Source organism: Kribbella sp. NPDC050470 (assembly GCF_044458365.1).
GTDB lineage: Bacteria > Actinomycetota > Actinomycetes > Propionibacteriales > Kribbellaceae > Kribbella.
The window spans coordinates 1-55,016 of record NZ_JBITHV010000020.1 but is presented as its reverse complement, the minus strand read 5'-3'; the positions used below and the strand labels follow the sequence as shown (position 1 = coordinate 55,016).

The 55,016-nt window shown below is 68.9% G+C and carries 58 protein-coding genes (1 of these 58 running past the window's edge); 24 read left to right on the top strand and 34 right to left on the bottom strand.

The window, feature by feature from the left end; all coding sequences use genetic code 11:
• Positions 1–593 carry the 5' portion of a DUF4037 domain-containing protein gene (locus ACIBGM_RS42780; protein ID WP_396388817.1) on the bottom strand. It extends 403 nt beyond the left edge of the window, so only the first 593 of its 996 coding nucleotides appear in the window; it begins with the start codon at positions 591–593; its stop codon lies beyond the left edge, outside the window.
• A 67-nt stretch (positions 594–660) separates the two neighbouring features.
• On the opposite strand from ACIBGM_RS42780, the gene ACIBGM_RS42775 reads away from it, so the two are divergent.
• Both ACIBGM_RS42775 and ACIBGM_RS42770 read left to right on the top strand, forming a co-directional pair.
• On the top strand, positions 661–1,062 hold the full coding sequence (locus ACIBGM_RS42775; protein WP_396388816.1) for a hypothetical protein: 402 nt from the start codon (positions 661–663) through the stop codon (positions 1,060–1,062).
• A 12-nt stretch (positions 1,063–1,074) separates the two neighbouring features.
• On the top strand, positions 1,075–1,494 hold the full coding sequence (locus ACIBGM_RS42770; RefSeq protein WP_396388815.1) for a VOC family protein: 420 nt from the start codon (positions 1,075–1,077) through the stop codon (positions 1,492–1,494).
• Here the strand turns inward: ACIBGM_RS42770 and ACIBGM_RS42765 are convergent.
• Entirely contained in the window at positions 1,486–1,902 is a 417-nt protein-coding gene (locus tag ACIBGM_RS42765) for a hypothetical protein (protein ID WP_360520120.1), read from the bottom strand. The two genes, ACIBGM_RS42770 and ACIBGM_RS42765, sit on opposite strands and share 9 nt — an antisense overlap.
• Before the next feature lie 140 nt (positions 1,903–2,042).
• Between ACIBGM_RS42765 and ACIBGM_RS42760 the strand changes: the two genes are divergently transcribed.
• Both ACIBGM_RS42760 and ACIBGM_RS42755 read left to right on the top strand, forming a co-directional pair.
• Positions 2,043–2,789: an SDR family oxidoreductase gene (locus ACIBGM_RS42760; RefSeq protein WP_396388814.1), complete on the top strand. Its 747-nt coding sequence runs from the start codon at positions 2,043–2,045 to the stop codon at positions 2,787–2,789.
• 57 nt (positions 2,790–2,846) lie between these two features.
• Complete coding sequence (locus ACIBGM_RS42755; protein ID WP_396388813.1) at positions 2,847–3,254, top strand: GNAT family N-acetyltransferase; 408 nt, start codon at positions 2,847–2,849, stop codon at positions 3,252–3,254.
• Here ACIBGM_RS42755 and ACIBGM_RS42750 read toward each other — a convergent pair.
• Genes ACIBGM_RS42750 through ACIBGM_RS42740 form a run of 3 tightly spaced genes read right to left on the bottom strand, consistent with a single transcriptional unit; the run spans position 3,233 to position 5,580 of the window.
• Positions 3,233–3,991, bottom strand: a complete 759-nt coding sequence (locus ACIBGM_RS42750; RefSeq protein WP_396388812.1) for a phosphotransferase — start codon at positions 3,989–3,991, stop codon at positions 3,233–3,235. The genes ACIBGM_RS42755 and ACIBGM_RS42750 overlap by 22 nt on opposite strands.
• 24 nt (positions 3,992–4,015) lie before the next feature.
• A complete protein-coding gene (locus tag ACIBGM_RS42745; RefSeq protein ID WP_396388811.1) occupies positions 4,016–4,792 on the bottom strand; it encodes an MBL fold metallo-hydrolase in 777 nt (258 codons plus the stop codon).
• Complete coding sequence (locus ACIBGM_RS42740; protein WP_396388810.1) at positions 4,789–5,580, bottom strand: alpha/beta hydrolase; 792 nt, start codon at positions 5,578–5,580, stop codon at positions 4,789–4,791. Before ACIBGM_RS42740 ends, ACIBGM_RS42745 begins: the two co-directional genes overlap by 4 nt.
• A gap of 139 nt (positions 5,581–5,719) precedes the next feature.
• Between ACIBGM_RS42740 and ACIBGM_RS42735 the strand changes: the two genes are divergently transcribed.
• Entirely contained in the window at positions 5,720–6,670 is a 951-nt protein-coding gene (locus ACIBGM_RS42735) for a helix-turn-helix domain-containing protein (RefSeq protein WP_396388809.1), read from the top strand.
• Positions 6,671–6,673: 3 nt separating this feature from the next.
• Here the strand turns inward: ACIBGM_RS42735 and ACIBGM_RS42730 are convergent, their stop codons facing one another.
• Positions 6,674–7,474 (bottom strand): MerR family transcriptional regulator, encoded by an 801-nt coding sequence (locus tag ACIBGM_RS42730; protein WP_396388808.1) that lies wholly within the window; start codon positions 7,472–7,474, stop codon positions 6,674–6,676.
• Positions 7,475–7,554: 80 nt separating this feature from the next.
• Between ACIBGM_RS42730 and ACIBGM_RS42725 the strand changes: the two genes are divergently transcribed.
• Positions 7,555–7,857: a hypothetical protein gene (locus ACIBGM_RS42725; RefSeq protein ID WP_396388807.1), complete on the top strand. Its 303-nt coding sequence runs from the start codon at positions 7,555–7,557 to the stop codon at positions 7,855–7,857.
• A gap of 117 nt (positions 7,858–7,974) precedes the next feature.
• Positions 7,975–8,739, top strand: a complete 765-nt coding sequence (locus ACIBGM_RS42720; protein WP_396388806.1) for an SDR family NAD(P)-dependent oxidoreductase — start codon at positions 7,975–7,977, stop codon at positions 8,737–8,739.
• 84 nt (positions 8,740–8,823) lie between these two features.
• On the opposite strand, the gene ACIBGM_RS42715 is transcribed toward ACIBGM_RS42720, so the two are convergent.
• The 4 genes from ACIBGM_RS42715 to ACIBGM_RS42700 form a co-directional block, all read right to left on the bottom strand.
• A complete protein-coding gene (locus ACIBGM_RS42715; RefSeq protein ID WP_396388805.1) occupies positions 8,824–9,117 on the bottom strand; it encodes a hypothetical protein in 294 nt (97 codons plus the stop codon).
• A gap of 216 nt (positions 9,118–9,333) precedes the next feature.
• Positions 9,334–9,960 carry a VOC family protein gene (locus ACIBGM_RS42710; protein ID WP_396388804.1) on the bottom strand — a complete coding sequence of 209 codons (627 nt, stop codon included), beginning with the start codon at positions 9,958–9,960 and terminating at the stop codon, positions 9,334–9,336.
• Positions 9,961–9,994: 34 nt separating this feature from the next.
• On the bottom strand, positions 9,995–10,651 hold the full coding sequence (locus ACIBGM_RS42705; RefSeq protein WP_396388803.1) for a dihydrofolate reductase family protein: 657 nt from the start codon (positions 10,649–10,651) through the stop codon (positions 9,995–9,997).
• A gap of 68 nt (positions 10,652–10,719) precedes the next feature.
• Positions 10,720–11,493: a DinB family protein gene (locus tag ACIBGM_RS42700; RefSeq protein ID WP_360520094.1), complete on the bottom strand. Its 774-nt coding sequence runs from the start codon at positions 11,491–11,493 to the stop codon at positions 10,720–10,722.
• Between the two features lie 55 nt (positions 11,494–11,548).
• Between ACIBGM_RS42700 and pyrH the strand changes: the two genes are divergently transcribed.
• The gene (pyrH, locus tag ACIBGM_RS42695) at positions 11,549–12,283 is read left to right on the top strand and encodes a UMP kinase (protein ID WP_360520092.1); all 735 of its coding nucleotides are present in this window, start codon (positions 11,549–11,551) and stop codon (positions 12,281–12,283) included.
• Here pyrH and ACIBGM_RS42690 read toward each other — a convergent pair.
• The 3 genes from ACIBGM_RS42690 to ACIBGM_RS42680 all read right to left on the bottom strand — a co-directional run bounded on the left by ACIBGM_RS42690 (position 12,276) and on the right by ACIBGM_RS42680 (position 16,608).
• Positions 12,276–14,048 carry an ABC transporter ATP-binding protein gene (locus ACIBGM_RS42690; RefSeq protein WP_396388802.1) on the bottom strand — a complete coding sequence of 591 codons (1,773 nt, stop codon included), beginning with the start codon at positions 14,046–14,048 and terminating at the stop codon, positions 12,276–12,278. The genes pyrH and ACIBGM_RS42690 overlap by 8 nt on opposite strands.
• Positions 14,045–15,691, bottom strand: a complete 1,647-nt coding sequence (locus tag ACIBGM_RS42685) for an ATP-binding cassette domain-containing protein (protein WP_396388801.1) — start codon at positions 15,689–15,691, stop codon at positions 14,045–14,047. Before ACIBGM_RS42685 ends, ACIBGM_RS42690 begins: the two co-directional genes overlap by 4 nt.
• Before the next feature lie 104 nt (positions 15,692–15,795).
• Entirely contained in the window at positions 15,796–16,608 is an 813-nt protein-coding gene (locus ACIBGM_RS42680) for a phosphotransferase family protein (protein ID WP_396388800.1), read from the bottom strand.
• A gap of 145 nt (positions 16,609–16,753) precedes the next feature.
• Here ACIBGM_RS42680 and ACIBGM_RS42675 point away from each other — a divergent pair, with 145 nt between their 5' ends.
• On the top strand, positions 16,754–18,718 hold the full coding sequence (locus ACIBGM_RS42675; protein WP_360520084.1) for a translation factor GTPase family protein: 1,965 nt from the start codon (positions 16,754–16,756) through the stop codon (positions 18,716–18,718).
• A 14-nt stretch (positions 18,719–18,732) separates the two neighbouring features.
• Here the strand turns inward: ACIBGM_RS42675 and ACIBGM_RS42670 are convergent, their stop codons facing one another.
• On the bottom strand, positions 18,733–19,521 hold the full coding sequence (locus tag ACIBGM_RS42670) for a putative protein N(5)-glutamine methyltransferase (RefSeq protein ID WP_360520082.1): 789 nt from the start codon (positions 19,519–19,521) through the stop codon (positions 18,733–18,735).
• 134 nt (positions 19,522–19,655) lie between these two features.
• Complete coding sequence (locus ACIBGM_RS42665) at positions 19,656–20,546, bottom strand: LysR family transcriptional regulator (protein WP_396388799.1); 891 nt, start codon at positions 20,544–20,546, stop codon at positions 19,656–19,658.
• A gap of 116 nt (positions 20,547–20,662) precedes the next feature.
• Between ACIBGM_RS42665 and ACIBGM_RS42660 the strand changes: the two genes are divergently transcribed.
• The 8 genes from ACIBGM_RS42660 (at position 20,663) to ACIBGM_RS42625 (ending at position 27,643) form a co-directional block, all read left to right on the top strand.
• Entirely contained in the window at positions 20,663–21,688 is a 1,026-nt protein-coding gene (locus tag ACIBGM_RS42660; protein WP_360520078.1) for a hydroxyacid dehydrogenase, read from the top strand.
• 13 nt (positions 21,689–21,701) lie between these two features.
• Positions 21,702–22,844 carry a mandelate racemase/muconate lactonizing enzyme family protein gene (locus ACIBGM_RS42655; protein ID WP_396388798.1) on the top strand — a complete coding sequence of 381 codons (1,143 nt, stop codon included), beginning with the start codon at positions 21,702–21,704 and terminating at the stop codon, positions 22,842–22,844.
• A 9-nt stretch (positions 22,845–22,853) separates the two neighbouring features.
• Positions 22,854–24,164, top strand: coding sequence for an ABC transporter substrate-binding protein (locus tag ACIBGM_RS42650; RefSeq protein ID WP_396388797.1), 1,311 nt, complete (start codon positions 22,854–22,856; stop codon positions 24,162–24,164).
• Between the two features lie 6 nt (positions 24,165–24,170).
• Positions 24,171–25,115, top strand: a complete 945-nt coding sequence (locus tag ACIBGM_RS42645) for a sugar ABC transporter permease (protein WP_360520072.1) — start codon at positions 24,171–24,173, stop codon at positions 25,113–25,115.
• On the top strand, positions 25,105–25,929 hold the full coding sequence (locus ACIBGM_RS42640) for a carbohydrate ABC transporter permease (RefSeq protein WP_360520070.1): 825 nt from the start codon (positions 25,105–25,107) through the stop codon (positions 25,927–25,929). The genes ACIBGM_RS42645 and ACIBGM_RS42640 overlap by 11 nt, the downstream gene beginning before the upstream one ends.
• A gap of 3 nt (positions 25,930–25,932) precedes the next feature.
• Positions 25,933–26,718, top strand: coding sequence for a sugar phosphate isomerase/epimerase family protein (locus ACIBGM_RS42635; protein ID WP_396388796.1), 786 nt, complete (start codon positions 25,933–25,935; stop codon positions 26,716–26,718).
• Between the two features lie 33 nt (positions 26,719–26,751).
• Positions 26,752–27,207: a carboxymuconolactone decarboxylase family protein gene (locus tag ACIBGM_RS42630; protein ID WP_360520066.1), complete on the top strand. Its 456-nt coding sequence runs from the start codon at positions 26,752–26,754 to the stop codon at positions 27,205–27,207.
• A gap of 79 nt (positions 27,208–27,286) precedes the next feature.
• Complete coding sequence (locus ACIBGM_RS42625) at positions 27,287–27,643, top strand: YciI family protein (RefSeq protein WP_360520064.1); 357 nt, start codon at positions 27,287–27,289, stop codon at positions 27,641–27,643.
• 89 nt (positions 27,644–27,732) lie between these two features.
• Here ACIBGM_RS42625 and ACIBGM_RS42620 read toward each other — a convergent pair whose 3' ends face one another.
• The 3 genes from ACIBGM_RS42620 to ACIBGM_RS42610 form a co-directional block, all read right to left on the bottom strand.
• On the bottom strand, positions 27,733–27,870 hold the full coding sequence (locus ACIBGM_RS42620; protein ID WP_396388795.1) for a hypothetical protein: 138 nt from the start codon (positions 27,868–27,870) through the stop codon (positions 27,733–27,735).
• 576 nt (positions 27,871–28,446) lie between these two features.
• Complete coding sequence (locus tag ACIBGM_RS42615; RefSeq protein WP_360520060.1) at positions 28,447–29,496, bottom strand: LacI family DNA-binding transcriptional regulator; 1,050 nt, start codon at positions 29,494–29,496, stop codon at positions 28,447–28,449.
• 89 nt (positions 29,497–29,585) lie between these two features.
• Positions 29,586–30,296, bottom strand: a complete 711-nt coding sequence (locus tag ACIBGM_RS42610) for an SDR family oxidoreductase (RefSeq protein ID WP_360520058.1) — start codon at positions 30,294–30,296, stop codon at positions 29,586–29,588.
• Between the two features lie 54 nt (positions 30,297–30,350).
• Between ACIBGM_RS42610 and ACIBGM_RS42605 the strand changes: the two genes are divergently transcribed.
• Entirely contained in the window at positions 30,351–30,905 is a 555-nt protein-coding gene (locus ACIBGM_RS42605; RefSeq protein WP_360520056.1) for a MarR family transcriptional regulator, read from the top strand.
• A gap of 71 nt (positions 30,906–30,976) precedes the next feature.
• Positions 30,977–33,271, top strand: a complete 2,295-nt coding sequence (locus tag ACIBGM_RS42600; protein WP_396388794.1) for an ATP-binding cassette domain-containing protein — start codon at positions 30,977–30,979, stop codon at positions 33,269–33,271.
• On the opposite strand, the gene ACIBGM_RS42595 is transcribed toward ACIBGM_RS42600, so the two are convergent.
• From ACIBGM_RS42595 to ACIBGM_RS42545, 11 genes are all read right to left on the bottom strand, one after another.
• Positions 33,245–34,078, bottom strand: coding sequence for an SRPBCC family protein (locus ACIBGM_RS42595; RefSeq protein ID WP_360520052.1), 834 nt, complete (start codon positions 34,076–34,078; stop codon positions 33,245–33,247). The two genes, ACIBGM_RS42600 and ACIBGM_RS42595, sit on opposite strands and share 27 nt — an antisense overlap.
• Before the next feature lie 32 nt (positions 34,079–34,110).
• Positions 34,111–35,127, bottom strand: coding sequence for a winged helix DNA-binding domain-containing protein (locus ACIBGM_RS42590; RefSeq protein WP_360520050.1), 1,017 nt, complete (start codon positions 35,125–35,127; stop codon positions 34,111–34,113).
• A 92-nt stretch (positions 35,128–35,219) separates the two neighbouring features.
• Positions 35,220–36,008: an SGNH/GDSL hydrolase family protein gene (locus ACIBGM_RS42585; protein ID WP_360520048.1), complete on the bottom strand. Its 789-nt coding sequence runs from the start codon at positions 36,006–36,008 to the stop codon at positions 35,220–35,222.
• Between the two features lie 134 nt (positions 36,009–36,142).
• Positions 36,143–37,186, bottom strand: coding sequence for a mandelate racemase/muconate lactonizing enzyme family protein (locus ACIBGM_RS42580; RefSeq protein WP_360520046.1), 1,044 nt, complete (start codon positions 37,184–37,186; stop codon positions 36,143–36,145).
• A 2-nt stretch (positions 37,187–37,188) separates the two neighbouring features.
• A complete protein-coding gene (locus tag ACIBGM_RS42575) occupies positions 37,189–38,478 on the bottom strand; it encodes an ABC transporter substrate-binding protein (RefSeq protein ID WP_396388793.1) in 1,290 nt (429 codons plus the stop codon).
• Positions 38,479–38,532: 54 nt separating this feature from the next.
• Positions 38,533–39,615: a mandelate racemase/muconate lactonizing enzyme family protein gene (locus ACIBGM_RS42570; RefSeq protein ID WP_360520042.1), complete on the bottom strand. Its 1,083-nt coding sequence runs from the start codon at positions 39,613–39,615 to the stop codon at positions 38,533–38,535.
• 2 nt (positions 39,616–39,617) lie between these two features.
• Positions 39,618–40,469 (bottom strand): carbohydrate ABC transporter permease, encoded by an 852-nt coding sequence (locus ACIBGM_RS42565; RefSeq protein ID WP_360520040.1) that lies wholly within the window; start codon positions 40,467–40,469, stop codon positions 39,618–39,620.
• Complete coding sequence (locus ACIBGM_RS42560; protein ID WP_360520038.1) at positions 40,459–41,412, bottom strand: sugar ABC transporter permease; 954 nt, start codon at positions 41,410–41,412, stop codon at positions 40,459–40,461. The genes ACIBGM_RS42565 and ACIBGM_RS42560 overlap by 11 nt, the downstream gene beginning before the upstream one ends.
• A gap of 4 nt (positions 41,413–41,416) precedes the next feature.
• Positions 41,417–42,844, bottom strand: coding sequence for an NAD-dependent succinate-semialdehyde dehydrogenase (locus ACIBGM_RS42555; RefSeq protein WP_360520036.1), 1,428 nt, complete (start codon positions 42,842–42,844; stop codon positions 41,417–41,419).
• Between the two features lie 22 nt (positions 42,845–42,866).
• Positions 42,867–44,126 (bottom strand): iron-containing alcohol dehydrogenase, encoded by a 1,260-nt coding sequence (locus tag ACIBGM_RS42550; RefSeq protein ID WP_360520034.1) that lies wholly within the window; start codon positions 44,124–44,126, stop codon positions 42,867–42,869.
• A 31-nt stretch (positions 44,127–44,157) separates the two neighbouring features.
• Positions 44,158–45,171 carry an Ldh family oxidoreductase gene (locus tag ACIBGM_RS42545; protein ID WP_360520032.1) on the bottom strand — a complete coding sequence of 338 codons (1,014 nt, stop codon included), beginning with the start codon at positions 45,169–45,171 and terminating at the stop codon, positions 44,158–44,160.
• Between the two features lie 137 nt (positions 45,172–45,308).
• On the opposite strand from ACIBGM_RS42545, the gene ACIBGM_RS42540 reads away from it, so the two are divergent.
• Positions 45,309–45,992, top strand: coding sequence for a GntR family transcriptional regulator (locus tag ACIBGM_RS42540; protein ID WP_396388792.1), 684 nt, complete (start codon positions 45,309–45,311; stop codon positions 45,990–45,992).
• Here the strand turns inward: ACIBGM_RS42540 and ACIBGM_RS42535 are convergent, their stop codons facing one another.
• Genes ACIBGM_RS42535 through ACIBGM_RS42520 form a run of 4 tightly spaced genes read right to left on the bottom strand, consistent with a single transcriptional unit; the run spans position 45,993 to position 49,936 of the window.
• Positions 45,993–46,763, bottom strand: a complete 771-nt coding sequence (locus tag ACIBGM_RS42535) for an ABC transporter ATP-binding protein (protein ID WP_360520028.1) — start codon at positions 46,761–46,763, stop codon at positions 45,993–45,995. It abuts the gene before it with no gap.
• Positions 46,760–47,491, bottom strand: coding sequence for a cobalt ECF transporter T component CbiQ (gene cbiQ, locus ACIBGM_RS42530; protein ID WP_360520026.1), 732 nt, complete (start codon positions 47,489–47,491; stop codon positions 46,760–46,762). Before cbiQ ends, ACIBGM_RS42535 begins: the two co-directional genes overlap by 4 nt.
• A gap of 23 nt (positions 47,492–47,514) precedes the next feature.
• On the bottom strand, positions 47,515–48,534 hold the full coding sequence (locus ACIBGM_RS42525) for an energy-coupling factor ABC transporter permease (RefSeq protein WP_360520024.1): 1,020 nt from the start codon (positions 48,532–48,534) through the stop codon (positions 47,515–47,517).
• A gap of 43 nt (positions 48,535–48,577) precedes the next feature.
• Positions 48,578–49,936 carry an NAD(P)/FAD-dependent oxidoreductase gene (locus ACIBGM_RS42520; RefSeq protein WP_360520022.1) on the bottom strand — a complete coding sequence of 453 codons (1,359 nt, stop codon included), beginning with the start codon at positions 49,934–49,936 and terminating at the stop codon, positions 48,578–48,580.
• 112 nt (positions 49,937–50,048) lie between these two features.
• Between ACIBGM_RS42520 and ACIBGM_RS42515 the strand changes: the two genes are divergently transcribed.
• From ACIBGM_RS42515 to ACIBGM_RS42500, 4 genes are read left to right on the top strand one after another with little or no spacing between them, the layout of a single operon-like run.
• Positions 50,049–51,551, top strand: a complete 1,503-nt coding sequence (locus ACIBGM_RS42515; RefSeq protein ID WP_360520020.1) for a substrate-binding domain-containing protein — start codon at positions 50,049–50,051, stop codon at positions 51,549–51,551.
• A 9-nt stretch (positions 51,552–51,560) separates the two neighbouring features.
• On the top strand, positions 51,561–52,316 hold the full coding sequence (locus tag ACIBGM_RS42510; RefSeq protein ID WP_360520018.1) for a metallophosphoesterase: 756 nt from the start codon (positions 51,561–51,563) through the stop codon (positions 52,314–52,316).
• Positions 52,316–52,720 carry a tRNA (N6-threonylcarbamoyladenosine(37)-N6)-methyltransferase TrmO gene (tsaA, locus tag ACIBGM_RS42505; RefSeq protein WP_360520197.1) on the top strand — a complete coding sequence of 135 codons (405 nt, stop codon included), beginning with the start codon at positions 52,316–52,318 and terminating at the stop codon, positions 52,718–52,720. The genes ACIBGM_RS42510 and tsaA overlap by 1 nt, the downstream gene beginning before the upstream one ends.
• 38 nt (positions 52,721–52,758) lie before the next feature.
• Entirely contained in the window at positions 52,759–54,183 is a 1,425-nt protein-coding gene (locus ACIBGM_RS42500) for an MFS transporter (RefSeq protein ID WP_396388791.1), read from the top strand.
• Here the strand turns inward: ACIBGM_RS42500 and ACIBGM_RS42495 are convergent.
• Positions 54,139–54,876 (bottom strand): class I SAM-dependent methyltransferase, encoded by a 738-nt coding sequence (locus ACIBGM_RS42495; protein ID WP_396388790.1) that lies wholly within the window; start codon positions 54,874–54,876, stop codon positions 54,139–54,141. The two genes, ACIBGM_RS42500 and ACIBGM_RS42495, sit on opposite strands and share 45 nt — an antisense overlap.
• Positions 54,877–55,016 lie beyond the last annotated feature (140 nt).

The window sequence follows — 55,016 nt, the reverse complement described above, 5'->3', positions numbered from 1 at the left end:
CTGGCCGCGATCACCCGCGATCCAAGGTCGTCACCGAGCTCGCCGGCCCGGCTCATCAACGGCATCTCCTCGGACAACCGCATCCAATCGCAGGCGACGACGTACCGCCAGACGTCGTCCGGGTACCACTGCAGGCGGTGGCGAACTGCGGTGAGGTCGCCGGCCTGGTCGACGAAGACCGGCCCGCCGACCACCTCCAGCACGGCCTGTCCGGTCATTGTCAACCAGTCGATTGTCGACAATCCACGGCGGGGATCCGCGCCGAGCCGGCTGATGACGAAGCCCTCGACCGAGGAGACCTCGACGTGGTGGATGTTCTCGGTCTGCCCGGTGAACGGGAAGCGCGTCGGCAGCCCGGCGTACGTGTCCGGCAACTTCGCGGCCAGGAACGCGTCCACCTCGTCCCGGCGGTCCTCGTCAACCAGGAGCGTCAGCCGCAGGCCCCAGTCGTGATCGCGGGAGGTGGCGTCGTCGAGCCCGAGCACGTCGGACCCGCTCCCCAACCGCCCGGCCGCGTGCGGCAGCCCCTGTACTGCGAGCAACGGACCGACCACGTCGTCGTAGTACGCGCGAGCCAGCCCCCGACCATCCACACCCCGATCCTGCCTGAGGTACCCGCGGCAGCACGAGCGGATTTCGGCCGCTGCTACGGTGTCGCGCGTGTCGAGCGAGCGCGGTTGGACGGGCGGTGACGGCCTGGCTGTCGTCGCGATTGTGCTCGCGTTGGGGGCGCCGGCCCTGCTGGGCTTCTCCCGCACGGTGCAGACACCACTCCTGGAGGCCACGCCAGCGGCCGTCGCGGCAGCGCTCGCGATGGGTGTTTCGGTCGCGATCTTCCGGTCGATCGGGGGTGACCTCCGGCTTGTCCGGGAGGGCCCTCTCGGGCGGCGGCTCTACGTCTTCGTCGCCTGCCTGTGGATCCTCTGTCCGGTCCTCACGATCGTCCGGCTGGCCGACGACTGGTCGGCCCTCGGGACGGCCGCCATCGTGGTCCAGGTCGCCGCCATCGGCGGCATGGTCCAACTCGCGCGCTCGAAGATTGCCGATCGTGTCAAGGAGTAGTCGAATCGGTGCGTGACTGACTATCCGAGGATGATGCATACCGCGCTGGACACGACTGATGTCCGTGGGCTGGCGGAGTTCTACCGCGAGTTGCTCGGCCTGCAGTACCGTCCGGGCGACGAGCCGCCGGCCGACGGTGTCGTGGACGACGCCGACTGGCTGGTGCTGGTCGACGACGACGGCCACCGCCAGCTCGCCTTCCAGCAGGTCGACACCCTGCCCCGCTCCAGCTGGCCGTCCCACGACGTACCGATGCAACTCCACATCGACTACGCCGTACCGACCCTCGACGACCTGAACCACCACCGCCAGCGCGCCGAATCCCTAGGCGCCGAACTCCTCCTCGACCGCACCACAGAAGCCGGCGAACCCCTCTACGTCCTCTGCGACCCCGCCGGCCACCCCTTCTGCCTCCTCGTCGGCTCACCGTAAAGCGCCGACCACCTCCAGGAACCGGCCGACGAGCGCCCTGGCCACCTCGTGCCCTTCGACCCGTGAGAGTACGGCGGACAGGCCCGCGACGTCCGGCGTCGTACTGAGCATGGTCGCCATCGCCGTCGCTTTCTCCACCTCCCCGCGGGCAACGAACTTCGCCCCGATGTAGTTGCCATCGACCGGGCCGTTCTCCGGCATCTCGATCGTCAGCACGGCGTCGTCGAGCGGACAGTCGCCGTCGACCACGAGCAGGTCGAGATCACTCCATCGGTCGCCGCCGCCCTGGCCGAGCGAACCGATCAGCCACACGGCTTTCGCACTCAGGGCAGGCACCTTGTCAGCCAGCCAGCTGTCGCGTACGGCGGTCAGCGCGGACAGCCGGCGCTCTGCCTCGTCCCGAGTCATCCCGCGAGGCTAACCCTCACGCAGTCTTAGGCTCTGTGATTCCGGTCTCTCGCTTCCGGGAACCCTGAGGTCCGGCGTCACAGGGTGGCGGGTGTCGGCGTCTTGTGGCTGTTCGAGCGGCTACTAGATGGGGACGAGGCATGAAGGTTGCGTTGGTTACCGGGGCTAACAAGGGGATCGGGCGCGGGGCGGCTGAGCAGTTGGCTCGGTTGGGGATGGCGGTGGTGATCGGGGCGCGGGATCCGCAGCGGGGTGAGGAGGCCGCGACGGCGTTGCGGTCGGCGGGTGGTGATGTGCATGCGGTGACGCTGGATGTGACCGACGCCGAGACGATCCAGGCGGCGGCGCAGTGGATCGACGAGCGGTTCGGGCAGCTCGACGTACTGATCAACAATGCGGGGATCACCGGCTCCGGGCAGGTCTCGCCGCAGGATGCGTACGACCAGGTGCCGAGCACGGTGGACCTGGACATGGTCCGGGAAGTGTTCGAGACCAACGTGTTCGGGGTGATCGCGGTGACGAACGCGATGCTCCCGTTGCTCCGGCGGTCATCGGCGCCGCGCATCGTCAACGTCAGCAGCCACGGTGCGTCGCTGGCCCTCACCAGCGATCCGGACGGGCCGTTCTCGGCACTCCTGCCGTCGGCCGCCTACATGCCGTCCAAGACTGCGCTGTCTGCGCTGACCGTGCAGTACGCCAACGAGCTCCGCAAGGACGGCATCCTGGTCAACGCCGCCGCCCCCGGCTACGTCGACACCGACAGCAACAACCACACCGGCTTCAGCACCATCGCCGAAGGCGCCACTGCCCTCGTCCACCTGGCCACCCTCAGCCCCGACGGCCCAACAGCCACCTTCCACGCCGAAGAAGGCCCCGTCCCCTGGTGACACCAGTAGGCTCCTGCCCATGTTCCGCGAGGCCGGTGTCGACGACTTCGAAATGTCATGCGGCTCTACCGCCTGCTGCATCCCGGCGATCCGGTACTGCGCGACGGCCGCGACGCCGACGTGTTCGCCGAAATCCTGAAATCGCCGGGACTACGGTTGTACGTCCTCGAGGTCGACGGGCGCGTCGCGGCCACGACGTACCTCAACCTGATCCCGAACCTCACCCGCGCGGCAGCGCCGTACGCGGTGATCGAGAACGTGGTCGTCGACGCCGACCTCCGCGGCACCGGTCTCGGCAAGCAGATCATGGCCGCCACCCTGCAGGCCGCCTGGGACGCGGGCTGCTACAAGGTCATGCTGATGACCGGATCGCGCCGCGAATCCACCCATGCCTTCTACAGGGCATGCGGATTCGACGGCGACGAGAAGACCGCCTACGTCGCTCACCCGAGCCTGTCGAGCTGACGTAGGGCGGTCTGCAGGTCTAGGTGGCGGCCTGCGGCGAGCATGCGTTGGTACGTCGGGTCGCCGGTGGACGCGGCGTGGTGCATCGCGTCGAGTTGCAGGGTGAGGCGTTGGGCGATCAGGCCGAGGATGTCCTCAGTGGTGCCTTGCCAGTCGTACTCGCTGAGGAAGAGCTCCAGGCGGGGCAGGCGGGTATCGAGGGCGGTGAAGCCCTCGGCGGCGACGACGTGGGGCGCGTGGAGCGGGGTCCAGGAGAAGGCGACCCAGGCGACGTCCAGTTCGACGTCGACGGGCCCCGACATGTCCCAGTCGACAAACCCGACCAGCCCGTCGTCGTTCCAGACGGCGTTGTACGGCGCTGCGTCGTTGTGCGCGATGATCTGGTCCGGCCGCCACACCCCGCCCTCACGCCAGACCGCATCCGCCGGCGGCTCGAAGTCCGCCACGGCAGCGTGGTAACGCCGCAGCCACCGGGCAACGTCGAGCAGCGCCGACTCGCTGTGCGTCCACGCCGGCCACGGGCGCGCGCTACCGACCGTCCGCCCGGGCAGGAAGCCGACCATCTCCCGCCCGTCGCCATCCACCCCGAGCCCACGCGGAGCACCCTGGAACCCCGCCGCCGACAGGTGCGCGAGCAGGGCATGCACGGATGACGTCCACGCCCCCGCAGTACGACGTACGACGCCGTCCACCAACGACGCGCCGCCGTCGAACCCGCCTTCCAGCCGCTCGGTCACGCCCACATGCTGCCAGCCGTGCGGTCAGATCGAGACGGCCCCCGGCACGCCGAGCTCGAGCCACTCTGCCTGCAGGCCGGCGCGGGCAAACGCCTCTGTGGCACCTGATCGTCCTTGCGAGAAGTGACTCCACCCCTCGTAGTGCACCGGAATCACCGTCCGCGCCCGCAGCAGCGAGCACAGCTCGACCCCCTCCCGCCCAGTCATCGTGTAGCGCAACGGTCCGGTCACGCCGAACCGCACTGCGCCCAAGTGCAGCAGCACCGTCCCGATACTCAACCGGCTGACCTGTCGCAGGCCGCCGTACAGGACGCTGTCCCCCGATATCCACAATGCCCCGTGCTCTTGTCCCGGCCACTCCACCGCGAACCCGATCACGTCGCCCGTGATCCCGCGGCTCAACGGCGGCCCGTGCCGGCAGGGCGTCGCCGTGATTGTCAGCGGCGGCCGGCCCGGCCGGCTCAACGTGTGCACGGCCCAAGGCGCCAGGCCGACAGTCTCACCACCCAGTCGTGCCGCGCCGGCCACGGTCGTCACGACGGTGCCGACCCGGGACAGCAGCGCCCGTCCCGCGTCGTCGAGGTTGTCGGCGTGCTGGTCGTGCGTCAGCAGTACGGCGTCGATCACCGGCAACTCGTCGACGCCGATCGCCGGGCCGGCCAGTTTGACCGACGACGACCCCCAGCCGAAGCCGTAGCGACGGCCGGGCGGGTCGAAGGTCGGATCGGTGAGCAGGCGCCAGCCGTCGACCTCGATCAGCGTCGTCGGGCCGCCGACATGGGTGATGCGGGCCAGGCTCACGCGTGTTCGAGGGCCCAGTCGAGCACCTCGTCGGCGATCCGTTCCCAGCCCTGCTGAGCGGGCGCGAGGTGGGCGAACCCGTCGTACTCGCGAGTCTCGGTCAGCGACTTGGACTTGTAGTGCTTGGCGTTCGAGCGCTGGACCTCGGGCGGCATGATGTGGTCCTCGGACGCGGACACGAACAGCAGCGGCGCGCGGGAGTCGTTGTGGTAGTCGACCCAGGTGTCCTGGTGACCGGGCTGGAAGTTCGCCAGCACGCTGCCCCACAGGATCCCGCCGTTCGCCGGGATCGCGTACCGCTCGTAGGCACGGCGCGCCTCGTCCTCGGGGAAGGTGTTGGTGAAGGCGTAGTTCCACTGCTCGAAGGTCAGTGGGATCGCCTTGTGCCGGTTGGCCGGCGACTTCAGCACCGGGAACGTCGACTTGACCTGCGAGATCGGCACGACCCGCACGCCCTCGGTCGGCGCCGAGCACATCGCCACCCCGGCCGCGCCGAAGCCGTGGTCGAGCAGGATCTGGGTGAACGCGCCGCCGGCCGAGTGCCCGATGATGATCGGCGGCTGGTCGAGCTCGCGGATGACCGACTCCAGGTGCTCGATGATGGCCGGCACGGTCAGCTTCAGGATCGGCGTCGGGTCGGCGTTCAGCGACTCCACCTCGACCTCGAAACCGGGGTACCCGGGGGCCAGGACCTTGAAGCCGCGCGCCTCGTAGTGCTTGATGTAGTTCTCCCAGCTTCGCGGTGTCACCCAGAAGCCGTGTACCAGCACGATGGTGTCTGCAGGCATGGTCGTGCGTCCTTCCGTCCGGGAGGTTTGCCGGAAACGTAGCTGCCGGTACGGCGTCCTTCGTAGGATGTGCGTGCACGGATCTGGGCTGTGTGTGCACAGTTCGCCCCCCAGATTCCAGCGGTGGAGGGGGTTGTGGATGGCCGTGCTGCTCGATACTGCCGTGCTGCCGCGGCAGGACCGGCTCGAGGCGTTCTACGCGGCGATGATGTCGGCGAGCGTCCCGTCGCGGGTGGAGCATGAGGACCCGGGCGGCGAGGTGCACGCGCGGATGGACTTCTGGCGGCTCGGGACGCCCGACCTGTTCCGCAACGAGGGGTCCGGGATCCGCCTGGTTCGAACTTCGAAGCACGTGCGGATCGGCGGTCCGGAGCGGCTCGCGCTCGCGGTGCAGGTGGTCGGGTCCGGGGTGTTCAGCCAGGGCGACGCGGACCAGCGGGTGCGGACCGGCGAGTTGATGCTGGTCGACCTGACCGCGCCGTACGACTACGCCTGGAGCGGTCACGGCGCGTCACAGGCGTTCCAGATCGACTGCGCCGACCTCGGGCTGAGTGTCGAAACGGTCCGCGCGGCCGCGCAACGGCTGCCGAGCAGTCCGCTGTACGAGCTGATGCTGCACCACCTGACGTTGCTGCCCGGGATCATCGACTCGCTCCAAGGGACGGAATCGGCCGAGATGGTCGGTACTGCGACCACGCAGCTCGTCCGCGCATTGCTGACGTCCGCGGCGGACGACGTACAGCAGCCGCCCGCGATGGCCGACGTACTGTTCACCCGCATCACCTGGTACGCGCGGCAGCACCTGGCGGATCCCGATCTCACGCCGGCCCGGATCGCGGCGGAGCACAACATCTCGGTCCGCTACCTCTACAAGCTGTTCGCCGAGCAGCACCTCAGCCTCGAGCAGTGGTTGATCGCCGAGCGGCTCAAGGGGGCCGCCCGCCGGCTCGCGGATCCGGCGTACCGGCATCGCTCGATCGCGGCGATCGCGGCCGACTGGGGCTTCCTCGACCCCGGTCACTTCACACGGCGGTTCCGCAAGGCGCACGGGATGACGCCGCAGGAGTGGCGTCGTACGAGCCGCGCCTGAAGGCTAGGCGACCCTGAAGACAGGCCAGCCGATCTCGGTCCGGCAGCTGGCCGGATCCGGGTTGTCTCGCGGACCGACAACGTACGTCTCGTGCACCGGACCGGCGACGGCGAGCGCATGCTCGACCACCCACGCGCCGAGCCGTCCGTACGTCACGTCGATGTCGTCATGCGCGCCGTGGTGGACGGTCGCAGCGAGCTCCACCGCGGGCAGCTTGATCGGCCGGACCCGCCCGTATGTCGGTGGGTCGGCGATCACGCGGTACACCAGGACCCGTCCGTGGCCGGCCGCGAACAGCTCGTTGTCGTAGTGCCCACCCGGCGGCGCCAACCCCGCGCCGCCGACGGAGTCGAGCTCGTCCATCGCGTCGTCGTACCACTCCAGCACGTTGCCGAGCTCGACCACATCGGTGATCGCGGCAACGAGCCGCGCGGGTTCGGAGCGGACGGCGACCGGGAGCTCGCCGGGCTCGGGGCGCAGCAGCCGCTGCAGCGAGTTGACCGCCGCGCGGGTCCGGTCCAGGGACGTCTGCAGCCGGTCCAGGTGGCCGGCGATCAGCTCAGCGCGGACACCGGGATCGTCGGTCGCGAGGATCTTGCCGACCTCGGCCAGCGGTACGTCGAGCTCGCGCAGTCGGTGGATCACCTGGGCCGACGGGATCTGGCCGGTGCTGTAGTACCGGTACCCGGTCGACGGATCGACCGTTGCCGGCTCGAGCAGCCCGCTCTCGTGGTAGCGGCGAAGGGTCCGCACGCTCAGATGGGTGAGCTGCGCGAACTCGCCGATCGTCAGCCCGCCCCGCACCCAGCCACTGTGCACCATCTCCCGGGGCGAGAGTCAACCTCCTTGACCCTCTCCCGGCGGGAGACCGCAGAGTCGGACCCATGTTGCCTTCGACGATCACCAGTTACCTCGCCCAGCCCACCCTGTCCCTGTACGCCGACGACGCGGTCGTCACCGACGACGGCAAGACCTACCGCGGCCGGGCCGAGCTCGCGGTCTGGCTGGTGACGGCGGCGAGTGAGTACACCTACACCACAGAGCTCGTCGCAACCCGGCAGGTCGACGCGAACACCTGGGTCGCGGTCAACCACCTCGAGGGGAACTTCCCCGGCGGCTCCGTCGACCTCCAGTACACCTTCACCCTCGACGACGACCTCATCACGGGACTCGTGATCGCACCCTGAGGTCTAGGGTTGAGAGGATCGTGCAAGCCGCCGCCAGCTTTGGTCTACGAGAACCCCAGGCCGGCGGCGTGTACTGGTCGTGTACCCATTCACGACTCAGTAGGAGATTGCACGATCATGCAGGTAGCTGTGGTCACCGGCGGAAGCTCCGGTATCGGACAGAGCGCGGCCTTCGAGCTGGCGAAACGCGGTACCGGGGTCATCCTCACCTACAACGGCAACCCGGCCGGCGGCCTGGAGACGGCCGACCGGATCGAGAAGGACGGCGGTACGGCGGTCGCGCTGCCGCTGGACGTGGGTCGCAGCGACACGTTCGCGGACTTCCGGGCCAAGGTCGAGCAGGCCCTGGCCGAGCGGTGGGACCGGACGTCGTTCGACTTCCTCGTCAACAACGCCGGAGTCGGGCAGCACCCGGTCCCGTTCGAGGAGACCACCGAGGAGCTCTTCGACCGGATGCTGCGGATCCACCTCAAGGGCCCGTACTTCCTCACCCAGACGCTGCTGCCGCTGCTCGCGGACGGCGGGGCGATCGTCAACACCAGCAGCAGTTCGGCGCTGGACAACACCAAGCCCGAACCCGGCTACTCGGTCTACGCCAGCATGAAGGGTGCGCAGCTGGTGCTGACCAGGTACCTCGCGAAGGAGTTCAGCGCCCGTGGCATCCGGGTGAACGCGGTCGCGCCGGGCGTCACCCGGACCCGCCTCGGCGACGACGCGTTCGCGAAGTACCCCGAGCTGATCCCACCGCTGGCCGCGCGTACCGCCCTCGGCCGGATCGGCGAGCCCGACGACGTCGGCAAGGTGATCGCCTTCCTCCTCTCCCCCGACGCCGCCTGGCTCACCGCCCAAACCGTCGAAGCCAGCGGCGGCTACGACCTCTGAGCCCGGGACAAACGGACAGGAGGTCCCGGCCTCAGGCGCAAACCCTCCGGCGTGACCAGGCGTCCCCGGGGTACTCGCCGCCCACTACCTCCTGTCCGTCTGCACCTCGTCCCCCAGCGGGCCGCCGAGGTCGAGGTGGGTGGCGAACGCGCCGACGTGGACGTCGGCCGCGAGCAGCGCGGAGCGGATCGCGGCGTAGGTGGCCGGCATCCGGAAGACGGCGTACGCGAGACAGTCGAGGTGATCAGCCATCCCGACCGTCGTGTCATCCACCTCCTCGGCGCGATATCGAGCCGACAGAGCGGCCACGCGAGCACGCAAGTCGTCGTACTTCACGCCCTTGAGGGCAGCTTGCAGTTGTGTGTCCAGAGCGGACATGCGAAGAACTCCGGTTCGGTGGGTACGGGCGCACGCAACAGGGCATGCAGGACCCGCGGCCTACGCCGCGACGCGCCAACCGGTCCGGAGCTTCAGATGTTCAGGCAGCGCACACGGAGGGGTTGGCACGGAACCGGATTGCCATGCAGGTCATGACCCACCTCCTCGAGAGACGCCTCACCCTAGCCAACTTCCACGTCCGAGTGCTCCTGGTTTTCAGCGGTCGAGGCAGGTGCAGATGCAGGCGTGGTTGCCTTCCGGGTCAGCCAAGACGGTGAAGGCTGGGGCCTCATCGTCGTACACGATGCGGCCGCCGGCGGCGAGGCCAGCTGCGATGCGTTGCTCGGCCACATCGTGCGGCACCCACAGGTCGACGTGGAAGCGTTGCCGCGGGGTCTCGTGCGCGTCCGTGCCCTGGAACCACATGTTCGGCACCCGACCTGTCGGATCAACGACATCGGTCCCCAGTGACTCCGTGCTCCCCGTGAGCACTGCGGCCCAGAACGGCCCGATCGCCGCGACATCGGCCGTGTCCAGCGCAAGCTCGAACTGCGTCACCGCCGCCGGATCAGCCCCAAGCCCCATCGACCGAGCGACCGAGCTGATCCGCCGGGCCAGCTCCACCTCCCGCTCAGTCACCCCGACCTGCTCAGCACTCACCAGCTGCAAATCAACGAACCCGTCCCCGATCCTGACCTCCGCACAGCACTCGCCGACGGCCTCCACGAAGCGAAGGCCGTCGGCGAAGGAATCGATCAGAAACCGTGCGTGCAGGGCCTGCGCAAGCTTCCGCCAGTCGTCCAGCCCGGCGTCGAGGATCGCCTGCGTCGTCAGCGTTTCCATACCGCCCGACGCTAGGACACCCCACCGACAAACCTCAGATCAGGACTTCCTTCCCGTCCTCGACCACGATGTCGCCGGTCCCGATCGCGCCGAAGCCGTCTTGCCGCAGCGTCAGCGACACCGCGCCCGAGCCGCCCTCCCGTACCTCGGCCGCGCTGATCTTGTACGTCGACGGTACGGCGCCGTCCTCGAACAACCGCTTCCCCTTGCCGACCACCACCGGGAACTGGATCAGCCGGTAGGTGTCGACCAGACCGGCGTCGTGCAGGGTCCGGGCGAGCTGCCAGCTCCCGTGGACCTGCAACTCACGCCCCGGCTGGGCCTTCAGTCGCCGTACCTGCTCGACGATGTCGTCGCCGCGCAGCACGGTCGTGTCGCCCCAGGCTGCGTCCTCGTCGGAGAGGGTGTTGCTGACGACGTACTTCTTCCAGGTGTTCAGCGCGGTGGCGACGATGTTGTCCTCGACGTCGACCTGCGACCAGAACGTGCGCATCATCTCGAACGTCGACCGGCCCAGCAGGATCGCGTCCGCCTCGCCGAACCATCCGTCGACCGGGTCGAGCTGCCCGTCGCCGGCGTGCGGCACAAGCCAGCCGCCGTGCTCGAACCCGTTGCTGCGGTCCTCGTCCGGGCCGCCCGGTCCCTGCATGACGCCGTCCAGGCTGATGAAGGTGTTGACGCTGAGTTCCATGACTTTCTCCCAAGCTCGTAGGTGCGTTCTCACCTACGCGTCGAGCCGCTTGGGCCGGACTCGACATTTCAGTTCAGAGTTTTCTCCAGTACGGCGAGATCGCGCTCGGCGTACATCCGGTGCTCCCACTCCTCGCCCAGGATGCACTCCAGGCATTCGGCGACCTGGTAGCTCTCCGAAGCCGGGTATCCGGGCTCGGTGACGGGCTCGGTCATCCTCGTGAGTTGGTCGTCGGTGAGCTCCGCGATGACCGTCCGGACCGTTGCCATCCGGTCCGCCCGGAGTACGAGGACCTCGTCGAGTGACGGCCGTACGGCGCGGTCCCGCGGGATCGGCGGCGTGTCACGCATCTCGTCGTGCGGCAGGTCCAGCGGGTCCCACGGAGCCGGGTCGCCGAGGAGGGTACGCCGTACCCAGGCATCCGTCGCGAACACCAGGTGCCGCAAGGTCTCGATGAACGACCACTCCCCATTCACCGACTCGTGCAGCTTCCCCGGCGGCAACCGGCGCGCCCGCTCGACCGTCCCTTCCCACAGCTCCTCGAGCAGCGCCCACGCCTCGCGATACCCGTCCGCGTCGGCCGGGCGCATCTTCTCCCGCCCCGGATACCGCCGATTCAGCTCCGCGTCGACCAACGGCATCACGTCGACACCCCACACCTTGAGGTTGCGCACGTCCCCGTCGATCGTCACGTCACAGAACAACGCCCGAATCGTCGCCCCGTTCAGATTCACGTTGTCGAACCGCGCCCCCGCCAGATCCACATCCCGAAAAACCGCCCCCCGCAACGAAACCTCCTCAAACCGAGCCCCACCCAAATCCTCCCGCCTGAACTCACCCATACCGCCACCCTGCCCCGCATCCACATCCCGCGCAATCGGACGACAATGCAGTCTGATGATCACCACGGCGCTTAGGAGCTCGATGTACCGCAGACTCGTCCTCAAGCTCTCCGGCCAGGCCATCGCCGGCCCCAACGACTTCGGCTTCGACAGCGATCGCCTCACCCATCTCGCCAACGAGGTCATCGCGCTCCGGGCAACCGGCGTCCAGGTGGCGGTTGTCGTCGGGGGCGGCAACGTCTTTCGCGGGAACCGCGCCGGCGACTGGGGAATCGACCGCGTTGAGGCGGACAACATCGGGATGCTCGGCACCGTGATCAACGCGGTGCTGCTCCGCGGCCGCCTCACCGCGCTGGGAGCGGACGACGTGCGCCTGATGACGGCGATCCCGATCAACAATCTCGCCGAGCCCTACATCCGGCTGCGCGCCCTTCGGCACCTGGAGAAGGGCTCGGTCGTTCTGCTTGCCTGCGGCAACGGGCAGCCGTTCACCACCACGGACTACCCGGCCGTCCAGCGCGCGATCGAACTGGGAGCCGACGCGCTCCTGGTCGCCAAGAACGGCACCGACGGCGTGTACGACGCCGACCCGAACACCTCACCAACCGCTACCAAGTTCGACCGGCTGACCTATCAGGAGGTGATCGACCGCGGCCTCGGCGTCATGGACCAGTCAGCGTTCATCCTCGCCCGCGACCACCACCTCCCACTCCACGTCTTCGACATCGACCGCCCATCAGCCGCCAGCACCATCGCCACTGGCGACCACGTCGGCACCGTGATCAGCTGAGGTTGTAGGCGTGGGCTTGGAGGTTGTAGAGGGTGGCGTAGTGGGTGGGGGTGGCTATTAGTTGGTCGTGAGTGCCGTGCTCGATTACTTGGCCGGCTTGGAGGACGACTATGAGGTCGGCTACGCGGACTGTGGAGAAGCGGTGGCTGACCAGGAGGGTTACGGCGCCGGAGGTGCGGGCTTGGTGGGCGGCTTCGGTGTAGCGCTGGAAGAGTTGGTGTTCGGTGGTGGGGTCCAGGGCGGAGGTTGGTTCGTCCAGGACCAGTAGCAGTGGGTGGCGGCGCATCAGGCCGCGGGCGATGGCTAGGCGTTGCCGTTGGCCTCCGGAGAGGTCGACGCCGCCGTCCCAAGTAGTGCCGAGCTGGGTCGACAACCCGTCCGGGAGCGCGCGCAGGACGTCCTCCGCGGCGCCGTCGTGCAACGCCTGGTGGACGCGCCGTTCGTCGTCGATCGCGGTCAGGTCGCCGAGGCCGACGGCTTCCCGGGCGATCAGCTCGAAGTCGGCGAAGTCCTGGAACGCCCCGGACAACCGCGCCCGCCACGCCGCCGGATTCAGCTCCGCGAGATCGATGCCGTCGACAAGGATCCGGCCCGCGGTCGGGCGATACAGGCCGGTCAGCAACTTCACCAGTGTCGACTTCCCTGCGCCGTTCTCACCGACCAGGGCAACCACGGCACCGGCCGGCAACTCGAGATCCACCGACGCAACCGCGTCCGTCTCCGCCCCGGCATGCCGGAAGCGCACTCCCTCGAACCGGATCCCGGATGTCAGCTCGGCAGGCGGCTCCGCCGTACCACTCCCAGCCGCTTGTACGGCGTAGTCCTGCAACCACACGAATCGCGAGACGTTCCGCAGCAGTCGAGCCGTGTCTTGTACGGCGTTTGTCAGGATGTTGCTCACGTTCTCCAGCCCACGCACCGCGGTCACCGCCACCACAAGTGCCGACACCGAGACGAGACCGTGCACGGCGTCGTACGTCATCCAGCCGAGCACGCCGATCGCGGCGCCGAAGAACACCACCGCGATGCCTGCCGACAGCAGCGCGTTCTTGAAAGCGCTTCGCACCGCAGGCTCTCGCCAGGCAGTCGCGCTGTCACCAACTCGCCGGCGCATCTGCACCCGTTGCCCGAAGACCCGCGCTTCCGCACCGCCGTACGGCGAAGTGACCAGGTCGACCAGGTGCCGCGTCAGCCGAGCCGGCGCAGCGCTGTCCTCCTCCGCCGCCCGGCCCCAGCGGGTGGTCCAGCGACCGGTCAGCAGCCGCGGGAACCCGAGCGCGGCGAGGATGAGCAACCGCCAGTCCGCAGTCGCCGCGACGACCAGGATGCCGCCCGCGAACGCCAGGTTGTTCACGATGTTCAGCAGCATGTTGAGCGCGCCGCCGAGTGTCCCCTGGCCGTCGCGCAGACTCTGCGTCTGATCCAGGTACTCCGGCGACTCCAGGTGCTCCAGCGTCGGCACCCGCCCGATCAGCTCGGCGACCTTGGCGTCGAACTCGAACCCGATCCGCTCCATCAGCCCGATCCGCGCATTCGAGCCGACCATGATCAGCAGGCTCTGCAACCCGGCCACGGCCACGAGGGCAGCCGCCGCGATCAGCATCTGCCCGCGATCGGCCGCCATCGCCCCGGCCACGAGCACCCCCAGGAACCACGGCACCGCCGAGCGCACCAACCGGCCGACGGTCTCGGCGAAGCATGCAAACACCAGGCCAGGGCTCGTCCGAAAAGCCGCCGTCAGCACCATCCACAGCCCGCGCCTCACTGGAACCGCCCTGCCTGCAACCGGAACAGCCCCGCGAACACCCCGTCGGCCGCCATCAGCTCGTCGTAGCTCCCGTCCTCCACGATCCCCCGCTCCGGATCCAGTACGACGATCCGCTCAGCGTGCCGCACACTCGACAACCGATGCGTCACCAGGATCGTCGTCACGCCGGCCGTCATGTCCAGGAACCGGTCGAACAGCGCAGCCTCGGTCCGTACGTCGAGCTCCGCAGTCGGCTCGTCCAGGATCAGTACGCCGGCACCACCCGAGACGGCCGCCAGAGCGCGAGCCAGCGCGACTCGTTGCCACTGGCCACCTGACAGGTCGGTCCCACCGTCGTACTCGGCCGACAGGACCGTGTCCCACCCGACCCGCTTGAGCAGCACACCGCCCGCCGCATCGGCCAGCGCCTGGTCGAGCCGATCCTGGGGAACCGATCCGAAGCCGACGTTGTCGCGCAGCGGCAGGTGGTAGCGAACGAAGTCCTGAAAGATCGCCGCCACCCGCGGCCCGCCAGTGATCTCCAGAGCCGGATCGGCGCCGCCGACCGTGAGCGTTCCGCTGTCCGGCCGGTAGAGGCCGCAGAGCAGCTTGATCAGTGTCGACTTCCCGGCGCCGTTCGCGCCGACGACCGCGACCGACTGCCCGGCCGGGATCTCCAGGCTCAGACCGGACAACGTCGGCGACGAGCGGGTCGGATAGGTGAAGGTGATGTCCTTCAACCTGATCGGCAGGGCACCGTCGGCCTTCCGCGCAGCCGGCGAAGCAGGTACTGCGAGGTCGATGTCCGGCAGACCGGCCTCGCGCCGCAGTCCGACCAGCGCTGCGACAGTCGCGACGTACTGTCCAAGGGCCCGCTGCGAATCCCCCAGGACCCCGAACGCATCCATCGCCAGCAGCGCCTGAACCAACGTCACCACCGCAGCCACACCGACCTGCCGATCGGTCACGTCGTCGATCAGCAGGACCAGAACGCCGGCGATGACCACCGCGGTCACCAGGCAACTGGCGTACACCGGCCGCAGACCGCGTCGACGCGCCGGCCAGAGCTCAGCCATCGCCGACAACCACGTGAACCGGTACCGCTCGAGCAACCAGTCCGCGACCCCGAACAGCCGCACCTCCTTCGCCGCCGGTGCCTGAGTCAGCAGACGGTGCAGGTACGACGCTCGCCGCCGCGGACCCGCCGACGACTCCAGGACCTTGTCGAACGACGCGTCCACCCACTGCCGGAAAGCCCGCGCGATCAGCATGAACGAGCCTGCCACGACGAACGGCACCCACCAACGCCAAGTCAGCAGTACGGCGAACGCGCCAAGCCCGGTCAGTCGAGTGCCGAGCACCTGCCACGCATTGCCCAATCCGAACAGGAAGGTCCAGTCGCGCGTCGCATCGACGACAGCCTGCAGGCGACCCGAGAACCCCGGCGAGTCGAGCAGTTCCAGCCCTCGCGGCTGCAGACCGGTCTCGGCAAGCATCTCCAACACGTACGCCGCCGTAGCCGCCGTCGTCTTCGCAGTCAGCCAGCCCTGCAGCGACGCCAGCAACGGACCACTGATCATCAGCCCGGCCGTCACTCCGAACCACAACCAGACTGGACCGTTGCCGGACAACGCTGCGATGAACTGACCAATGGCAACCATCAGACCGGTCCCGACGGCAGCCCCGAGAACCACGACAACGAGAGTTGCCAACACCCACCCTGGGCACGCCCGCCACATCACGCGGGCCTGCAGCCAGTAGCGAGTCACGCGGCTAGCTCCCGCGTGATTCTCTGGACGTGCGCGGCGAACCAGTCGCCGCCTGCCTCGTGCTCCGCGTGCAACGCCATCAGCGACCAGACCACTCGGTAGGACGACAGCGTCCGGTCGAGGTCCGGGGTACGACGTAGGTCGTAGCCAGCCAGGAACGCCTCGGTCGCGGCCTCGCCTGACATCGTGAAGCGGGCCACGTCGAACAGGGGGTCGCCGTACATGGCGTCGCCCCAGTCGATGACGCCGGTGAGTTCGTTGCCGACGGCATACAGATGGCGCGGGTGAAGATCGGCGTGCAGCAACACGGGCTCGACCTCGGCCACGGTGTCGATGAACGGCGGGACGACCTCGCGGACGCGTCGTGCCAGGTCATCGGGCACGACGTCGGCGAGCACGTCGAGACGCTCGATCGTCTGCTGGAGCTGAGCGACCCAATTGCCTTCACCACGAAGACTGTGCAGTCGGCGGAACCCGCGGCCGGCCGCCTCGAAGACCGCAGACGCCTCGGAGGGGCCACCAGGAACCTCGGCACAGATGAGGTACGACGGCTCCACGACGAGGACCTCCGGCGCAGGCACACCGACGGACCGGGCCAACGCGCAAGCCCGCGCCTCGGCCTCGACCGTCGTACCCGACTTGAGGTAGTAGACGCCTCTCGAGGTGTGCAGCCGAAAGGTCTGGTTGCCGGCGAATCCCTGGACCGGTTCGACCATCGCGACCGGGCCGAGAACGGCGTCAGCGAGCGCACGGGCGTCGAGTGGGGGCGGCGGCACCACGTCAGCGTAGCCGTGAACGGTGAAGCCCACAGCTAAATTGTTTGCCGGTCGAAAACCGACGCTGCTGTACTCGTGCCGGTAAGCACAGGTGCCGAGTCAAGGAGAGCAGCGATGCGACCTCGCTTCATGTCAATCGCGGACCGTACTCACACCTGTGCAAGGGACATGAAGCGTTGTGAAAGTACTGAACCTTGGGATCCTGGCGCATGTCGACGCCGGTAAGACCAGCCTGACCGAGCGGCTGCTGTACGCCGCCGGGGTCATCGACGAGGTCGGCAGCGTCGACGCCGGCAGCACCCAGACCGACTCGCTCGCGCTGGAGCGCCAGCGCGGGATCACCATCAAGTCCGCGGTCGTGTCGTTCACGATCGCCGACGTGGCGGTCAACCTGATCGACACCCCCGGACACCCGGACTTCATCGCCGAGGTGGAACGCGCGCTCAGCGTGCTCGACGGCGCCGTACTCGTCATCTCGGCCGTCGAGGGCGTGCAGGCGCAGACTCGCGTGCTGATGCGGACGCTGCAACGGCTCCGGATCCCGACGCTGATCTTCGTCAACAAGGCCGACCGGGCGGGCGCGCAGTACGACGGTGTGCTGAAGAGCATCGCGGACAAGCTGTCCCCCGCGATCGTGCCGATGGGCTCGGCCGACGGTCTCGGCAGCCGGTCGGCGACGTTCACGCCGTACGGGCCGGACCATCATCCGGGGATGCTCGAGGTGCTCGCCGAGCACGACGACGAGCTGCTGGCGACCTTCGTGGAGAACGAGAAGGCCATCTCGTACGACGATCTGTGGTGCAAGCTCGCCGCACAGACACGGCAGGCCATCGTGCACCCGGTGTACTTCGGCTCCGCGATCACCGGCGCCGGGACGGACGCGCTCACCGACGGCATCCGGGAGCTTCTCCCGCTCGCCGCCCAGGACCTCGACGTGCCTGTTGACGGGTCGGTCTTCAAGGTCGAGCGCGGTCCGGCCGGCGAGAAGGTCGCCTACGCCCGGATGTTCGCCGGTACGGCGCGCGTCCGCGACCGACTGCGCTTCGGCCACAACAGCGAGGCGAAGCTGACCTCGTTGGAGGTCTTCGGCGAACCGGCAGCCACCGAGGTGCGAGCCGGCCAGATCGGCAAGCTGTGGGGCCTGGCGGACATCCAGATCGGCGACCGGATCGGCTCCAGCCGGCATGAGGGCGGTGGGTTCTTCGCGCCGCCGACGCTGGAAACGGTCATCTCGCCGGCCCGGCGCTCCGACAAGGGCAACCTGCAGGTCGCTCTCACCCAGCTGGCCGAGCAGGATCCGTTGATCAACCTGCGTCAGGACGACGTGCGGCAGGAGACGTACGTGTCGCTGTACGGCGAGGTGCAGAAGGAGGTCATCCAGACGACGCTGGCCACCGAGTTCGGGATCGACGTCGAGTTCCGGGAGACCACCACGATCTGCATCGAGCGGATCGACGGTGTCGGGCAGGCGGTCGAGTTCAACAAGAAGGACGAGAACCCGTTCCTGGCCACGGTCGGCCTGCGGGTCGAGCCCGCGCCGGTCGGCGCGGGGGTCGGCTTCGAGCTGGAGGTCGAGCTCGGGTCGATGCCGTACGCGTTCATCAAGGCGGTCGAGGAGACCGTCCGCGAGACCCTCGGGCAGGGCATCCACGGCTGGGCGATCCCGGACGCGCGGGTGGTGATGACGCACTCGGGCTACTCGGCGCGGCAGAGTCACGCCCATGCCGTCTTCGACAAGAGCATGTCGAGCACGGCCGGCGACTTCCGGTTCCTCACGCCGCTGGTCCTGATGACCGCGCTGCAGCAGGCCGGTACGACGGTCCACGAGCCGATGCACCGCTTCCAGCTCGAGATCCCGACCGACACGACTCGCCCCGTACTGGCCGCCCTGGCACGGCTGCGCGCGATCCCGCAGGTGCCGGCGCTGGCGGCCGAAACGTCAACCCTGGAAGGAGAAATCCCGGCAGCCGCGGTCTATGGTCTCGAACAGCAACTCCCCGCCCTCACCCGCGGCGAGGGCGTCCTGGAGTCGGCCTTCGAGCGCTACCACCCCGTGGCCGGCCCCATCCCGAACCGGCCACGAACCGACCACGACCCCCTCAACCGCCGCGACTACCTCCTCCACGTCCAACGCCGAGTGTGAACGGCCCTCGGTGCCTACGCGACCGCTTGAGTGCCTGCGACAACGTTTGCGCCGCGGTCTTCGTCGGTGGTGATGTGGGCGGTGAGGCCGTGCTCCTGAAGGATGGCTCTCGCCAGTGGGGCCTGGTGTTCGCTCATCTCGACGAAGAGGTGGCCGCCGGCGGCGAGCCACTCGGGAGCCGCGGCGGCGACTCGGCGCAGGGTGGCCAGTCCGTCGGGGCCGCCGTCCAAGGTGACGTGCGGTTCGTAGAGCCGGGCCTCCGGTGGAAGCAGCCGGATCTCGTTCGTCGGGACGTACGGGACGTTGGCGAGCAGTACGTCGACCCGGCCCTTCAGCTCCCCGGGAAGCGCGGCGAAGAGGTCGCCCTGGTACACCGCCCCGCCCCACGGCACCAGGTTGCGCCGGGCACACGCGACCGCGGCCAGCTCGATGTCGGCGGCGTACAACTCGACCTTTCGCTCGGCCGCCACCGCCGCGCCGAGCGCACCCGAACCACACCCCAGGTCGACGACGACAGCGCCCGGCGTCGTCACCCGCAACGCCTCCTCGACCAGGAACTCGGTACGGCGACGCGGAATGAACACCCCCGGATCGACAACGATCCGAATCCCGCGGAACGACGCCCAGCCGAGCACGTACTCCAGCGGAAGACCGGCGACCCGGCGCTCGACCATCACCGCCGCCTCCGTCTGGTCTCGGGCGGTCGACGCGATCAGCGCGGCCTCGTCCTCGGCGAACACGCAGCCGGACGCGCGCAGCCGCACGACGGCGTCGGAGATCTCAAAAGCAGAAGAAACAGACACGGAAACCCTTCGACTACGAGGCTCCCGCAGTCAGCGCACGACGCCGACCGCTCGAGGCGGGAGCAACCAACCTGCCTTACCGGTAATCGGTCCCACCCCCTCAGTCCGTAGTTGCGACAACCTTACCCCGAAGCTCAGCCGTCCAGGTGCGGGATGTCTCGCAGGGAGTCGGTGAGGCGTTGGAGGGCTGGGTTGGGGCTGTCGGGGTTCCAGCAGGCGTGCAGGGTGACGGAGTGGGCGTCGGCGGCGTCGAGCTCGCGGTAGCGGACGCCTTCGACCTGCATGGCCATGATCGAGCGCGGGATGAGGGCGCATCCCAGCCCGGCCCGGACCAGGGCCAGCATCGTGGGGACCTGGGACGCGAGCTGGCTGACGGCGTAGCGGTCCATGCCGATCATCGCCGCGCAGATGTCGTGCAGGTACTGCGATCCTTCCGGGCTGTAGCCGATGTAGTCGTCGGTCACGTCGACGAGCGCCACCGGCGACTCCCCCACCGCCAGCGGATGATCAGCCGCTACGGCGAGCACCAGGTCCTCCGAGTGGATCAGCAGCGACTCGAAGCCCGCCGGAATTGGCGGCCGCACCAGGCCGACGTCGATCTCCATGTTCGCCAGCGCCTCGAACTGCTCCGGGCTCACCAGCTCGGTCAGCTCCGCGGTCACCGCCGGCGTCCGCTTGCCGACCATGGTGAGGAAGTCCGCCAGGACGGCGTACGCCCCGATCGCAGTGAACGCGATCCGCAGCGTCCCGGTCTGCCCCTCAGCCGCGCGCCGCGTCGCATCCGGCGCGACCTCGAGCAACGCGAGCACCCGCCGCGCGTGCTCCAGGAAGACATCCCCGGCCGCGGTCAGCCGCACTCCCCGGCCGGTGCGGTCGAACAGCCGCACCCCGAGCGTCCGCTCCAGGCCCTGGATCTGGCGGGTCAACGGCGGCTGGGTGATGTTCAGCCGCTCCGCGGCCCGGCCGTAGTGCAGCTCCTCGGCGACAGCGACGAAACCCCGGAGCTGCTGCAGGGAGAGATCCATAGCGGGCACCGTACCCATACCCACGCGGTATCGGTCAATACGAAAACGGGCTTGGACCTGCATAACGGAAAGCGCCTACCGTCGAGGGCAACGCCCAACCAGAAGGAGCCTCCACGGTGCCCAAGCTCGCTGCCCTGTTCACCCCCGAACGCGCCGCCGACGTGGTCGACCCGCAGACCCGCCGGCTGCTCGAGGACCGGTTCGAGGTCGTCTGGGCCGGGGCCGAGCACGCCGCCGGACCGGGATCGCCCGGCCGCCCGGCCGCCCTCGACCCGAGCGCCGTGGCCGGCCTCGCCACCGGCGCGGACGTCCTGCTCACCAGCTGGGGTACGCCGCACCTCGACAAGGAACTGTGGACCGACGGCACCGGTCCGAAGGTGGTCGCGCACGCGGCCGGCTCGGTCAAGAACCTGATCGACCCGGTCGTCCTCGACCAGGGCGTCGCCGTCTTCTCCGCCGGACCGCGGATCGCCTGGTCGGTCGGCGAGTACTGCCTGGCCGCGATGCTCACCCTCGCCCGCCGCCTCCCCCGCTTCGACCACGCGGTCCGGCAGGGCGGCTGGAAGCAGACCGAGTTCCGCGGTCATGAGCTGGCCGGCGCGAAGGTCGGCATCATCGGCGCCAGCAGCACCGCGCGGGCACTGATCACCTTGCTGAAGCCGTTCGGCTGCGACCTCGTCGTCTACGACCCGTACCTGACCGCCGAGCGCGCCGACCAACTCGGCGTCCGCACGGCAACGCTCGACGAAGCCGCGCAGAGCCCGTTCCTCACCATCCACGTCCCGAACGTGCCCGAGACCAAGGGCATGATCACGCGCGAACTGATCGAGCGGCTCCCCGACGGCGCGGTCGTGGTCAACTCGTCCCGCGGTCCGGCGATCGATCAGCCCGCTCTGCTCGACCACGTGCTCGACGGACGCCTGTACGCCGCTCTCGACGTCTACGACCCGGAGCCGCCGGCCTTCGACAGCTCGGTTCTCGAAGCACCCAACCTGCTGCTCAGCCCGCACATCGCGGGCAACGCGGAAGAGGGCCACCTCGCCCTCGCCGGCTACGTGCTGACCGACGTGCTCCGCTACCTCGAGGACGGCAGCCGCGGACCGAGCTTCGTCGACCCGGCCGTGTGGTCGATCGCGGCCTGAGAGGACGACGCTCATGTCCCGGATCACTCAGGTCGAGGTCGTCCCGGTCGCGGTCCCGTTCGCGCGCCGGTTCGTCCTCGGCAGCGGAGCGGTCGGTTCACCCGGCGAACGGCCGGACCAGGCCACCGCGGTCGTCTTCGTCAAGCTGACCACCGAGGACGGCGTGGTCGGCTGGGGTGAGCAGCGCGCGTTGCCGAGCTGGAGCTACGAGACCGCCGAGACGATGGCCGTGGTGATCAAGCGGCACCTCGCGCCGATCCTGCTCGAGCTCACGCCGTTCGACGTCGAACTGTTCCACCAACGCGCCGCCAAGCGCCTCAGCCCCTCGGTGTCGAACGGCTTCCCGTTCGCCCGCGCCGCCGTCGACGTCGCGATGCACGACGCGGCCGGCAAGCTGGCCGGCGTCCCCGTGCACGCACTGCTCGGCGGCAAGGTGTACGACGAGATCCCGCTCTGCTCGGCGATAGGCGTCGGCGACTCCGACGCTGTCCGCGAGCACGCCCTCCAGTCGTCGGACTACTCGGCGTACAAGGTGAAGATCGGTGGTGACCTGGACGCGGACACCGCCGCGATCGAGACCGTCGCCGAGGTGGCCGACGGCAAGCCGCTGTGGCTCGACGCGAACCAGTCCTACCGTCCCAGCCTGCTGAAGCAGCTCCGCGACCGTACGGCGGGAATCCGCACGATCCACTGCATCGAGCAGCCGGTGCCGAGCACCGACACGCTCGCGATGCAGCGGCTGCGCGGACTGATCGACCTGCCGATCGCGATCGACGAGGGCAGCTTCTCCGCCCAGGACCTGGCCCGGGCGATCCGGCTGGAGGCCGCCGACCTGGTCGTCGTCAAGGTCTGCAAGTCCGGCGGCCTGCGCAACGCCCTGAAAACCGCCCAGACCGCCCTGGCCGGCGGTCTCGAGATCCTGGCCAGCGGCCTCACCGACTGCGGGGTCGCGTTCGCGGCCGCGCTGCACGTGTTCAGCCAGCTCGACCTCGCCCTGCCTGCCGAGCTGAACGGGCCGGAGTTGCTGTCCGACCTGTACGTCGACGGGCTGACCATCACCAAGGCCGTCGCCACGGTCCCCACCGCCCCCGGGTTGGGCGTCCAGGTCGACGAGGACCGCATCCGCGCCGAGTCGATCGACCTCGAATACAGCTGAGGAGAAGCCATGCAGAAGTGGCTGTCCCGCCGCAGCTTCCTCGAACTCACCGGCCTGGCCGGAGTGGGCGCGGTGGTGGCCGGCTGCTCGTCCGGTCCACCGCCCGGCGCCGCGACGTGGGCGATGTGGTCCAGCAGCGCCGCGGAGAAGAAGGTCTGGGAGGACTTCAGCAAGTACGTCGAGCAAGAGCTGAAGGTGAAGTCCGTCCCGACCCTGACCCCGTCCAACGGATATCCGACCAAACTCGACCTGCAGCTCGTCAGCGGCACGGCGAGCCTGGTGACCGCGATCAACGGCACGCTGATCCCGACGTACGCCGCCCGGGGCGCGCACCGGCCGCTCGACGACCTGATCGAGGCCGATCCGGACTTCGACCCGGACGACTTCTACCAGCCGAGCCGCCGGATCTCGAGCTTCAACAGCAAGACCTACGCGATCGGCTTCGACGTCGCGCCGACGGTCATGTACTACAACAAGACCCTGCTGCAGAAGGCCGGAGTGGACCTGCCGTCCCGCACCGAGCCGATGTCGTGGGCAACGTTCCGCGAGCTCGCGATCGAGCTGACCGAGCCGCCGGACCAGTACGGGTTCACCTGCGCGCCGGCCATCGACGACCTGGTGTCGTGGATCTACTGCGCCGGCGGCAACGTGATGAACGAGCAGGCGACCCGCAGCACGCTCGGCGACCCGGAGGCGATGGAGGCGCTGCAGTTCGTCATCGACCTGTTCGTGAAGGACAAGGTCACGCCGCCGATCAAGAACCTGGTCACCGAGAGCTCACTGTCCAACTTCATGGAGGGCAACGTCGCCTTCATGCAGAACGGGCCGTGGCAGGTGGTCAACGTGCGCAAGGCCAAGTTCGACTGGGACATCATCCCGTTCCCGGCCGGCGCGGTCGGCAGCACGCCGCGGGTGTCCGGGTCCAGCTTCGCGATTCCATCGGGGGTGCGCGAAGGTGCCGACCTGGACCTGGCCTGGAAGTTGCTGAAGACGCTGACCAGCACCGGCGCGCTCGACATCTACGCCAGGGCCGGCCGGAACAACCCGGCCCGGCTCAGCGCCGGCAGCGCGTTCCAGCCGCCGCCGGACAACCTCGGCATCGTCCAGCAGATCCTGGCCGGCAAGGTCGCCGGCGGCCATGCGTTCGACGTCACCACGAACTGGAACCAGGTCAAGCAACTGCTCGGCCAGGACCTGCCCAGGACGTTCCTCGGCCAGGTCACCGTCGCCGACGCGATCAGCGGGTTGACCCCGCGTCTCGACGTACTGATGCGGCAGCACCAGGACAACATCCGCCAAGCCACTGCCAGGAAGGGGTGACCACCCATGGCTGTCGATACTGCGACTGCCCCGGCCGCGACCGCGCCACCACGTCCGGCCTCGAAACCGACACCACGCTGGCGGAACCGCGAATCGCTGACCGCCTGGCTCTTCATCCTGCCCAGCCTGATCGGCTTCCTGACCTTCACCGCCGGACCGGTCGTCGCGGCCGGCGTCATCTCGCTGCTCGACTGGAACCTGTTCAGCGCGCCGACCTGGGCCGGGCTGAGCAACTTCGCCCGCCTCGGCCCCGACCCGACCTTCTGGTCCGCGCTCGGCAACACGGTCTACTTCACCTTCCTGAGCGTGCCCCTGACGATCCTGGTCAGCCTCCTACTGGCGCTACTGCTCAACCAAGGGCTGCGCCGGGTCGCGGTCTTCCGGTCGCTCCTGCTGTTGCCGTACGCAACCATCACGGTCGCGGTCGCGTTCGTCTGGATCTGGCTCTACATCCCGCACGACGGCCTGGTGAACGCCGTGCTCGGGTGGTTCGGGATCAACGGGCCGGCCTGGCTGATCTCGGACACCTGGGCGATGCCGGCGCTGGTCGCGATGAGTGTGTGGAAGAGCTTCGGGTTCGGCATGGTGGTGTTCCTGGCCGGCCTGCAGGCGATCCCGCAGCAGCTGTACGAGGCGGCCCGGGTGGACGGGAGCTCGACCTGGCAGAGCTTCCGCAACGTGACCCTGCCGATGCTGTCACCGGCGCTGTTCTTCGTGATCGTGACCTCGGTCATCGGCTCGTTCCAGGTCTTCGACCAGGCGCTGATCATGACCAACGGTGGTCCGGGCACCCGCACCACGACGCTGGTCATGTACATCTACCGGACCGGCTTCGAGAACTACGACCAGGGGTACGCCGCCGCTCAGTCGCTGGTCCTGTTCGCGTTCATCGTCCTGATCACCGCCACCCAGTTCGTCTTCCAGCGGAGGCTTGTGCACTATGACAACTGATCTCCGCCGCCGGTTGGTGGTGTTCACCTGCTTCCTGGTCACCGCGATCACGCTGATCCCGGTCGTGATGATGGTGCTCGTCGGGTTCCAGTCCGACGGCGAGTCGATGGCCGCGAAACCGTCGTTCTGGCCGAGCACGTGGCACCCCGAGAACCTGACCCGGGCCTTCGACCTGGTGCCGCTCGGCAAGTACCTGCTCAACACCGTCTACTTCGCCGCCGGAACGACTCTGCTCGAGACGATCACCGCAGCGCTGGCGGCGTACGCGTTCGCCCGGCTGAACTTCCCGGGCCGGAGCTGGCTGTTCGGGATCTACCTGGCCACCTTGATGATCCCGTCGCAGGTCACGCTGATCCCGCAGTTCGTACTGGTCGCGAAGCTGCACGGCATCGACACCTGGCCGGGGATGATCCTGCCGCACGCGTTCACCGCGATCGGCGTGTTCCTGCTCCGGCAGTTCTTCCTCGGCATCCCGCGCGACTACGAGGAGGCCGCCCGGCTGGACGGCGCGAACCGCTGGCAGGCGTTCGTCCGGATCATCGTCCCGCTGGCCGTGCCGGCGATCGCGACGTTGGCGGTGTTCAAGTTCATCGGCCAGTGGAACAACCTGCTCTGGCCGCTCATCATCTCCAACAGCGACGCGACCCGTACGGCGTCCGTCGGCCTGCAGGTGTTCCAGGACACCAACGGCACCCAATGGAACCTGTTGCTGATGGCAGCGACCGTCACCACCGTCCCGTTGATCATCATCTTCTTCCTGACCCAACGCTGGTTCGTAAGAGGCATCACCATGAGCGGGCTGGGAGGCCGCTGACACATGACTCACACGTGGTCCGTCTTCACCAAACCGTGGTCGGAGTTGCCCGGTGACGAGCTCGGACGGCTGGTCGCCGGACTCGGCTTCACCGGCGCCGAGATTCCGGTCCGCGACACCGCCTACGTCACCCCGGCCACCGCCGAGGCCGAGCTGCCGAAGTTCTCGGAGCAGTTGCGGGCCGAAGGCATCGAACCGATCAGCGTCGCGAGCGAGCTGACCGAGCGCGTCTTCGCCGCGTGCGCCCAGGCCGGCGTCCCGATGATCCGGATCATGGCCGAGCTGGGTCCCGACGGTTACGCGGCCTCGGTACGACGAACCCGCGAGCTGCTCGAGGAAGCCGCCGTACTGACCGCGCAGTACGACGTCCAGGTCGGCATCCAGCCGCATCACGGGCGGTTCGTGCCGTCGACGCTCGGCGTGCTGCAACTGCTCGACGGACTGCCCGAGCAGTTCAAGCTGGTGTGGGACGCGGCCCACGACGCGCTGGCCGGTGACGACCCGGCCGTCACCCTCGAGCTCGGCGCGGACCGGCTCGGCATCGTGAACCTGAAGAACGCCAAGTACATCCGCACCGACGCCGGGTGGAAGACGTACTTCGTGCAGGCCGACGAAGGGATGTCCGACTGGTCGGTCGTCTTCGCCACGTTGCGGCGACTCGGGTGGACCGGGCCGATCTGCCTGACCGGGCAGTACTCCGATCCCGCCGTACCGGTGGCGGAACGACTCGAGCAAGATCTGCTGGCCGCTCGTGTCACATTGTCCGGCCAGGCTCCGTCAGGAGGGTGAAGACAACAAAACCTCACTGATGGAGACCCTCCCATGACTGCACGGATGACGAACCCCGCGATGCTGCTGCCGGACGCGACCAAGGGCGTCCAGAACATCTTCAAGGCCGTCCACCAGGGCGGTGTCCCGGCCACGACGCTCGAGCTCGTGCACCTGCGGGCCAGCCAGATCAACGGCTGTGGTCCGTGTGTGTTCGGCGGCGTGAAGTCGGCGGTGAAGAACGGCGAGACCGACGAAAGACTGCACCAGGTCGTCGCGTGGCGCGAGTGCGACCTGTTCACCGACGCGGAGCGGGCCGCGCTCGCCCTGGCCGAGGCCGCGACCCGGATCGCCGACCGGCCGGGCTCGGTGACCGACGAGATCTGGGCCGAGGCGGCCAAGCACTTCGACGAGACCCAGCTGGCCGCGATCATCCTGATGATCGCGCTCACCAACATGTTCAACCGGATCAACACCACCACCCGGGAGCCTGCCGGCGCGACCTGGTGACTGAGTAGCGTGGAAGCGCCCGTGTCGAAGTTGGCACGGGCGCTCCGACGTACCCAGGGAACCGGAACCGGAGGTAGTGATGAAGTACATGCTGTTGATCTACGGCAACACCGAGACCTGGGACACCCTGCAGGCGCTCGGCATCGACGGGGTGCTCGACCAGCACCGCAAGCTCACCGAGGAGCTGAAGGCGAACGGCGAGTTCATCGACGGCCTCGGCCTGACCACCGCGAACGCCCGGGTGGTCCGGGTCAGCGACGGAGTGCCGGCCGTCACCGACGGGCCTTTCACCGAGGCGAAGGAGGTGCTGGCCGGCTACTACCTGGTCGACTGCAGCCCGGAGCGGGCGGTGGAGATCGCGGCCCGGCTGCCGGAGGCGCCGTACTCGCCGATCGAGATCCGTTCGTTCACCGACCCGATGCCGGAAGAGAAGTAGGGCTGCTCCAGGGACTTGCCGGCCTCAGCTGGGCGTTGACACCTGAGACCGGCGAGTCACTGACTCAGCCCTTCACGGGGCCCTGGTCTTCAGTGGGGGTCGCCCGACGCGAGGATGACCCCACCTGAGGCGGGCTGATCACCCATGCCCCGGCCACCCCGCACGAACACGGTGGCGCCCTGCTCCGGAGCCGGAGCGCCGTGGCCGAGTCGCAGCGTGGTGGTCATTCCGTTGCTCAACCTCAGCACCGCCACGCGTCGCGGCTGCACCGACGGGATCGACGAGCTCACCTCGTGGATGCCGGTGCACACCGCCGGTTGGATCGAAGCCCGTCCGAGACCTGCGTTGCCGTGACTCCTCACATCACGGCACTGCTCGGCGAGCCTTGTCATCGCTGACACACTTCCCCCTTCTCCTCATCGTTCTCCCCGAGTGACGGTTGGCGCGACTGCCCTCACACCGACGCCTGTACCGGCGCCGAAAACGACGCAGGTACGGCACAGCAGTCGCACACTCCCCCGTCCTTCCCGCACCCGGAAACGACGCGGAAGTGATCAGGGAAGCCTTGCTGAGAGTGACGGCGTTTTCAAGGGATCGTGACAGGAATCCCGCGTACCGGGACCCGTGTCCAGCTTTGATCGTTCACCGAAACTTTCGACACCAAGTGCCCACTGAAAGCAGTGGTCCCATTGAGATATCCGGCGCTGGAAGACGTTGTTCCAGGCAATTGCGGACACGCTGAATGGGTTTTCGCCTGGCTTGTGCGTTTGTTTGATATTCCGAGCCAAGGTATAGACGCTCGGTTAGCGGGTCGTACTGGCGCGCTTGATGATTTGGTGGGGAATGATGACTCTGCGTGGTGCGGCGTCTTTGTCCGCCATTCGCTCGGCGAGCAGGTCGAGGGCGGACCGGACGAACTCGCGTCGGTCGAAGTCGACCGTCGTCAGCGGCGGGATCATGAACTGGCTCTCCAGGATGTTGTCGAACCCGGCGACCAGCGTCTGCTTCGGTACGTCGATCCCGGCGGTCCACAACGCCGACAGCGTGCCGGAGGCGACCGTGTCGGTGAAGCAGAAGAACGCGTCCGGCAACTCGTGCTCGGTCAGGTACTTCCCGACCACCGTCGCCGCACCCTCCGGGCGCCACCGGTCCAGGTTGATCTCGAGCGCCGGATCATTCGGTACGCCGGCCTCCGCGAGCGCCTGGCGGTATCCCGCCGTACGCAACCGGGACGCCGCCGTACCAGGTGCGTCCGCCGTGCCCCCGAGCACGCCCACGCCGCTCGATCCGCGCGGGATCTCCGGCACGCCGACCGCGGCGATCCGGCGGCAGCCCCGCGCCAGCAGGTGATTCGTCATGTCGCGCGCCGCGGTGACGTTATCGATCGCGACCTGGCTGACCACGTCCTGGTCGACGTCGCCGATCAGGACGACGGGCGGTAGCGGACCGGCGGTCATCACCGCGCTGTCGTCGACGTTGACCGGGTTCAGGATCAGGCCGTCGACCAGGTGCGCGCGGCCCTTGGACAGCAGCTCGAACTCACGCTTCGGCTCGGCCGCGGTCTGCTCGATCTGCACACCCCAGCCGCGCTCGTGGGCGAGCTCGACGACCAGGTGCGTGATCTCCGCGGAGTACGGCCGCAGCAGGTCGGGCAGGGCCAGGGCGATCATCCCGGAGCGGCCGTTGCGCAGGCCGCGAGCGCTCATGTTCGGAACGTAGTCCAGCTCGGCCAGGGCCTGCTCGACCCGGGCCCGGGTCTCCGGACGAACGAACACCACGCCGTTGATGACGTTCGACACCGTCTTCGGGGACACCCCAGCCAGCTTGGCAACATCTTTGACGGTGGCACGCATACCGCCATTGTCACACTCAGGCCGTGTCTGGTGATCCCGCGCCTACTGCGCGGCACCACCAGACACGACCCGACCACGTTGTCACGAACTCACCTGGTCGGGCGGGCGCCGCCGTTCACGTGCAGGACCTGGGCGGTCAGGTGGCGAGCGGCGGGCGTGGCGAGGAAGCGGATCGTCTCGGCGATGTCGGCCACCGTTCCCTCCCGCTTCGTCATCGTTGCCTCCAGCAACCGGGTACGGCGCTCGCCGGTCAGCTTCCCCTGGAAGAACTCGGTGTCCGCGGTGAACCCGGGCGCGACGACGTTCGACGTGATGCCGCGCGGGCCGAGCTCGGCGGCGACGTCGAGGCTGTACATCGCCAGCCCGGCCTTGGACGCGCCGTACGACCCGGGCCCGCGGGCGCCGGCGATCGAGCCGACATGCACGACAGCTGTGGTGAGACGCGGCGCGAGCGCCGTGGTGGTGAGCACAGCACTCAGCAGGTTCGCCTCCAGGTTGGCCAGCCAGTTCGCCTTCAGCTGGGCCAGTCCCCCGTCCGGCCGATTGAAGTCCGTGTTCCCGCCTGCATTGTTCACCAGTACGTCGACCCGCTCCGGCAGCTCGCCGAGCAGCCGCTCGACCTGTTCCGGGTCGGTCGCGTCGCACACCACTCCCCTGGCTCCGAGGTCGGCGGCCGTCTTGGCCAGCACGTCCTCCCGCCGGCCCGTGATCACCACGTCGTCGCCGTCACGGCGGAAAAGCTCGGCCGTCGCCCGGCCGATTCCGGTCGCTCCGCCGGTCACCACGATCGTGCGAGTCATCGCACTCCTCACGTTTAGGTCTAAATGTTTAGGTCTAAACGTAGCATGGTGCCCATGACCTCCGAACGCGACGGCTATCCCTTCGACGGGCCCAGCCCCTACCCCGCCGCCGAGATCGCGCAGGCCTGGCAGCGGGAGCGGCCCGGGACGCCGACGGACTCGATCGAGATCGTCACTCCCCTGTGGCGCTTGGCCAAGCTGTTCGCCGACGACCGGCGGCGGGTGCTGTCCGACCTGGGCGTCGATCCGGCCACCCTCGACCTGCTGAGCGTGCTCCGCCGGGCCGGCAAGCCCTACGAGCTCACGACCCGCGAGCTGAGCCGCCGTACGCTCGTCACCGCCGGCGCGATCTCGCAGCGGGTCGCGCGGGCCGAGGAGTCCGGCCTGGTCACCCGCCGTACGGCGTCCGACGGCAGTCGCGCGGTCCTCGTCACCCTCACCGAGGCCGGTCACGACCTGGTCGAGCGGACCGTCGACCAGGTCCTGACCCGCGAGGCCGAACTGGTCGCATCTCTCACTCCGGCGAACCGCTCGGTACTGGCCGGACAACTGCAGGAACTGCTCGGCCAGGTCCAGCGACTGGCCCGCAAACCTTCGTCGGGCGTGTAAGGTTTTCGCATCCGGACAGGCGCGATCTTCAGCCTAAGTTCCTACGACTGCTTCAATGTCACAATTGAAGGATGCCTGCTACCGAATCGACCGGGACCGCCGGTCACACGGCCGCCGACAGTCATGACGCCATCCAGGTGCGCGGAGCCCGCGAGAACAACCTCAGCGGGGTCTCGCTGGACATCCCCAAGCGCCGGCTCACCGTCTTCACCGGAGTCTCCGGCTCCGGCAAGTCGTCCCTCGTCTTCGACACCATCGCCGCCGAGTCCCAGCGGCTGATCAACGAGACCTACACCGCCTTCGTCCAGAACTTCATGCCCAGCCGCAGCCGGCCGGACGTCGACTCGCTGCGCAACCTGTCCGCCGCGATCATCGTCGACCAGGAGCGGATCGGCGCCAACTCCCGCTCCACCGTCGGTACGGCGACCGACGCGCACACGATGCTGCGGATCCTGTTCAGCCGGGCCGGGACGCCGTACGTCGGAGGTCCGTCGGCGTTCAGCTTCAACCTGGCCGACGGGATGTGCCTGGAGTGCGAAGGGCTGGGCCGGACCACCGAGTTCGTGCTGGACGAGCTCGTCGACCGGGACAAGACCCTCAACCAGGGGGCGATCAAGGCCCCCGGGTACGCCGTGGACAGCTGGCACTGGCAGCTGATGGCGACGACCGGCCTGTTCGACCCCGACCTGCCGCTGAAGGACTACCCGTCCGACAGCTGGCAGCAGTTCCTGTACTCCGAGCCCACCAAGGTCAAGGTCGGCAAGAGCAACCTGACCTTCGAGGGCCTGGTGTCGAAGCTGAAGCGCAGCTTCCTCAGCAAGGACCGCGACTCGATGCAGAGCCACCTGCGCGCGTTCGCCGACCGGGCGATCCGTCAGGCGACCTGCCCGGCGTGTGGTGGCGCGCGGCTGAACGAGGCGGCCCGGTCGGTCACGGTCGATGGCCGGACGATCGCCGAGTGCTCGGCGATGCAGATCAGCGACCTCGCGGAGTTCGTTGCCGGCATCAACCACCCGAACGTCGGCCCGATGGTCGAGGGACTCCGGGAGACGCTGGACTCGATGGTCACGATCGGGCTCGGCTACCTCAGCCTGGACCGCGAGTCGTCGACATTGTCCGGTGGCGAGGCGCAGCGGGTGAAGCTGGTCCGGCACCTCGGCTCGAGCCTGGCCGATGTCACCTACGTGTTCGACGAGCCGACCGTCGGGCTGCACCCGCACGACATCCAGCGGATGAACGACCTGCTGCTGCAACTGCGGGACAAGGGCAACACCGTGCTGGTGGTCGAGCACAAGCCGGAGACGATCCGGATCGCCGACCACATCGTCGACCTCGGACCGGGCGCGGGTCTGGCCGGTGGCCGGCTCTGCTACGCCGGCGACCTCGACGGCCTGAAGAAGTCGCGCACCCTGACCGGTCGTTACCTCGACCACCGAGTCAGCGTCCGGGACGACGTACGGCGGCCGACCGGCACACTGTCGATCGAGGACGCGAACCTGCACAACCTGAAGAACGTCAGTGTCGACGTCCCGCTCGGGGTGCTGACCGTCGTCACCGGGGTCGCCGGGTCCGGCAAGAGCTCACTGATCCACGGGTCACTGGCCGGCCGGGACGGCGTGATCGTCGCCGGGCAGGAGCCGATCCGGGGATCGAAGCGCAGCAACCCGGCGACCTACACCGGGCTGCTCGATCCGATCCGGGCCGAGTTCGCCAAGGCGAACAAGGTGAAGCCCGGACTGTTCAGCGCGAACTCGGTGGGCGCCTGCAAGACCTGCAAGGGCATCGGCCTCGTCTACACCGACCTCGCGATGATGGCCGAAGTCGCCTCGGTCTGCGAGGACTGCAACGGCGCGCGATTCACCCCCGAGGTGCTCGCCTATCGGTTGCGGGGCAAGAACATCAGCGAGGTACTGCGGATGACGGTCACCGAAGCCCGTGAGTTCTTCACCCGTGGCCCGGCCCGAAGCATCCTCGACCGGCTGTCGACGGTCGGACTCGGGTACATCGGCCTCGGGCAGCCGCTCACCACCCTGTCCGGCGGTGAACGGCAGCGGCTGAAGCTGGCCATCAACATGGGTAAGACCGGGTCGGTCTACATCCTCGACGAGCCGACGACGGGTCTGCATCTGGCGGACGTCGACAAGCTGCTGGCGATGCTCGACACCCTCGTCGACGAAGGCAACACGGTCATCGTGATCGAGCACCACCAGGCCGTGATGGCACATGCCGACTGGCTGATCGACGTCGGCCCGGGCGCCGGCCACGACGGCGGGCAGGTGATCTTCACCGGTACCCCCGCCGACCTGGTCGAGAGCAGCCCGAGCCTGACGGCCGAGCACCTACGGCTTTACGTCGCGGGTCACTAGCTCGGCGCCCAGAGCCTCGATCAGGTCGCGCCAGGCATCGAGGTAGGCAGCGGCGGGGCCAGTCTGGGTCAGGACCAGGCGGGCTCCGCCGTTGCCGTCCCGAAGCGTCCAGCCGACCTCGCCCTGCGACCAGGTGTAGGTCAACCGCTCCGGCTCGGCCGCCTCGGTGACCGTCCCGGGATCAACGCCCTTGGCAACGAACCCGGCCGGCGGCGTGCTTCCGACAGTCGCGGTGGCGGCACCGGCGAGCAGTTGCCAGACGAGCTCCTTCGGGCGCACGAGCTGCCGCTCGAACCGGATCCCACCATCGTCGTCCACGGCCCCTTGGTCCAGGCCGTACACCTTGACGAAGTGCTCGTGCAGCTCGGCGTAGTCCTTCTCCGGGACCGCCGATCCACCGAGCACGTGGTCCAGCGCGTCGAAGCACAAGGTCCAGCCGCTGGTGTAGCTCGCCGAGCCCGGCCGGTCGTCGTAGGTCGCAGTCAGGTGCAGCGTGCACCCGTCGGCGGACGCGACGAGCTCCCAGCGCAGCACCTCTTCACCCCAGGTGTACTCGATCAGCCTTGGTGGTTCGTACGCGCGGATCACCCCGGAACCATGCTGCTCCACCGGGGCGTCCGGGTCGTCCTGGAAGGTGAAGGTGACCGCTCCGTCCAGCCGCAGATCCAGCTCGACCGCGGCCGGGAACCACCCGGACAGCTGCCCCGGCTCGGTGATCGCCCGCCAGACCTTCTCCACCGGATGCCGTAGCTCGCGCTGCATCCGCAGGACCGTCCGGCCGTTCTCCGTGCTCAAGGTCTCGGTCATGACCCCATATATACCCGATCAGGCATATACGATCAACCGGCGAACCGGGCCAGGTCCTCGAGCTCTCCTGCCATGGCCGCGGCTGAGCCCTCGAACAGCTCGTAGGACAGATCCGCGTGCTTCCAGGACCCGATCACCCGGCCGGCCTCGACGATCGCCGGACGCAACATGCCGCCCCCGGGATGGATGTGCTTGCGGTACTCCTCGGCCAGCGCGTGCCGCCGGTCGGCGTACCCGAGCAGGTAGGGGTCGAACTCCCCCAGCAGCCGCAGGTCCGGAGATCCCGGCAGGTCCTCAACTGCCGACAGTTCGACTCCTTCGACCTCGAACGACTCGGTCGCAACCGCCTGCAACCCCCGCCGCGCGGCAGGCACCGGCAGTCCCGACCAAGTGGCAAAGTCGCGTGCAGTCGCCGGGCCGTACGCCGTCAAGTACAGCCGGGTCAACCCCTCGAGGTCCCCGTCGAGGACAAGTGGCTTCCCCAGCCAGTCACGGACGGCAACCCACGTCTCGCCAGGTCCGTAACACAGCCGGCCGAGCAGCCCGACGTGCCGGATCAGCGCGTACACCTGCTGCCCCTTGGGCGAGGCGATCAGCCCCGCCTTCACCAGTACGTCGGCCAGACCCGAGCGATCCGTGGGACCTTCAGCCAGCAGATGCGCCTCGATCACGTCGACCGCCTCGGCGCGGATCGATGCAGTCAGGCCGAGTTCGCCGTACCGGCGCTCGGTGTCCTTGATGAGCTTCGGGCCGAGCAGCCCGAGCAACGGGCCGGCGTGCTCGGTCGCGACGAGTTGGAGGGTGCCGCGCATGAACCAGCTCCGGACCACCGAGCGGTCAGTCTCCTGGGCGCGGGACACGTCGGCGAGAGTGGTCGCGGTCGAGCGGGCCCGGACGGCGTACGCGGCGCCGCGCCAGGTCTGCGCCTGCAGTCCCCCCGTCCGGCGCACGACGTCGGCCACCCCTCCGGGGCCGGCCTCGTCCACCGGACGCGCGAGGCAGTTGGCCTGGAACCGGGCCGCCAGGAGCCAGTCCACAGACCTTCGCACCACCCCAGCATGACACCACAAACAACTCTTCCGCGCAGCAAGAACTGGTCTGCCGGATTGTCCGGCAGACCGGTTGTCCGACCGAAGGATCGTCAGGTGAGGTGGTCGTCGACCAGGTTGGCGTAGGCGGCCTGGCCGGTGACGTTCGGGTGGTAGGACTCGCTGACCGGGTTGGACAGCCCGTTGATCCACTCCGGGCTGCCGCAGACCGCGTGCCCGATGAACGCGCTGGTCGGGTTGACGAACGCGAACCCGGCCGCGCTCGCCGAGGCCGCGATCTTGGCGTTGAGCAGGTCGGCGGTCTGGTTCAGCCGGGTCATCTCGGTCGGGCTGAAGAACGTGCCGGCGTTGCAGTCGGTGCCGTTGAACAGCCGCGGGTAGCCGACCACCACGACCCGGGCCGAGGCCGCCCGGCTGCGGATCGAGCCGTACAGGCCGTTCAGCCGGCCGGGCAGCGTGTTGGTGATGATCGCCTGCGCGTTGTTGATCGCGCCGGTGCAGTCGCCGAGCCAGGACGGCTTGGCGCACTCGGTGATCACCGACGAGAACCCGGCATCGTTGCCACCCACCTGGACCGACACCAGGTTCGTCGAGCTCACCACCGAGCTCAACTGGTTGGCGGTGACGTCGGCGACGCGCGCGCCGGAGCAGGCGACGAAGGTGAGGCTGGCGCCGATCCGGCCGGCGTCGATGTACGGGTAGGCCTTGGTCGAGCGCTGGCAGGACCCGCTGCTGGTGATGTAGCTGCGGGTCCCGACACCCGAGGCGTAGGAGTCCCCGAGGGCCACGTAGTTGGGTGCGGCCGCGTGGGCGACCCCGGGACTGACGAGGAGCGCGGCGCCGAGGGCCGCGGCCGAGAGCAGGCTGGCGATGGACTTCATGGGCGGACCGCCTTTGTGCGAGGGGTGGCGACAGAAGCACTAAGGGTCACGATGACCCAACCCGTCGGTAACACACAAGGGCCTGGTAAGAAGTTCACCGCCAGTTGCCGGACCTGGTAGCCGGTGTTTCCGGCCTAACCCCAGGACGACAGGCCCGGGCCCTGCGGCAGCGGGTAGCAGCCGTCGACGAGCTTCACCCGGCCGTCGGCCGGCAGCAGTCCGCTCTCCACGTAGATGGTGTTCGGCAGCGCGGCCAGCACGTGGATGTGCGCGCCGCCGCCGTGCGAGGCGTACGGAACACCGAACCCGGCCGCCATCAACCCGATCTCCAGGCAGTCGGTGAGCCCACCGGCCCGCCGCAGATCCGGCTGTATGACGCCCACCCCGCCGCGCGCGATCAGGTCCCGGAAGGCGGCCTGGCCGTAGCGGTTCTCGCCGGTGGCGATCGGGATGTCCAGCTTCTCGGCCAGCCGGACGTGCCCATCGGTGTCCGCGGCCGGCAACGGTTCCTCGAACCACCGGCAGTCGAGGTCCTCGTAGACACGGCCACGACGGAGTGCTTCGTCGTACCCGAAGGCTTGGTTGGCATCGACCATCAGCGGCGCGTCCGGGCCGATCACGGCCCGGACCGCCTTGATCCGCTGGACGTCCTCGCTCAACGGGCCGCCGCCGACCTTCATCTTCACGCCGCGGAAGCCCTGCTCCATCGCCTTGGCCGACACCGCCTCCAGACCGGCGACGTCCAGCTCGAGCCAGCCCACCATCGCGTACGTCGGGATGGTCGTGCGCTGGGCGCCGAGCAGCTTCCACACCGGCACGTCCAGCGACCTGCCGAGCAGGTCCCACAGCGCCAGGTCGATCGCCGAGATTCCGTACGACGACAGTCCGGCCGTGCCCTGGTAGTCGGTCAGCACCTGCAACTTCCGCCGGATCCCCCGGATCAGCGTCGGGTCCTCCCCCATGATCTCGGGGGCCAGCTGCTCGGTGACGATCTGGGCCAGCACTGCCGGCGAGCTGGCGACCCGGCCGAAGTACGTGTCGCTGACGCCGCTGATGCCTTCGTCGGTGTCGATCCGCACCCGGGTCCGGCCGTTGCGATCGAGCAACTGGATCGCGTCGCGGACCGCGTGCGCCTTCGGCTCCGACACGACCTCGATGCTGATCTCGGTGATCTTCATCCTCACCCCTTGCCTGCGAGTACGTTCTCGACCTTCTGCTTCACGCTGCCGAGCGCGTCGGCCGCGGACCGCTTGCCGCTCCAGACATCGTCCAGCACCGGGCGGTAGACGGTCCGGGCGCGTTCGATGTACCGGCTGAAGTTCTCGTTCACGGCGTTGTCCAGGGCCTGGGTGACCAGTGCCAGGTTGGCCGGGCCCTTGTCGTCGGGCACGAACAGCGACGAGGAGCTCTTGCTCACCGGCATGAACCCGCGGGACTGGGCCAGCAGCTTCGACGCGTCCGGGCCGGCGCAGTACTTGAGGAAGTCCCAGGCCGCGTCGGGGTCCTTGGACGCCTTCGGGACCGCCAGCACCGTCATCGTGTTCACGGTCTTGCGGGCCACCTTCATCGGCGGCGGGAAGATGTCCCACTTCACCTTCGCGTTGCTGCGCAGGTACGGGATCGCGCTGGTCAGCGCGAGCAGCATCGCGACCTTGCCGGTGCCCAGCTGGGACAGCGCCCAGTTCGGCGTCTGACGGCCGGCGGTCACGGTGGCGAAGTCCGGGTGCACCTTGTGCACGAGGGCCAGGTCCGCGATCCACTGGACCGCCTCCGCGCCCGGTGCCTCGGCCAGGGTGAAGCGGGTGGCGTCCTTGGAGTAGATGCCGTCACTGCCGTTGTTGACCGGCCACACCGTCTCCAGCGAGGTGTCGGGGAAGATCAGCGCGCCCCAGCGTTCGCCGTCCGGCTTGGTCAGCTTCTTCGCGGCCTCCAGGAAGTCGTCCCAGGTCCAGCCGCTCGCGGCCCAGTCCTTCGGCGGCAGCTCGACCTCGGCCTCCTCGAACGCGTCGACGTTGCAGTAGATGACGCCGGGGTTGGTCATGATCGGCCACGCCGCGTGCGCGCCGTCGGACTGCTTCGGGAAGTTGAACGCGACCGGGAAGTAGTCGTCCGGCTTGATCCCGTCCTTCTCCAGGTACGGACGGAGGTCGAGCAGGGACCCTTCGGCGTAGTACCCCGCCACGTAGTCGTCGTTGATCCGGATCGCCGTTGGCGCCGCGCCGGACGAGAGCACGGTGCGCAGCTTGGTGTCGTAGTCGTCACCCGGGACGGACTGGATGTCGAGCGTCTTGCTCGCGCCCTTGGCCCAGTTCTCGGCGACCGTGTAGAGCGGGCTGCCGCTGGTGGTGTCCCAGGTCAGGAAGGAGGCGTTGCCGCCGCCCCCTCCTCCCCCGCTTCCGTTGCCGCCGCAGGCGGACAGCGGCACGCCGGCCGCGAACGCCCCGCCGGCGAGGCCAACGGCTTTGAGCACCGACCTTCGGGAAAGCTGTGATGCCGTCATGGTTGTTCCTGTTCTGTCAGGGGATCAGTTGGTGCGCAGCTTGGCGACCGCGTCCTCGTCGAGCTCGACGCCGAGCCCGGGCAGGTCCCAGGGCGTGATCTCGCCGTTCACCGGGACGAGCGGGTTCTGCCAGATCGGCACGTCGTCGAGGATCGGGTTGTGCTCGATGTTGTACTCCTGCGGGTACACGCAGGACGGGGTGCTGACCCACAGGTGGGCGTGCGCCGAGGTGCCGATGGTCTGCTGGGTGTTGTGCACCGTGATCGGCTTGGTGAAGGTGTCGGCGAGCACCGCGATCTTCTTGAACTCGGTGATCCCGCCGCACTTGATGACGTCGGGCTGCAGGATGTCGACGCGGCCCTGCAGGATCAGGTCGCGGAACTGCCAGATGCTGTACTCCTGTTCGCCGGCTGCGATCGGGATGTCGACCGCGTCGGCGAGCCGTCCGTAGGCCGCGTAGTCGTGGGCGGCCAGCGGCTCCTCGAAATGCCACACGCCGAGGTCCTCCAGCGCGTGCGCGAGTTTGATGGCGGTGTGCTCGTAGTAGGCGTTGTTGACGTCGACCAGGATCGGGAAGTCGTCGCCGACCAGCGCCCGTACGGCGGTCACCGTCGCGATGGTCTGGTCGAAGCCGTCGTCGTGCATCCACGGCGTCGAGGAGTGGATCTTGTAACCGTGGAAGCCCTTCTCCTGGAAGGACTGGGCGCGCTCGGCCTCCTCCTGCGGCGACATGCTGCGCGACATCGAGCTGGCGTAGACCTTGGCGCTCTGCCGGTACTTGCCGCCGAGCAGCTTGTAGACCGGCAGGCCGGCGGCCTTGCCGAGCAGGTCCCACAGCGCGATGTCGATGCCGGCGATCGCGTTCAGCTGGGCGCCGGCCGGGCCGAGCTTGTACGGCTTGGTGTACAGCCGCCGCCACAGTCGCTCCAGGTCGGTGGCCTCCTCGCCGACCAGCAGTGGGGCGAGCGCCTGCTCGACCACGCTGTGGGTGACATGGGCATTCATCGGGCTGACCTCGCCGACGCCGACCAGGCCCTCGTCGGTGTGCACCTTCAGGATGTGCAGCTTGTCGAGCAGGATGATCGATTCGATCCGGGTGATCCGCATGCTTAACCTTTCAGGCCGGACATGGTGATGCCTTGGACGAAGTACTTCTGCGCGAGCAGGAACAGCAGCAGCGGCGGCAGGATCGTCAGCGTCGCGGCCGCCATCATCAGGTTGGTCTGGGTGAAGTACTCGCCCTTGAACAGCGCGAGCGCGATCGGCATCGTCTGCAACCGCGTCGAGTTCAGGAAGATCAGCGGCCCGAACAGGTCGTTCCACGAGCCCATGAAGGTGAGCGCTCCGACCGCGGCCAGGGCCGGTTTCACCTGCGGCAGCATGATCCGCCAGAAGGTGCCGAAGACGGACGCGCCGTCGAGCTTGGCCGCCTCTTCCAGCTCCACCGGGACCCCGCGGAACGCCTGCCGGAGCAGGAATGTGCCGAACACCGGGGTCAGCACGTTCGGGATCCACAGCGGGTAGTGGGTGTCGATCCAGCCCAGCTCCCGGAACAGCATGTACTGCGGGACCAGGTAGACCATGCTCGGGATCATTGCCGTGGACAACAACAGGGCGAAGGCCAGGTTCTTGAAGACGAAGTTCAGCCGGGCGAAGCCGTAGCCGGCCAGCGAGGCGAACAGCAGCAGGAACCCGACGTTCAGCGCGGCGAGCTTGACGCTGTTCAGGAAGAACGGCAGCAGCCCGTCGCCGGCCTGGGAGTAGTTGGCCCACTGGAACGACGACGGGACGAACGTCGGCGGCGACTGCAGGACCTCGTTCTCCGGCTTGAGCGACGCGCTCACCATCCACAGCAGCGGCATCGCGAACACGACCGCGAAGAACAGCAGGACGGCGAAGACCACGACCCGGCGCGGCAGGTGCCGAGGAGCCTTGTTCGGCTGCAGGACTTCAGTTGTCATAGTGCACCCACCGTTTCTCCAGCTTCCACTGGATCGCGGTGACGAGGCCGACGATGACGAACAGCACCCAGCCCATCGCGGAGGCGTAGCCCAGCCGGCCGTGCCCGAAGGCCGCCTCGTAGATGTGGAAGATGAACACCGAGGTGGCGTTGTTCGGCCCACCGGACGTCATCACGTAGATGATCCCGAACACCTGGAACGAGGTGATGAACTGCGTGATGCTGAGGAAGAACAGGCTCGGCGTCAGCAGCGGGACGACCACCGCCCAGAACCTCCGCCAGGCCGACGCGCCGTCCATCGTGGCCGCCTCGAGCAGCGAGCTGTCGATGCTCTGCAGCCCAGCCAGCAGGATCACCATCGGGTAGCCGACGCCCTGCCAGATCGCGACGATGATCACCGCGATCAGCGCGGTCTTGGTGTCGGACAGCCAGGCCGGCCCGTCGATCCCGATCGTCTTCAGCGTCGCGTTGAACAACCCGTTGTCCGGGTCGTAGAGCCAGAACCAGACGAACCCGATCGCGACCACGTTCGTGACCGCCGGCGAGTAGTACAGCGTCCGGAAGACGCCGATGCCCTTCACCTTCTGGTTGCACAGCACCGCCAGGCCGAGCCCGATCAGGATGGTCAGCACGACCACGACCACGGTGAAGATCACCGTGTTGCGCAAGGACGGGTAGAACGTGTCGTCGGCGGTGAACAACTCGCGGTAGTTGCCCAGACCAAGGAACTCCGGCGTGTTCAGCCCGGACCAGTTGGTCAGCGACACCACCAGGGAGGCCGCGACCGGCGCCAACTGGAAGAACAGCACCCCGACGATCACCGGACCGACGAACAGCCAGCCGGCCAGGTTCTGCCGCTTCGGCTTGACCTTGGCCCGCTTGCGGGCGGGCGGCTCCCCCTCGACGTCCGGCGGTTTCAGGGTCTGGAGTACGGCGTTGGCCATCGCCTCACACCTCGATCCCGACGTACTTCTCCTCGAGGAACTCGAGGATGCCTTCGGAGCTGCCCTCGCGGCCCAGGCCGGACTGTTTCGTGCCCCCGAACGGCGCGGCCGGATCGCTCAGCACGCCCCTGTTGACCGCGACCATGCCGGCGTCGATCCGTTGCGCGACCCCGAGAGCCTGCGCCGGGTCGCCGTACACGTAGGCGATCAAGCCGTAGATGGTGTCGTTGGCCATCGTCACCGCGTCCTCGACGTCGGTGTAACCGACGATCGCCACGACCGGGCCGAAGATCTCCGTCCGGTTGATCTCGCTGCCGTGCCGGACGTCGGTCAGCACCGTCGGCGGGTAGAAGGCGCCGGCCGGCGGTGTCCCGCCGCCCAGCGTCAGGGTCGCGCCGTCGGCGACCGCCCGATCGACGAGACCGGCCACCTTGTCGCGCTCCTCCGGCGACACCAGGGCGCCGAGATCGTTCGACCGGTCGACCCCCGGGCCCATCGTGACGGCCTTCATTGCCGCGGTGATCCGGGTGCTGAACTCGTCGACGAGGGACTCGTGGACGTAAAACCGGTTGGCCGCCGTACAGGCCGACCCGCCGTTGCGCATCTTCGCGACCATCGCGCCCTCGATCGCCGCATCCAGGTCCGCACCGGGCAGGACCACGAACGGCGCGTTCCCGCCGAGCTCCATGGACGAGCTGAGCACCTGGTCGGCGGCCTCCCGCAGCAGCAGTCGACCGACTTCCGTCGACCCGGTGAACGACAACTTCCGTACGGCGGGGTGGTGCAGCATCGCGCTCACCGCCGGTCCGGCGGGCGTCGGGGTCACCAGGTTGACGACCCCGGCCGGGACGCCGGCGCGGTGCAGAACGTCGACGACGTAGGCGGCGGTGAGCGGCGTCTGCGTCGCCGGCTTCAGCACCACCGAGCAGCCCGCCGCCAGCGCCGGCGCAATCTTGCGGGTCGCCATCGCCGCCGGGAAGTTCCACGGCGTGATCAGCACCGCCACCCCGACCGGGTCGCGCCGGACGACGATCGTCTTGTCACCCGACGGCGAGAGCCGGAAGTCGCCGCCGATCCGGACCGCCTCCTCGGCGAACCAGCGGAAGAACTCGGCGGCATAGGCGGCCTCTCCGAGCGCGTCGGCGTACGCCTTGCCGTTCTCGGCGACGATCAGGCCGGCGAGCGTGTCGCGCTCGGCGGTCAGCAGCTCGAAACAGGTCCGGAGGATCTCGGAACGCCGACGCGGTGGCGTCGCCGACCAGCCGGCCAGCGCGTCGGCCGCCGCGTCGACAGCGGCCAGGCAGTCTGCCTCGGTGGCCGCGGCGAACCGGGCCAGCTCGGACCCGTCGGCCGGGTCGTTGACGGCGAACCGCCGGCCGTCGGCGGCCGGCCGCCACTGACCGCCGATGAACAGATCGTGCGGAGTGATCATCTGGTGTGCTCCCAACACCTGGTCAGAACGGGTTGCTTCGGTCGCCGGTGAACGCGGCACGGGTGATCTCGTAGAGCGCGCCGGCGTCCAGCGGACGCGGGTTGTTGGCGACCAGCCGGGCCGACTTCAGGCCCAGCTCCGCGACGTAGGACAGCTGGTCCTCGGCCAGTCCGAGCTCCGCGAGCGTCGGCGGGATGCCGATCCGGTCCAGGAGCCGGTCGACGGCCTCGATGCCGGCGAGCGCCTGGGCTTCGGCGTCCCCCGTGGCCGGTACGCCGAAGATCGTGGCGATCTCGCCGAACTCCTGCACCCGCGCGGGTGCGTTGTAGCGCATCACGTACGGCAGGAGTACGCCGACGCCGAGACCGTGCGCGGTGTGGGTCAGAGCGCCGAGCGGGTACTGCAAGGCGTGCGCGGCGGCGGTCCCGGCCACGCCGAGGGCGTAGCCGCCGGCGTTCGCGGCCAGCATCACGTCGGAACGGGCATGCTCGTCGTCCGGATGCTCGAACGCCTCCGGGAGCGCGCGGGCCAGCAGACCGAGTCCCCAGCGCGCGTACGAGTCGCTGATCACGTTCTTGCCGATGAAGACCCGGCCCTCGCCGACCGCCGCCGGCGGCCGCTGGATCGCGGTGAACGACTCGACCAGGTGAGACAGCGCGTCCGCCCCGGCGCTCGCGGTCAGCCCGGGCGGGCAGCTGTAGGTCAGCTCCGGATCGCAGATCGCCACCGACGGGATCAGGTGCGGCGAGGAGATCCCGGCCTTCAGCTCCCGCCGGCTGTCGCTGAGCACGCACACCGGCGTCACCTCGGACCCGGTTCCGCCGGTCGTCGGTACGGCGATGATCGGCAGCACCGGACCGGGTACGGCGTTCTCCCCGTAGTACCGGTCGATCGGACCGCCGTGGCTGAGCAGCAGCGCGACGGCCTTGGCCAGGTCGAGGCAGCTGCCGCCGCCGATCCCGATCACCACGTCGATCCCGGCGTACTCCATCGCGTCGAAGCAGGCGTCGATGTCGGACATCGGCAGCTCGGGCGCGGTGTCCCGCCAGAGCTTCACGGTGATCCCGTGGTCCTCGAGGTCGGTGACCATCGCGGCGAACACGTTCGATTCGGCGAGCCGGCCGTCGGTGCAGACGAGCGCCGTACTCCCGTACTCCGCGGCGTGCCGGCCGAGGAGCGCGCGCTGCCCGGCGCCGAAGACGACCGTGCGCGGTGCTCGCTGAACGCCGAAGCCGGCGGTGGTGATCGCGGGACTCCCGGATGGGCTTGCGGTTGTCGTCATCTGGTCAGTCCTTGTCCGGTCGAGGGGCGGGTCATTCGGCCAGCGCTGCTTCCCGGCGTACGGCGTCGAGCGCGGTCAGCTCACGCCACAGGTCGTCGGCGATCTCGATGCCGTTGGCAACCGACTCCTGCCGGCGGGCCCGGGCGCCGTCGCCGGGCACCGCGACCGGATGGGCCGGATCGGCCGGCCGGCTACCGCGGACCTGGTCGAGGTAGCCCGAGACGGAGTGCCCGCCGCCGCTGAGCAGGATGAACACGTCGCCCTTGTTGCTCAACCGGTCGTCGTCCAGCGTCCCGCCGACCGCCGTTCCGTAGGCGGCACCGGTCAGGAACGTGACCATCGCGCCCAGCCCGAGCCCCAGGCCGTAGCCCTTCGGGCCGCCGAACGGCGCGATGGACCCGGACTTGGCCGCGACCGGATCAACAGTCGGATGGCCGGCCGCGTCCAGCGCCCAGCCGGCTTCCAGCGGCACACCGCGCAGCGCGTGGTCGTGGACCTTGCCCATCGAGATCTGCGAGGTCGCCATGTCGAGCACCAGCGGGTGCGGCTGGGCCGGGACGCCGAGTGCGAGCGGATTCGTGCCGAGCATGGCCTCGGTGCCGCCCCATGGGTGCACCAGCGCCTCGCTCGTCGTCACGCCGAGGCAGACCAGGCCGCGTTCGGCCATCCGGCCGGCGTAGTAGCCGAGCATGCCGAGGTGGTTGTTGTTCGTGATCGAGCAGACGGCGACGCCGTGCCGCTCGGCAGCCGGGACGATCGCTTCGAGGGCGTGGAGCGCGACCACCGGACCGAGCCCCTGCTCGCCGTCGACGGACAGGTAGCACGGGCTGAGCCAGTCGTGCTTGCCGGTGTTCGTGGGGCTTGCGGTGCCGTTGGCCAGCCGGCGCAGGATCCTCGGCAGCCGGAGCAGGCCGTGCGAGGGCACGCCCTTCGCCTCGGCGACGAGGAGCAGCTCGGCCTGCCGGACGGCCGCCGGGCCGGGCACGCCCGCGGTGATCAGGAGTCGTTCGGCCAGTGACTGTGCGGTTGCGAGGTCAGTGTGCACGTCGGCCATCCCAGGGGTGGAGGCGATGAATTCGTATACATCGGGGCGGTTCCTGGGAGGCTAGATCAGATCGGATACGATTTGCAATGGTTGGTGTATACGAATTCACAGATTCGATCGCGATCCGAGGGAAGCCCATGAGCGAGCGTGCCATCGAGCGTGTGTCCGACCGTCCCGGCCGGGCGCGGATGAGTGACGTCGTCTACGAGCAGTTGCAGACGCTCCTGCTGGACGGCGCGATCCAGCCCGGCGAGCGGATCCGGGTGGACGTCATCAGCCGCCAGCTCGGCGTCTCCCAGACCCCGGTCCGCGAATCGCTGAACCGGCTCGAGGCCGAGGACCTGGTCACCAAGACACATCTGATCGGATATTCCGCCAGCCCCAAGCTGACCCCGGAACGGTTCGAGGATCTGTTCGAGGCCCGGTTCCTGATCGAGCCGTACTGCTCGGGCCTGGCCGCCGGCCGGCACCAGCGGGTCGAGATCGAGCGGATCGCCGGGATCGCCGCCGAGATGCGGGCCCGCTACCAGGCCGGGGCGATGTCGTACGGCGCCTTCGCCCGCAAGGACGCCGAGTTCCACGAGGCCATCATCGGTGCGACCGGGAACAGCTACTTCGCGGAGATCTTCGCCAAGCTGCACTGCCACCTGCAGCTGTTCCGGCTGCTGCGCGACTCCCAGGTGACCGAGAAGGCGCTCGACGAGCACGACCTGCTCGTCACCGCGATCCGGCGCCGTGACACCGAGGCGGCCGACGCCGCCATGCACGCGCACCTGACCGCGTCCCGCGGCCGGTTGCGCTCTGCCTTCGAAGAGGCCTGATCAGCGCTCCGGGCCGGGGACGGACAGCGGGTCGAAGCCGTAGGGAAGCTCCAGGCGGTGCGCTCGCATCAGCTCGGCGTCGCCGAGCAGGTCCCGGGTCTTGCCGTCGGCCACGATCCGGCCGCCGTCCATCAGCAGGCTGCGCTCGCACAGCTGCAGCGCGTACGGCAGGTCGTGCGTGATCATCAGCAGCGTCACGTCGAGCCCGGCCAGGATGTCGGACAGCTCCCGCCGGGCGGCCGGGTCCAGGTTGCTCGACGGCTCGTCGAGCACGAGCACCTCCGGGCGCATCGCGAGTACCGTCGCGACCGCAACCCGGCGACGCTGGCCGAAAGACAGGTGATGCGGCGCCAGGTCCGCGTGGTCCTGCATCCCGACCTGGACCAACGCCTCGTGCACCCGGTCGTCGAGTTCGGACCCGCGCAGGCCGAGGTTCGCCGGCCCGAACGCGACGTCGTCCCGGACGGTCGGCATGAACAACTGGTCGTCGGGATCCTGGAACACCAGCCCGACCTTCCGCCGTACCTCGGGAAGGTGCTCGCGGTGCAGGCCGGTGCCGCCGATCTGGATCCGTCCGCTCCCGGTCCCGCCGGCCACCGAGCCGAGGATGCCGTTGAGATGCAGCACGAGGGTCGTCTTGCCGGCGCCGTTCGGCCCGAGCAGCGCGACCCGCTCCCCCGGCTGCACGGTGAAGTCGACGCCGAACAGCGCCTGCCTCCCGTCGGGGTAGGCGAAGACGAGACGCTCGACCTGTATCGCGGGACCGCTCACAAGCCACTCACCCTAACCGCCACCGCGACGAGTACGGCGGCCAGGGAGATCGTCAGCCCCTCGAGCCACTGCGCCGAGGTGGCACCCTGGTCGCTCAACGTCGGCATCCGCCCGGTGTAGCCGCGCGAGCGCATCGCCAGGTGGACTCGCTCGCCGCGCTCGAAGCTGCGGACGAACAATGCGCCCACTCCCCCGGCGACCGCCTTCAGATGACCGGCCCGGCCGCCGGTGTACCCACGTGACTCCCGGGCTATCCGCATCCGCTGCAGGTCGTCGGACACGACGCTCAGGTAGCGGATCATGAACGACAAGATCGCCACCAGCGTCGACGGCAGCCGCAACCGTTCGAGCCCGGCCAGCAGGTCCCGCGGCGCGGTCGTCGCCGACAACAGGATCGCCGCGACCACCCCGAGCGTGCCCTTCGCCAAGACATTCCAGGCCCCGAGTACGCCGGACTGCGACAACTCCAGCCCGAGTACGTCGATCTGCGGCCCGGTCGCCACGAACGGCAGCACCAGCGCGAACACGATGAACGGCGTCTCCACGGCCAGCCGGCGAGACACCACCAGCCCAGGCAGTCTCGCGACGAACACGGCGGCCACGAGCATCCCGGCGTACAGACCGAAGGCCCAGAAGGCATGCGCCGGCGTGGAGACGACGGCGAGGACGAAGACGAACAGCGCGACGATCTTCACCTGGGCCGGGATGCGATGCACCCGGCTGTCCACCGCTACGAGAAGACCGTCACCGTTCACGAAGCTCTACTCGACCGCAGGGACGCGAGCTTGGCGATCGCCAGGCCGACGACGATGGTGACCAGGACGCCGATGATGCCGGCCAGCGCGCCGGAGACCTCCGCGTTGCCGATCCCGCTGACGCCGTAGTCGGCCAGCGGGCTGCCCGCGACCGCGGAGTCCTTGGCTGCGCTGTCGAAGCCGAGCTTGGCGCCGACGAACTCCAGTCCGTCCGGGTGCGCGCTCGCGAACAGGCTCAGACCACCGGCCACGAGCAGCGTCACCGCGACGCCGACCCCGAGCGTCCGCCCGGCCGGCTTGGCCGCGACCGGCTTGTCCGGCGACACCGTGGACGTGTTGCCGTCGGCGTCGACAAGCACGAGGTCCTTCTGCAGGTGGCGAGCGGCGTACACCAGGTCCGGCCGGGTCGCGACGACTGCACTCAGAACCGCAGCCGTGATGACCGCCTCGCCGATCCCGACCAGAATGTGCCAGCCGACCATCGCGGTCGCGAGCTTCCCGAGCGGAATGTCGACCGCGCCGCCGATCGCGTACAGCCCGGTGAACGCGAGCGCGGCCACCGGGACCGACACGAGCGCGCCGACGGTCGCCGCCGGCACGACGCTGCCGACCTTCCGCGGCAGTACCCGCAGCACCGCGCGGGTCAGGAAGTAGCCGACCAGCACGGTGATGATGCCCATCAGCGTGATGTTGGTGCCGAGCGCGGTCAGGCCGCCGTCGGCGAACAGCAACCCCTGGACCAGCAGCACCGTCGACATCACGAGTACGGCGCTCCACGGCCCGACCAACGCGGCCGCCAGCGCGCCACCCAGCAGGTGCCCGCTGGTCCCGGCGCCGACCGGGAAGTTCACCATCTGCACCGCGAACACGAACGCCGCGGTCAGCCCGGCCAGCGCCGGGCCGGCCTCGCGGATCTCCCGGTTGGCCCGTTGCAGGCTGAAGCCGACGGCGCCGGCGGCGATCAGGCCGGTCGCGATCGAGGTCGGTGCGTCGAAGAAGCCATCAGGAACGTGCACCCCGACATTGTTGATCTATTTGCGACCCGATCGCAACAACGTCTCACAAAGTCTTCAGCGCGTCCCCGATCGCGCGGTGGAATGTCGGGTATGCGTAGATCATCTGTTGCAGAGTGTGAACGGGAACCGCCGCATGGACCGCGACCGCGAGGGCGCCGAGCACCTCGCCGCCGGTCGGTCCGGCGCTGGTCGCACCGACCAGCACCCCGCGCCCGTTGTCGACGACCAGCTTGATGAAGCCGTCGTTGCCCGGCTTGTGGATGAAACCCCGCGACGAGTACGGCAGCTGAGACGACCCGATCTTCACGTCGAGGCCGGCGTCGCGCGCCTGCTTCTCGGTCATCCCGACCGCGCCGATCTCCGGGTCGGTGAAGGTCACCCGCGGCATCGCGTGGTAGCTCGCCACCGGCGCGCCCTTGCTGCCGAGGATGTCGTGCACCGCGATGTTGGCCTGGTACATCGCGTTGTGGGTGAACGCGCCGACGCCGGTCACGTCGCCGACCGCCCAGACGCCGTCGCCGGCCCGGACGTGCTCGTCCACCTCGACCCGCCGGACGCCGGGATCGATGCCGACCTGGTCGAGGCCGAGGCCCTTCACGTCCACCCGGCGGCCCGTTGCCACGAGCAACTTCTCGCCGGTGACCGTGGTGCCGTCGTCCAGGGTGACGGTGAAGCCGTCGCCGTCGTGGGAGATCTGCTTGGCCGGCGTGCCGGTGTGGAAGGTGACGCCGTCGCGCTCGAGCACTTCCCGGGCCAGGTCACTCGACTCGGGCTCCTCCATCGCGAGCACCCGGTCGGCCGCCTCGACGACCTTCACCTCGACGCCGAACCGGGCGAACACCTGGGTGAGCTCGAGCCCGATCGCGCCGCCGCCGAGCACCACGATCGAGGCCGGCAGCGTGTCCGCCTCGATGGCCTCGTGGTTCGTCCAGAACGGGGTGCCGGCCAGGCCGTCGATCGGCGGGACCACCGGGACCGTGCCGGTCGCGATGACGATGCCGCGGGACGCCTCGAACTCCCGGTCGCCCGCCTTCACCGTGCGCGGGCCGGTGATGGTGCCGCGCTCGCGCAGGAACGTGACGCCCTTCTTCACCAGCCGGTCGACCGCGACCTGGTCGTTCCAGGTGTCGGTGGCCTCCTCGCGGATCCGCTTCGCGACCGGAGCCCAGTCGGGCTGCACGGTCGCCGTACCGGCCATGCCGTCGACGCGGCGGGTCTCGGCGAGCAGGTTCGCGGACCGGATCATCATCTTGCTCGGGATGCAGCCCCAGTACGGGCACTCCCCGCCGACCAGCCGTGGGTCGAGACCGACCACGTTCAGCCCTGCTTCCGCCAGCCGGCCGGAGGCCTCCTCGCCGCCGACGCCGAGTCCGATCACGACCACATCCACCTGTTCAGCCATGCCGCCCAATCTCGCAGACAGTCCGGTCCCGGCCAAGGTCAGCCCCGGCGCGTCATCGTGCGGTAAGCATCCGTTCACCGCGGGTGGATAGCGTTTTCGGCGGGAGGGAACGTTGGATTTCTCGGGTCTCGGCGACATCAATCTCGAAACGATCATCGCCGCCATCGCTTTGATCGGTACGGCGGTCGCCTGGCTGGTGGACCGCTACGTCCTGCGGCGCAAACGGCTCGTCTACCGGGTGCAGGTGGACGCCCCGATCGGGGTCTACCCGAGCACCGACAAGGCCCACCGGATGGTCGACGTCGAGGTCCGCCACCAGGGTGCGGTGGTGGAGAACCCGAGCATCGTGCTGCTCCGGCTGGACAACGCCGGCGGGATGGACATCGATCCGCACGACATGCACGAGAAGGTGTCGTTCGCGTTCCCGGACCGCAAGATCGTCGGGCTGAAGGTCACCGAGTCCAAGCCGAAGTCGCTCGGCGAGATGCTGCAGCGCCGGATCGTCCCGGCGAACTACGTCGACACCAGCAAGCTGGTCGTCCCGCGGATCGCGATCAACCGCGGCGACCACTTCAAGTTCCTGCTGGTGCTGTCCGGCACCGGCAAGGGCGTGACGCACTCCGGCTACCTGGCCGGCGGCTCGACCGGTGGCGGCGTCTACCACGAACCCCGGCCGCGCGGGCCGGGTCGCCGTACGTTGCTGTTCGGCGCGATGTCGCTGCTGCTCGTCGGCGCGCTGGTCGCGTTGTTCGTGGTCGACGTCCTGCAGCCGCCGGACAACTGCGCCTCCGGGCAGGTGCGGATCATCGGGTCGACCGCGGTCGAGTCGACCATGCGCGAGGTCCGTACGGCGTACGCGGCCGACTGCACCGACGCCGACATCACGATCGCGGCCAACGGCAGCCGCAGCGGCATCCGCACCCTCGAGGAGACCGGGACGCAGGACGCGGGCGCGGCCGGCAAGCTGATCGCGATGTCCGACGGTACGGCGGAGGACGCGCCGGACCTGTGGGGCGAGCCGGTCGCGGTCGTGGTCTTCGCGGTCGCGGTCAACAGGTCGGCGGACGTGACCGGGCTGACGACCGCGCAGCTTCAAGACGTCTACAGCGGACGGGTGACGAACTGGAAGCAGCTCGGCGGGCGCGACCTGCCGATCCGGATGGTCAGCCGGGTCGGGCCGGACTCCGGTTCGCGGCGGGTGTTCCGGGACAAGGTGCTCGACGGCGACCAGGAGCTCGGGATCTCCTCCGACGACTGCCGCCGCGACGACCCGGCGGCCAAGTTCCACCGTTGCGAGGTCGGCACGACGGAGGAGCTGCTGACCCGGGTGAACGAGATCGACGGCGCGATCGGGTACGCCGAGCTCGGCGGGACCCGGAAGTACCCGGAGATCGCGGTCGCCTCGATCGACGCCGTCGTACCGGATGCGGCGAAGGTGGCGGACGGGACGTACAAGTTCTGGGAAGTCGAGCACGCCTACACCTACAAGACGCCGGCGGCCGACTCGCTCACCGCGGCCTTCCTCGAGTACCTGCGCTCGCCACAGGTGCGGCCGGTGCTGGCGCGGGGTGGGCTCGTCCCGTGCAACGACCTTCCGGGCGGCTTCTGCGGTTAGTGTTTCCGCATGTACGTGATCGCGCACTTGAGTGATCCGCATCTCGACGGCTCCGAGGAGGCGCTGTCCCGGCTGCGCCGGATCACGTCGTACCTGGGCGAGTTCAGCCGGCCGGTGGACGTCGTACTGGTCACCGGGGATCTCGCGGACCACGGGCTGGAGTCCGAGTACGCCGAGCTCGCGGCGGAGCTGCAGTCCGAGATCCCGACGCTGGTGCTGCCCGGCAACCACGACGTGAGTGCACCGCTGCGGACTGGGCTGAAGGCGTACGTCGATATCTCGGGCGACGGGCACCCGGTCCACCAGGTGCGGGAGGTCGGCGCGGCGCGGTTCGTGCTGGTCGACAGCACGGTGCCGGGCGCGGACCACGGCCTGCTGTCGGAGGAGTCGCTGGCTTGGTTGGACGGCGTACTGCGTGAGCCCTTCGACGGACCGGTGTTCGTGGCCTTCCACCATCCGCCGCTGGAGCTGCATCATCCGGTGATGGACCAGTGGATGCTGCAGTCCCGGGAGACGTTCGAGGCGGTGCTGCGAGGCAAGGCCATCACCGCGTTGCTCACCGGCCACGTGCACAACGCGATCGTCACCACCTTCGCCGGTCATCCCGTTCTCGGCGCCCCGGGCATCCGCTCGACGGTGCCACTCCCCTTCGAACCGCCGGCTCCGGACGGCCGCGTCGTCGACACCCGAGCCCATCCCGGCCTGGCCTTGCACGTGCATGTCCCGGGCGAGCCGCTGCAGACCGTGTACAGGTACCCGGCGTGATGTTCGTACTCAAACCAGTTGGTCGAGTCGAGTCGGTGCTCCGGACTCGCGACGAAGCCCCGCGTCAGCCGGACGAAGGCGCGCCCAGCGCGTGGCTGGTGTTCGACGAGTCCGTCCGGGACGCGCTGCGCGACCTGGCCGTCGGCGACGAGATCATCGTCATCACCTGGTTCGACCGGGCCGATCGGGACGTGCTCGCGGTACATCCGCGCAGCGACGACACCCGTCCGCAGACCGGCGTCTTCAGCACCCGCTCCCCCGACCGGCCGAACCCGCTCGGCCTGCACCAGGTCACCATCGTCGCGACCGACGGCCTGCGCCTGCAGGTCGACCGGCTCGAAGCCCTCGACGGCACGCCCGTCGTCGACGTGAAACCGGTGCTGCGCGAGGTCTCCGAACGGTAGTTGACCTCAAGTTTTGTTGAGGTTCGAGACTGTCGGGCGTGACATCAACCAAGGATGAGGTTTGCCGCGCCGGCCGGCGCGAGTGGATGGGGTTGGCGGTGCTTGCACTGCCCGCGCTGCTCGCCTCGCTCGAGCTGACCGTGACCCATTTGGCACTGCCGTCGATCGCAGCCGATCTGCGGCCGAGTGGCTCCGAACTGCTGTGGATCGTGGACATCTACGCGTTCCTGCTGGCCGGCTCGCTGGTCACGATGGGCGCGTGGGGCGACCGCATCGGACGCCGCCGGCTGCTGCTCGGCGGTGCAGCCGTGTACGGCGTCGCGTCGGTGCTGGCGGCGTACTCGGTCAGTCCCGCGATGCTGATCGGCACGCGTGCCTTGATGGGGATCGCGGGGTCGACGCTGATGCCGTCGGTCGTCTCGCTGGTCGCATCGATGTTCAAGGACGCCCGGCAACGCGGGTTCGCGATCGGCATCGTCGTCGCGAGCGTGTCCGGCGGTACGGCGATCGGCCCGCTGGTCGGAGGCTGGTTGCTCGACAACTTCTGGTGGGGCTCGGTGTTCCTGGTCGGCGTACCGGTGATGGCGGCCTTGCTGGTCGTCGGACCGCGGTTGCTGCCCGAATACAAGGCACCGGGTGGCAAGCGGCTCGATCTGTCGAGTGCGGTGCTGTCGATGGCCGCTGTGCTGCCGATGGTCTACGGCCTGAAGCACATCGCGGCGGACGGGTTCGCCTGGCGGTGGGTCGCGGTGATCGCGGCCGGCGTCGTGCTCGGCGGGGTGTTCGTCCGGCGGCAGCGGCGGCTGGACGATCCGATGCTCGACCTCGGCCTGTTCACCAGCCGCGCGTTCAGCGCGTCGGCGATCGCTCTGGCGCTGGCGATCTTCGTGCTCTGGGGCGTCAACTACGCGATCGCCCAGCTCCTCCAGCTCGCCCACGGACTCGACCCGCTCGAGGCGGGCCTGTGGACGGCGCCATCCGCGGCCGGAACCATCGCCGGCTCGCTGCTCGCGCCACGCCTGGCCAACCGCTTCAGCCCCGGCCGGGTGATCGCCACGGGCCTCCTGCTCGCCGTCGCCGGTTTCGTCGTCCTCACCCAGGTCGGCCCGCTCGGCGTCCTCGTCACCGGCTCGATCATCATCTCGGCCGGCCTCGCCCCCACCATGGCGCTGGCCACGAACCTCATGATCGGCGCCTCCCCCGAAGAACGGGCCGGCGGCGCGGCCGCGATCTCATCCACCGCACCCCAGCTCGGCGGCGCCCTCGGCATCGCCCTCCTCGGCAGCCTGATCACCGCCGTCTACCGCAATCAGCTCGGCCACGAAGCCGAGCTGACCCGAGAAGCCCTGACCTCCCCCACCGCCCGCGAAGCCTTCACCACCGGCTTCCACGTGTCGGCGACTGTCAGCGCCGTACTCCTACTCCTCACCGCCGTCGGCGCGGCGAGGTTCCTGCGGCGCTGACAGCCGGCCGCGGATGTACAGGAGTTGGGCGACCTCGCGCCAGATCGGGGTGTCCTGGGGTGGTTCGCGGAGCTGGTCGATGGTGAAGCCGGCTGCGGTGAGCGTGTTGACGTAGGTGCTGAGGGTTCGGTGGTAGGCGCCGACCGGCAGCGCGTTGCGATGGGCGCCGGGGCCGTCCCAGTAGCCCTCGACGTAGTACTTGCCGATCGTTCGGCGGACGCTCTGGTCGACGTGGTCGACGAGCTCGCCGGCGGCCGGGGTCTTGAAGCACGGGTGGGTGATCGACACGACGAACCAACCGCCTGGGCGGAGGACGCGCGCCATGGAGTGCAGCGCGCGGTCCAGGTCCGGGATGTCCATCAGCGCCATGTAGCAGACGACGCCGTCGAAGGAGTCGGTCGCGACGCCGTCCAGGGTGTGCGCGTCGCCCTGCTGGTACGTGATGCCCAGCGGCGCGGTCTCCTCGTGCGTCCGGGCCTTCTCGAGCAGCTTCTCCGACAGGTCTACCGCGGTGACGGCCGCCCCCTGAGCGGCCAGGTAGCGGGCCTCACGTCCTTGGCCGCAGGCGACGACGCACACCGCCTGACCGGTCACGTCGCCGACCAGTTCGGCGAAGGTCGAATCGTCCAGGGCGGCCCCCGCTCCGACCCACTCGTCGTAGTCGGCGGCCACGTCGTCGTACCTGGGTTTCATGCAGGTCCCACGAACGACCACCACCCGGCGGTTCCCGTTCTGCTGCTAGTGTCGCGGTAACGAAATAGCTTTACCTCGTGGGATCATGGGTTATGGCGTTGACTGTGCCCGTGGATGTTCCGGCCGAGGATCGCAGGGTG

Bases quoted from the DNA above. Each gene is read 5' to 3' on its own strand.
- ACIBGM_RS42600 (WP_396388794.1), top strand. From the start codon at position 30,977: ATGCCTGCTACCGAATCGACCGGGACCGCCGGTCACACGGCCGCCGAC.
- ACIBGM_RS42710 (WP_396388804.1), bottom strand. From the start codon at position 9,960: ATGGAAACGCTGACGACGCAGGCGATCCTCGACGCCGGGCTGGACGAC.
- ACIBGM_RS42560 (WP_360520038.1), bottom strand. From the start codon at position 41,412: ATGGCCAACGCCGTACTCCAGACCCTGAAACCGCCGGACGTCGAGGGG.
- ACIBGM_RS42625 (WP_360520064.1), top strand. From the start codon at position 27,287: ATGAAGTACATGCTGTTGATCTACGGCAACACCGAGACCTGGGACACC.
- ACIBGM_RS42635 (WP_396388796.1), top strand. From the start codon at position 25,933: ATGACTCACACGTGGTCCGTCTTCACCAAACCGTGGTCGGAGTTGCCC.
- ACIBGM_RS42495 (WP_396388790.1), bottom strand. From the start codon at position 54,876: ATGAAACCCAGGTACGACGACGTGGCCGCCGACTACGACGAGTGGGTC.
- ACIBGM_RS42705 (WP_396388803.1), bottom strand. From the start codon at position 10,651: ATGGAACTCAGCGTCAACACCTTCATCAGCCTGGACGGCGTCATGCAG.
- ACIBGM_RS42740 (WP_396388810.1), bottom strand. From the start codon at position 5,580: ATGCCTGCAGACACCATCGTGCTGGTACACGGCTTCTGGGTGACACCG.
- ACIBGM_RS42755 (WP_396388813.1), top strand. From the start codon at position 2,847: ATGCGGCTCTACCGCCTGCTGCATCCCGGCGATCCGGTACTGCGCGAC.
- ACIBGM_RS42565 (WP_360520040.1), bottom strand. From the start codon at position 40,469: ATGACAACTGAAGTCCTGCAGCCGAACAAGGCTCCTCGGCACCTGCCG.
- ACIBGM_RS42580 (WP_360520046.1), bottom strand. From the start codon at position 37,186: ATGAAGATCACCGAGATCAGCATCGAGGTCGTGTCGGAGCCGAAGGCG.
- ACIBGM_RS42510 (WP_360520018.1), top strand. From the start codon at position 51,561: ATGTACGTGATCGCGCACTTGAGTGATCCGCATCTCGACGGCTCCGAG.
- ACIBGM_RS42665 (WP_396388799.1), bottom strand. From the start codon at position 20,546: ATGGATCTCTCCCTGCAGCAGCTCCGGGGTTTCGTCGCTGTCGCCGAG.
- ACIBGM_RS42725 (WP_396388807.1), top strand. From the start codon at position 7,555: ATGTTGCCTTCGACGATCACCAGTTACCTCGCCCAGCCCACCCTGTCC.
- ACIBGM_RS42540 (WP_396388792.1), top strand. From the start codon at position 45,309: ATGAGCGAGCGTGCCATCGAGCGTGTGTCCGACCGTCCCGGCCGGGCG.
- ACIBGM_RS42765 (WP_360520120.1), bottom strand. From the start codon at position 1,902: ATGACTCGGGACGAGGCAGAGCGCCGGCTGTCCGCGCTGACCGCCGTA.
- ACIBGM_RS42640 (WP_360520070.1), top strand. From the start codon at position 25,105: ATGACAACTGATCTCCGCCGCCGGTTGGTGGTGTTCACCTGCTTCCTG.
- ACIBGM_RS42630 (WP_360520066.1), top strand. From the start codon at position 26,752: ATGACTGCACGGATGACGAACCCCGCGATGCTGCTGCCGGACGCGACC.
- ACIBGM_RS42555 (WP_360520036.1), bottom strand. From the start codon at position 42,844: ATGATCACTCCGCACGATCTGTTCATCGGCGGTCAGTGGCGGCCGGCC.
- tsaA (WP_360520197.1), top strand. From the start codon at position 52,316: ATGTTCGTACTCAAACCAGTTGGTCGAGTCGAGTCGGTGCTCCGGACT.
- ACIBGM_RS42700 (WP_360520094.1), bottom strand. From the start codon at position 11,493: ATGGGTGAGTTCAGGCGGGAGGATTTGGGTGGGGCTCGGTTTGAGGAG.
- ACIBGM_RS42610 (WP_360520058.1), bottom strand. From the start codon at position 30,296: ATGACTCGCACGATCGTGGTGACCGGCGGAGCGACCGGAATCGGCCGG.
- ACIBGM_RS42735 (WP_396388809.1), top strand. From the start codon at position 5,720: ATGGCCGTGCTGCTCGATACTGCCGTGCTGCCGCGGCAGGACCGGCTC.
- ACIBGM_RS42620 (WP_396388795.1), bottom strand. From the start codon at position 27,870: ATGACCACCACGCTGCGACTCGGCCACGGCGCTCCGGCTCCGGAGCAG.
- ACIBGM_RS42570 (WP_360520042.1), bottom strand. From the start codon at position 39,615: ATGCGGATCACCCGGATCGAATCGATCATCCTGCTCGACAAGCTGCAC.
- ACIBGM_RS42520 (WP_360520022.1), bottom strand. From the start codon at position 49,936: ATGGCTGAACAGGTGGATGTGGTCGTGATCGGACTCGGCGTCGGCGGC.
- ACIBGM_RS42585 (WP_360520048.1), bottom strand. From the start codon at position 36,008: ATGAAGTCCATCGCCAGCCTGCTCTCGGCCGCGGCCCTCGGCGCCGCG.
- ACIBGM_RS42645 (WP_360520072.1), top strand. From the start codon at position 24,171: ATGGCTGTCGATACTGCGACTGCCCCGGCCGCGACCGCGCCACCACGT.
- ACIBGM_RS42760 (WP_396388814.1), top strand. From the start codon at position 2,043: ATGAAGGTTGCGTTGGTTACCGGGGCTAACAAGGGGATCGGGCGCGGG.
- ACIBGM_RS42615 (WP_360520060.1), bottom strand. From the start codon at position 29,496: ATGCGTGCCACCGTCAAAGATGTTGCCAAGCTGGCTGGGGTGTCCCCG.
- ACIBGM_RS42550 (WP_360520034.1), bottom strand. From the start codon at position 44,126: ATGACGACAACCGCAAGCCCATCCGGGAGTCCCGCGATCACCACCGCC.
- ACIBGM_RS42715 (WP_396388805.1), bottom strand. From the start codon at position 9,117: ATGTCCGCTCTGGACACACAACTGCAAGCTGCCCTCAAGGGCGTGAAG.
- ACIBGM_RS42720 (WP_396388806.1), top strand. From the start codon at position 7,975: ATGCAGGTAGCTGTGGTCACCGGCGGAAGCTCCGGTATCGGACAGAGC.
- ACIBGM_RS42685 (WP_396388801.1), bottom strand. From the start codon at position 15,691: ATGGTTGCCATTGGTCAGTTCATCGCAGCGTTGTCCGGCAACGGTCCA.
- ACIBGM_RS42650 (WP_396388797.1), top strand. From the start codon at position 22,854: ATGCAGAAGTGGCTGTCCCGCCGCAGCTTCCTCGAACTCACCGGCCTG.
- pyrH (WP_360520092.1), top strand. From the start codon at position 11,549: ATGATCACCACGGCGCTTAGGAGCTCGATGTACCGCAGACTCGTCCTC.
- ACIBGM_RS42605 (WP_360520056.1), top strand. From the start codon at position 30,351: ATGACCTCCGAACGCGACGGCTATCCCTTCGACGGGCCCAGCCCCTAC.
- ACIBGM_RS42655 (WP_396388798.1), top strand. From the start codon at position 21,702: ATGTCCCGGATCACTCAGGTCGAGGTCGTCCCGGTCGCGGTCCCGTTC.
- ACIBGM_RS42595 (WP_360520052.1), bottom strand. From the start codon at position 34,078: ATGACCGAGACCTTGAGCACGGAGAACGGCCGGACGGTCCTGCGGATG.